Here is a 57671-nt window from a genome sequence, read left to right as displayed (position 1 = left end):
GGCGTCTACGTCGGTGCGATGAGCCAGGACTACGGCGCCCGCATGCACGAGGCGGGCGCCGGTGTCGAGGGCCACGTCCTGACCGGCACGACCGTGAGCGTCCTCTCCGGCCGGCTGTCCTACGTATTCGGGCTGGAGGGACCGGCGATCACCGTCGACACGGCGTGCTCGTCCTCGCTGGTCGCCCTGCACCTGGCCGTCCGGGCGCTGCGCGACGGCGAGTGCACGATGGCCGTCGCGGGCGGCGCGGCCGTGATGGCCTCGCCGGGCATGTTCGTCGAGTTCAGCCGTCAGCGCGGCCTGGCCCCGGACGGACGCTGCAAGGCCTTCGCGGCCGCCGCCGACGGCACCGCGTGGGGTGAGGGTGCCGGCGTCCTGGTGCTGGAGCGGCTCTCGGACGCGCGACGCCACGGGCATCGGGTGCTCGCCGTGGTCCGTGGCTCGGCCGTCAACCAGGACGGTGCCTCCAACGGGCTGTCCGCGCCGAGCGGACCGGCCCAGCAGCGGGTGATCCGGGCGGCGCTGGCCGACGCCCGGCTCTCACCGGACCTGATCGACGCGGTGGAGGCACACGGCACCGGCACCAAGCTGGGCGACCCGATCGAGGCCCAGGCCCTACTGGCCACCTACGGCCAGGCACACCCCGCCGAACGACCCCTCTGGCTCGGCTCCTTGAAATCCAACATCGGCCACACCCAGGCCGCCGCCGGAGTCGGCGGCGTGATCAAAATGGTGCTCGCCATGCGGCACGGCATCCTGCCCCGCACCCTCCACATCGACGAACCCACCACCCACGTCGACTGGACCACCGGCGCGGTCGAACTCCTCACCCAAGCACAGGAATGGCCCGCCACCGGCAGGCCCCGACGCGCCGCCGTCTCCTCCTTCGGCGTCAGCGGCACGAACGCCCACATCATCCTCGAACAGGCACCCGCCCACGAGACCGAACCGACAACCGACCCCGAGACAACGGGCGGCGCGCTCCCCTGGACACTCTCCGCCCGCACCCCCGACGCCCTGCGCGCCCAGGCCGCACAGCTACACGCGGCCATCCGCACCCACCCCGAATGGGAACCGGCCGACATCGCCAAGGCCTTGGCCCGTAAACGGTCGGTGTTCGAACAGCGCGCGGTCGTCATCGGCGACAGCCGCGAACAGCTCCTGAACGGGCTCACCGCACTCGCCGAGGACACCACCGCGCCAGGCGTCGTCCACGGCACCACCACCGGCGGCCGCACCGTCTTCGTCTTCCCCGGACAAGGCTCCCAATGGATCGGCATGGGCGCCGAACTCCTCGACACCTCACAGGTGTTCGCCGAATCGATCGCCCAGTGCGAAACCGCACTCGCCCCGCACACCGACTGGAACCTCACCGACGCCCTGCGCGGCCACCACGACCTCACCCGCGTGGACGTCGTCCAGCCCGCGCTGTTCGCCGTCATGGTGTCCCTGGCCCGCCTCTGGCAGTCCCTCGGCGTCCAGCCCGACGCCGTCCTCGGCCACTCCCAGGGCGAAATCGCCGCCGCCCACATCGCCGGCGCCCTCACCCTCGACGACGCCGCCCGCATCGTCGCCCTCCGCAGCCGGGCGATCCTCGCCCTCAGCGGACACGGCACCATGGCGAGCATCCCGCTGCCCGCCTCCGAGGTCGAAACCCTCCTCGCCCCGCACGCCGGTGAGGTGAGCATCGCCGCGATCAACGGCCCCGGCCACACCGTCATCGCCGGCACCGTCACCGCCGTCCACGCCGTCGTCGACCAGGCCAAGACCGACGGTCACCGCGCCCGCACCATCCCCGTCGACTACGCCTCCCACTCCCCCCAGGTCGAGGCCCTCCGCGACCAACTCCTCACCGACCTCGCCGACATCAAGCCCACGGCCGCCACCATCCCCTTCCTGTCGGCCGTCACCGCCGAGATCACCGACACCACCACCCTCGACGCCCACTACTGGTACACCAACCTCCGCCAACCCGTCCTCTTCCAACAAGCCGTCACCCAACTCGCCACCACCGGCCACACCACCTTCATCGAAACCAGTCCGCATCCTGTCCTCACCGCAGCGATTCAGGACACCACCGAGGCCGCCGGCCACCCGGCCCGCACCACCGGGACCCTGCGCCGCGACGAGGGCGGCACCCGCCGACTCCTCACCTCCCTCGCCGAGGCCCACACCACCGGCACCACCGTCGACTGGACCCCCCTCCTCCCCACCGGCCCGGGCTCCCACGTCGACCTCCCCACCTACCCCTTCCAACGCGAACGCTTCTGGCTCGACACCACCGCCCCCACCGGAGACCTCCGCTCCACCGGCCTCACCACCGCCGACCACCCCCTGCTCAGCGCCGCCCTCCCGCTCGCCGACAGCGACGAACTCGTCCTCACCGGCCGAATCGGCCTCGCCGACCACCCCTGGCTCACCGACCACGCCATCTGGGACACCCCCCTCCTCCCCGGCACCGCCCTCGTCGAACTCGCCCTCCACGCCGGCCGCCGACTCGGGTGCGAACACCTCGACGAACTCACCCTCCAGGCGCCGCTGCTGCTCCCGGCCGACGACGCCGTCCGCCTCCAGGTCCGCGTCGGCGGACCTGACGACGACACCGGCCGCCGCCCGGTCACCATCCACTCCGCCCCCGACACCCCGGACGACCCCGATGCCCCGTGGACCCGCCACGCGACCGGCGTCCTGGCAGTGACGGGCCCGGCGGTGCCGGCGAACACGTGGGACCTGCGGACGGCGGCACTCGACCCGGACGACGCGCTCTACGGCCGGCTGGCCGATGTCGGCTTCGACTACGGTCCGGCGTTCCAGGGCCTGCGGACCCTCGGGCAGCAGGGCGACGACCTGCTCGCCGAGGTCGTGCTCCCGCCGGAGCGGCACAACGACGGCTTCGGCCTGCACCCCGCCCTGCTCGACGCCGCCCTGCACGCCTGCCTGCTCCAGGGAGGGGACGGCGTCCGCCTGCCGTTCTCCTGGTCCGATGTCACCGTCCACGTCCACGCCGACCCGCCCACCGCGCTACGGGTCCGGCTCACGCGGACCGGGCCGGACACCGTCGCGCTCACCGCGACCGATGACACCGGGAACCCGGTCGTCTCGGTCGGCTCGCTCACCCTGCGGCCCGTCACGCCGGAGCAGTTCAGCGCCACCGCCGGGAGCCACCGCGACTCGCTGTACCAGGTGGACTGGGTGCCCGTGCCGACCTCGCCGGTTGCCGACGGCGGGGCGCCGCCGCTCCTCCTCGGCAGTGAGCACGCCGGACACCCCGGGACCGCAGTGGACCCCTGGTCCGCCGGGACCGCCGGGCCGGCCGAGCTGCTCGCCGTGGTCCGTGCCGGGGCCACGGTGCCGGGGACGGTCGTGGCGCCCTTCCTGCCCGGCCCCGAGGCGACGCCCGAGGCCGTCCACGCCGCGACGGCCCGCGCGCTGGACCTCGTCCAGGGCTGGCTGGCCGAGGAGCGGCTCGCCGGCTCCCGGCTGGTGCTGCTCACCCGGGGCGCGGTGGCCGTGGACCCCGCGGAGGACGTCACGGACCTGGTGCACGCGCCGCTCCGGGGTCTGGTCCGGTCCGCCCAGTCCGAGAACCCCGGCCGCCTCGTGCTGGCGGACCTCGACGACCACCCCGACTCCTACCCGGCGCTGGTCCGGGCGCTCGCCGCGCCGGAGCCGCAGCTGGCGGTCCGCGCCGGGCGGGTGTCCGCCGCCCGGCTGGTGTCGGCCGCACCCACCACACCCACCACACCCGCCGCGCCCGCCGCGCCGTTCGGGCCGTTCGGGCCGTTCGGCCCCGACGGTACGGTGCTGGTGACCGGCGGCACCGGCCTGCTCGGCAGCCTGCTCGCGCGCCATCTGGTCGCCCGGCACGGCGTGCGGCACCTGCTGCTGCTCAGCCGGCACGGGCTCGCCGCGGACGGCGCGGCCGAACTCCGTGCCGACCTCACCGCGGCGGGTGCCGACGTGACGATCGCCTCCTGCGATGCCGCCGACCGGGAGGCGCTCGCCGCCGTCCTGGCGCAGGTACCCGCCGAACAGCCTCTGGTCGGCGTGGTGCACACCGCCGGCGTGCTGGACGACGGCGTGCTCACCGCGCTGACCCCCGACCGTGTGGCGGCCGTCATGCGGCCGAAGACCGACGCGGCGTGGCACCTGCACGAGCTGACCCGCGGGAGCGACCTGCGGGCCTTCGTGATGTTCTCCTCGGCAGCCGGGGTGCTGGGCCAGGCGGGGCAGGCGAGCTACTCGGCGGCCAACGCCTTCCTCGACGCCCTCGCCGAGCGGCGCCGGGCGGCGGGACTGCCCGCGCACTCGCTGGCCTGGGGCCTCTGGGCGGAGGCCGGCGGGATGACCCGGCACCTGGCCGAAGCCGACCTCCGGCGGTTGAGCCGCACCGGCCTCGCGGCCATGCCGTCCACCCAGGGGCTGGCGCTCTTCGACGCCGCCCTCGCGACGGACCGCGCGGTACTCGTGCCCGCCCGCCTGGACACCACCGCGCTCCGGGCCCAGTCCGACCTCGCGCCGCTGCTGCGGAGCCTGATCCGCCCCGCCGCGCGCCGCCGGACCGCCGCACCCGGCGCGGTGACGTTCCGGCAGCGGTTCGCCGAGCTGGCCCCGGACGAGCGCGGCCGCGCCGTGCTCGACCTGGTCCGCGCCCACGTGGCCGCCGTCCTGGGCCATGCCTCGCCGGACCGGGTCGAACCCGACCGCGGCTTCCTCGATCTCGGCCTCGACTCGCTCACGGCGGTCGAACTGCGCAACCGGCTCGGCACGGAGACCGGCGGCCGGCTGCCCGCCACGCTGATCTTCGACCACCCGACCCCGGCCGCCGTCGCCCGCCATCTGGAGGCCGGGGCCTTCCCGGCCGAGGAAGCGGCCGGGAAGGCCCCGGATCCCGCCGAGGTCGACGAGGGCGAGTTCCGCCGGGCCCTGGCGGCGATCCCGATGGTCCGCCTCCAGGAGGCCGGGCTGGTCCGGACGCTGCTCCGACTCGCCGAGGCCGCGGACCGGTCCGCGCCCGTGGTCGAGGAGGAGGAACAGAGCAGCTCGCTCGACACGATGGACCTGGACGACCTCGTCCGGGTTGCCCTCCGTGACAGCTGATCACCACTCACCACGTCCCAATGGCACGGAGTTTCGGAGTTCGCGATGACCGCATCCAGTGAAGAAGTCGTCAAGGCGCTGCGGGCCTCCCTCAAGGAGGCCGAGCTCCTGCGGCAGCAGAACCGCACGCTGACCGCCGCCTCCTCCGAGCCGATCGCCATCGTCGGCATGGCCTGCCGCTACCCCGGGGGCGTCAAGTCACCCGACGACCTCTGGCAGTTGGTCGCGACGGGCGGCGACGCGATCTCCGGCTTCCCGGAGGACCGCGGCTGGGACGTGGAGTCGCTGTACGACCCGGATCCGGAAGCGGTCGGCAAGACCTACACCCGGACCGGCGGCTTCCTGCACGACGCCGCGCTGTTCGACCCCGACTTCTTCGGGATCGGCCGGCGCGAGGCGCTGGCCATGCACCCGCAGCAGCGGCTGCTGCTGGAGACCTCCTGGGAGGCCTTCGAACGGGCCGGCATCGCCCCCTCGTCGGTCCGCGGCAGCAGGACCGGCGTGTTCGCCGGCGTCATGCACCAGGACTACGCCGCCCGGCTGCGCGAGACGCCCGAGGACCTTGAGGGCTACCTGATGACGGGCAGCCTGGGCAGTGTGGTGTCGGGCCGGGTGGCCTACGCCCTCGGCCTGGAGGGCCCGGCCGTCACCGTGGACACGGCGTGCTCGTCCTCGCTGGTGGCCCTGCACCTGGCGGCGCAGGCGCTGCGCAACGGCGAGTGCGCGATGGCGCTCGTCGGCGGGGTCACCGTGATGACCGGTCCGGGTGGGTTCGTCGAGTTCAGCCGCCAGCGCGCGCTGTCCCCCGACGGGCGCTGCCGGGCGTTCGCCGCCTCGGCGGACGGCACCGGCTGGGCGGAGGGCGTCGGCGTCCTGCTGGTGGAGCGGCTGTCGGAGGCACGTCGGAACGGCCACCGGGTGCTGGCCGTGGTCCGCGGCTCGGCGATCAATCAGGACGGCAGCAGCAGCGGCTTCTCCGCGCCGAACGGCCCCGCTCAGCAGCGGGCGATCCGCGAGGCGTTGAAGAACGCCCGGCTCTCGGCGGCGGACGTCGACGCGGTGGAGGCGCACGGCACCGGCACCCGGCTGGGCGACCCGATCGAGGCCCAGGCCCTGCTGGCCACCTACGGACAGCAGCGGGACACCGAACAGCCGCTCTGGCTGGGCTCGTTGAAGTCCAACATCGGCCACACCCAGGCGGCCGCCGGGGTCGCCGGCGTGATCAAGATGGTGATGGCGATGCGGCACGGCGTGCTGCCCCGCACGCTGCACATCGACGAACCGACCACCCACGTCGACTGGACCGCCGGCGCGGTCGAACTCCTCACCGAGGCACGGGAATGGCCGGCCGGCGAGCGCACCCGACGCGCCGCCGTCTCCTCGTTCGGCATCAGCGGGACCAACGCGCACGTCATCCTGGAGGAGGCCCCGCCGGCCGGGGACGAGGCCGTCACCGCCGACTCGCCCTCCCCCGTGATCCCCTGGGTACTCTCCGCCCGCGAACCCGAGGCCCTGCGTGCCCAGGCCGCCCAGCTCGCCGAGCACCTCCGGACCCACCCCGACACCGACCTGCGCGCCACCGCACACACCCTCCTCACCGGACGCGCCGCACTCGACCACCGCGCCGTCGCCCTCGGCCGCACCCCCGCCGAACTCCTCACCCACCTCACCGCCCTCGCCGACGAGCACACACCCACCGGCGCCACCCAACACCCCGGCCGCACCGTCTTCGTCTTCCCCGGACAAGGCTCCCAATGGATCGGCATGGGCGCCGAACTCCTCGACACCTCCGACGTGTTCCGCACCCACATCGAAGCCTGCGCCCAAGCCCTCGCCCCCCACACCGACTGGAACCTCACCGACGCCCTGCGCGGCCACCACGACCTCACCCGCGTGGACGTCGTCCAGCCCGCGCTGTTCGCCGTCATGGTGTCCCTGGCCCGCCTCTGGGAATCCCTCGGTGTCCGCCCCGACGCCGTCCTCGGCCACTCCCAGGGCGAGATCGCCGCCGCCCACATCGCCGGCGCCCTCACCCTGGAGGACGCCGCCCGCATCGTCGCCCTCCGCAGCCGCGCCATCCTCGCCCTCAGCGGACACGGCACCATGGCCAGCATCGCCCTCCCCGCCTCCGAGGTCGAAACCCTCCTGACGCCGCACCGGGGTGAGGTCAGCATCGCCGCGATCAACGGACCGATGCACACCGTCATCGCCGGCACCGTCGCCGCCGTCCACGCCGTTGTCGACCAGGCCACCGCAGGCGGCGCACGCGCCCGCACCATCCCCGTCGACTACGCCTCCCACTCCCCCCAGGTCGAGGCCCTCCGCGACCAACTCCTCACCGACCTCGCCGACATCAAGCCCGGGCCGAGCACCATCCCCTTCCTGTCGGCCGTCACCGCCGAGATCACCGACACCACCACCCTCGACGCCCACTACTGGTACACCAACCTGCGCCGGCCCGTCCTCTTCCAACAAGCCGTCACCCAACTCGCCACCACCGGGTACGGCGTCTTCGTCGAGACCAGCCCCCACCCCGTCCTCACCCCCGCCATCGAAGCGACGCTCGACGAGACAACCGCGATCATCACCGGCACCCTCCGCCGCGACGAAGGCCACTGGACCCGACTGCTCACCTCCGCCGCCCACCTCCACACCCACGGCACCACCGTCGACTGGACCCCGCTCGTCCACCCCGGCCACCACCCCGACCTCCCCACCTACCCCTTCCGGCACCAGCACCTGTGGATCCAGGACGCCGCCCCCGCCGATTCGAGCCCGGCGGCGAACTCCGCGGCGGACTCGGGGTTCTGGGAGGCCGTCGAGGAGCAGGACATCGCCGCCGTGGCCGCGACGCTCCGGGTCGAGGGCGAGGAGCAGCGACGGTCGCTGAGCGCCCTGCTGCCGGCGCTCTCCTCCTGGCACCGGCAGAGCCGCGACCGCTCGGCCGTGGACGACTGGCGGTACCGGATCGCCTGGAGGCCGGTGGCGGACCTCGCGTCGGCCGCGCTCTCCGGCACCTGGCTGCTGGTCGTCCCCGCGGGCCACGCCGACGACGCCTGGGCGGCCGAGGCCACCCGTGGACTGGCCGCGCGGGGCGCGCGGACCGTGCTGCTGGAGGCGGACGCCGACGGCGACGCTCTGGCCGCCCGACTGCGCGAAGCGATCGACAGCGGCGAGCCGGGCGACCTCGCGGGCGTGCTGTCGTTCCTCGCGCTGGACGCGCGCCGCCACCCCGGGCGGCGCGCCGCGACCACCGGCGTGGCGCTGACGCTCGCGCTGGTCCAGGAGTTGGCCGGCCTCGGCGTCCGGGCGCCGCTGTGGTGCGCCACCCGCGGCGCCGTGCACACCGGTCCGTCCGACGCGCCGGCCGATCAGGTCCAGGCCCAGCTGTGGGGCCTCGGCCGGGTCGTCGCACTGGAGCTGCCGCACGTCTGGGGCGGTCTGGTCGACCTGCCCGGACAGCCGGACGAGCGGTCGCTCGGGCGGCTGCTGCGGGTGGTGGCCGGGTCCTCCGGGGAGGACCAGGTGGCGGTGCGGGCGGCCGGGCTGTTCGCCCGGCGGATGGTGCACGCCACCGCCGGTGAGGCCCGGCCGAGCCGTGGCTGGCGCCCGCGCGGCACCGTCCTGGTCACCGGCGGCACCGGGAGCCTCGGTCCCCGGCTGGCCCGCTGGCTGGCCGACAACGGCGCCGAACACCTCGTACTGGCCAGCCGTTCGGGCCCGGACGCGCCGGGAGCGACGGACCTGGCCGCCGAACTGACCGCACGGGGTGTCGCCGTCACCCTGGCCGCGTGCGACGTGGCCGACCGTGACGCGGTGGCCGGCCTGCTCGACCGGCTGCGGGCGGACGGCCACACCGTGCGGGCGGTCCTGCACACGGCCGCGTTCATCGAGCTGACGTCCGTGGTCGACACCACGCTGGAGAGCCTCGACCAGGTGCTGGCCGCCAAGGTGGACGGCGCCCGGCACCTGGTCGACCTGCTCGACCCGCAGGCGCTGGACGCCTTCGTTCTGTTCTCGTCCATCGCCGGGTTCTGGGGCAGTGGGGACCACGCCGCCTACGCCGCCGCCAACGCCGCCCTGGACGCGCTGGCGGAGCAGGGCCGCGCCGTGGGCCTGCCGATGCTCTCGGTCGCCTGGGGCGTCTGGGAGGACGCCGTCAACACCTGGAAGAACCTCGGCGACCAGGACGTCGAACGGACCCGCCGGCGGGTCCGCGAACAGGGACTTCCGCTGATGCGCGCCGAGTTGGCGATCGCCGCCCTCCAGCAGGCGCTGGACCACGACGACACCTTCGTCGCGATCGCCGACATCGACTGGGACCGGTTCGTCCCGCTCTTCACCGCGATGCGGCCGAGCCCGCTGCTCGGCGAACTCCCCGAGGTGCGGGCGGTGTTGGCGGAATCGGTCGAATCGGCGGCGGCCCCCACGGCCGCGGAGTCCGAACTGCGGCTCTCGCTGGGCCGGTTGTCGGAGGCGGAGCAGCACCGCACCCTCGCCGACCTGGTCGTCAAACACGCCGTCGCGGTGCTGGGGCGCAGCACGCCGGACGCCATCCGCCCCGAACGGGCCTTCAAGGAGCTGGGGTTCGAGTCGCTGACGGCGGTCGAGCTGCGCAACCGGCTGAACGCGGCCACCGGGCTCCGGCTCCCGGCCACCCTGATCTTCGACCACCCGACCCCGGCCGCGCTGGTCGCCGAGCTGCGCCGAGAGATCCTGGAGCTGGGCGCACCCGAGGTGGTCGTCCCGGCCGGGACGACCCGGCCGGCCGACGACCCGGGCGCCGAGGCGGACACCGAGGCGGACACCGAGGCGATCGCGATCGTCGGCATGGCCTGCCGGTTCCCGGGCGGAGTCTCGACCCCCGAGGAGCTCTGGCAGCTGCTCGCCGCCGACGGCGACGTGATCTCCGGCCTGCCCACCGATCGCGGCTGGGACCTGGCCCCGGTCGCCGACGAGCAGGGCGGCTTCGTCCGGGACGTGGACGCGTTCGACGCCGCGTTCTTCGGCATCAGCCCGCGCGAGGCGCTCGCCATGGACCCGCAGCAGCGGCTGCTGCTGGAGACCTCCTGGGAGGCCTTCGAGCGGGCCGGCATCGATCTGGCCTCCCTGCGCGGCAGCCGGACCGGCGCCTTCGTGGGTGCCATGCAACACGGGTACGGCGTGCGGTCCGCCGACGCCCCGGCCGCCATCGGGGACTACGTCATCACCGGCAGCGTCACCAGCGTCATCTCGGGCCGGCTGTCCTACGCGTTCGGGCTGGAGGGCCCGGCGATCACCGTGGACACGGCGTGCTCGTCCTCGCTGGTCGCCCTGCACCTGGCGGCGCAGTCGCTGCGCAACGGCGAGTGCACGATGGCCGTCGCGGGCGGTGCGGTGGTGATGCCGACTCCGGACTCCTTCATCGGATTCAGCCGGATGGGCGCCCTGTCCGCGAGCGGCCGCTGCAAGGCGTTCTCCGAGGACGCGGACGGCTTCGGTCTCGCCGAGGGCGTCGGCGTGGTGCTGCTGGAGCGGCTGTCGGAGGCGCGTCGCCACGGGCACCGGGTGCTCGCCGTGGTCCGCGGCAGCGCGGTCAACCAGGACGGCGCCTCCAACGGGCTGGCCGCACCGAACGGCCCCTCCCAGCAACGGGTGATCCGTGCGGCGCTGGCCGACGCCCGGCTCTCGCCGGCGGACGTCGACGCGGTGGAGGCGCACGGCACCGGCACCCGACTGGGCGACCCGATCGAGGCCCAGGCCCTGCTGGCCACCTACGGACAGCAGCGGGACACCGAACAGCCGCTCTGGCTCGGCTCGGTGAAGTCCAACATCGGCCACACCCAGGCCGCGGCCGGGGTCGCCGGCGTGATCAAGATGGTGCTGGCGATGCGGCACGGCGTGCTGCCCGCCACCCTGCACGTCGACGAGCCCACCACCCACGTCGACTGGACCGCCGGCGCGGTCGAACTGCTCACCGAGGCACGGGAATGGCCGCACGCGGACGGGCGCCCGCGCCGTGCGGGTGTGTCGGCGTTCGGCATCAGCGGGACGAACGCGCACGTCATCCTGGAGGAGGCCCCGCCGGCCGAGCCGGCCCAGGAGACGGACACCACCGACTCCCCGTCCCCCGTGATCCCCTGGGTACTCTCCGCCCGCGAACCCGAGGCCCTGCGTGCCCAGGCCGCCCAGCTCGCCGAGCACCTCCGGACCCATCCCGACACCGACCTGCGCGCCACCGGACACACCCTCCTCGCCGGACGCGCCGCACTCGACCACCGCGCCGTCGCCCTCGGCCGCACCCCCGCCGAACTCCTCACCCACCTCACCACCCTCGCCGACGAGCACACACCCACCGCCGGCACCCAACACCCCGACCGCACCGTCTTCGTCTTCCCCGGCCAGGGCTCCCAATGGATCGGCATGGGCGCCGAACTCCTCGACACCTCGCAGGTGTTCGCCGAATCGATCGCCCAGTGCGAAGCCGCACTCGCCCCGCACACCGACTGGAACCTCACCGACGCCCTGCGCGGCCACCACGACCTCACCCGCGTGGACGTCGTCCAGCCCGCGCTGTTCGCCGTCATGGTGTCGCTGGCCCGCCTCTGGCAGTCCCTCGGCGTCCAGCCCGACGCCGTCCTCGGCCACTCCCAGGGCGAAATCGCCGCCGCCCACATCGCCGGCGCCCTCACCCTCGACGACGCCGCCCGCATCGTCGCCCTCCGCGCCAAGGCCATCCTGGCCATCAGCGGCCACGGCGGCATGGCCTCCCTCCCCCTGGCGCACGCCGAGGCCGCCGAGTTGCTCACCCACTGGGACGGGCGCCTCACCGTCGCGGCCCAGAACGGCCCCGCCACCACCGTCGTCGCCGGCGACCGCGACGCCCTCGACGAACTCCTCACCCACTGCGAGGGGCAGGGCATCCGGGCACGTCGCATCGACGTCGACTACGCCTCCCACTCCCCGCACGTCGAGGCCCTGCGCGGCCAACTCCGCACCGAGCTGGCCGGCATCGCGCCGGGACCGGGCAGTGTCCCGTTCCTGTCGGCCGTCACCGGCGAGATCACCGACACCACCACCCTCGACGCCCACTACTGGTACACCAACCTGCGCCAACCCGTCCTCTTCGAACAGGCCGTCCGCGCCCTCGCCGCCACCGGCCACACCACGTTCGTCGAGACCAGCCCCCACCCCGTCCTCACCCCCGCCATCGAGGACACCCTCGACACCACCGACCACCGGGCGGTCGTCACCGGCACCCTCCGCCGCAACGAAGGCGGCTGGACCCGGCTGCTCACCTCCGCCGCCCACCTCCACACCCACGGCACCACCGTCGACTGGACCCCGCTCGTCCACCCCGGCCACCACCCCGACCTCCCCACCTACCCCTTCCAGCGCGAGCGCTTCTGGCTCACCGCGCCCGCGAGCGCCGACCCGGGCGGCTCCGGGCTCGACTCCGCCGGGCACCCGCTGCTCGCCGCGGCCGTCGCGCTGCCCGACGACGAGGGCCTGATCCTGACGGGCCGGCTCTCCGTCAGCACCCATCCCTGGCTGGCCGACCACGCCGTCTGGGGCACCGTCCTCGCCCCCGGCACCGCGCTCGTCGAGCTCGCCCTCCAGGCCGGACACCGGGTCGGCTGCCACCACCTGGAGGAGTTGACCCTCCAGGCGCCGCTGCTCCTGCCCGAGCAGCGGGCCGTCCGGGTCCAGGTCCGGATCGGCGCGCCGGACGACGTCGGGCGCCGCCCGCTCACCGTCCACTCCACCCCCGACGACGCCGACACCACCGGGGACGCCGCCATCTGGACGTGCCACGCGGTCGGGACGGCCGTCCCGGCCGCGCCGGCCGGCGGGTGGGCGACCGGCTCCGCCTGGCCGCCGGCCGGGGCCGTGCCGGTCGGGCTCGACGGCCTCTACCAGCGGCTCGCCGAGGACGGCCTCGGGTACGGGCCGGCGTTCCAGGGCCTGCGCGCCGCCTGGCGGCTCGGCACGGAGGTGTACGCCGAAGTCGCCCTGCCGGAGGACCAGTTCGCCGACGCCGACCGGTTCGGGATCCACCCCGCACTGCTGGACGCGGCCCTGCACACCACCCTGCTCGACGGTGCCGAGCAGGTACGGCTGCCGTTCTCCTGGGCGGGTGTCGCCCTGCACGCCACCGGCGCCACCGCGCTGCGGGTCCGGCTGACGCCCACCGGGCCGGACGGCATGGCGCTGTCGGTGGCCGACCCGACCGGTCTGCCGGTGGCCACCGTCGAGTCGCTCGCCGTGCGCCGGGTCTCCCCGGCGCAGCTCGGCGCCGCCGCCGACCGCACCGCCGCCGACAGCCTCTTCCGACTGGCCTGGACCGAGTCGGCCGACCGGCCCGTCGCGCGCACCGTCCGCCACGCCGTACTCGGCGCGGACCCGCACGAGTCGCCCGGCTACCCCGATCTCGCGGCCCTCACCGACGCCTTCACCGCCGGTGCGCCGGTACCCGAGGCCGTCGTGGTCCCCTGGACGCCGCGGCCTGGCGGTGACCGCCGGTCCGCGGACGCCGCCGGGCACGCGGTGGAGCGGGTGATCGCCCTGCTGCAGGCCTGGGCCGCCGACGACCGGTTCGCCGCCTCCCGGCTGGTCCTGGTGACCCACGGCGCCGTCGACACCACGGATCCGGCCCGCCCGGCCGATCCGGCCGGTGCGCCCGATCCGGCCGCGACGGCCGTCTGGGGCGCCGTGCGCTCCGCGCAGGCCGAGCACCCCGACCGGTTCGTCCTGGTGGACCTCGACGCGGCCCCGAACGGTCCGGGCGCGGACGTCACCGAGGTGCTGCCGGCGCTGCTGGACGGCGCCGAGCCGCAGTACGCCGTCCGGGCCGGCCGGGTGCTGGTGCCCCGCCTGGCGCGGCTGCGCCCGGACGACGGCGCCGCCGCCCCCGCGACGGACCCCGAGGGCACGGTGCTGATCACCGGCGGCACCGGGACACTGGGCGCGCTGGTCGCCCGGCACCTGGTCGAGAAGCACGGCATCCGGCACCTGTTGCTGGTCAGCCGGCAGGGCCGGCGGGCCGAGGGGGCGGAGGAGCTCGTCGAGCGGCTGTCCGCGCTCGGCGCCGAGGTGACCGTCGCGCGGTGCGACGCCGCCGACCGGAGCGCGCTGGCCGAGGTGCTCGCCGCCGTCCCGGCGCAGCACCCGCTGACCGGTGTGGTGCACGCGGCCGGGGTGCTGGACGACGGCACGCTCGCCTCGCTCACGCCGGAGCGGGTCAGGGCGGTACTGCGCCCGAAGGCGGACGCGGCCTGGCACCTGCACGAGCTGACCCTGGACGCCAAGCCCGCGCTGTTCGTGCTGTTCTCGGCGGCGGGCGGGGTGCTGGGCAGTGCCGGGCAGGCCAACTACGCCGCCGCCAACGCCTATCTGGACGGCCTGGCCACGCACCGCCGCGCGCTGGGGCTGCCCGGGGTGTCGATGGCGTGGGGGCTGTGGTCCGCCGAGAGCGCGATGACCGGCGCGCTGAGCGAGGCGGACCGGCGCCGGATGCGGCGCTCGGGCGTCCTGCCGATGTCCACGGCCGAGGGCCTGGCGCTGTTCGACGCCGCGCTCGCCCAGGACCGCCCGGTGACGCTGCCGGTCCGGCTGGACCTCGCCGCGCTGCGCGCGGGCGACCCGGCGCAGCGGCCACCGCTGCTGCGGGCGCTGCTCGGGGCGGCGCCCCGGCGCGCCGCCCGGGCCGAGGAGCCGGCCGGGACGGGCGCCGGGCTGTCGCTGGCCGGCCTGACCGCCGCCGAACGCTCGCACGCGCTGGTCGAGCTGGTCCGGTCCCAGGCGGCCACGGTGCTCGGCCACGCCTCACCGGAGGCGGTCACCGCGGGGCGGGGCTTCCTGGAGTCGGGTTTCGACTCGCTGCGCGGGGTCGAACTGCGCAACCGGCTGAACGCGGCCACCGGGCTGCGGCTGCCGGCCACGCTGGTCTTCGACCACCCGACCCCGGCCGCCGTCGCCGGCCACCTCGGGGAACTGCTGGAGCGCCAGGAGCGGCCCGCCGCCCCGCCGGCCGGCACCACCGGGGCCCCCGTCGACCTGGACGCCCTGGAGGCCGGCCTGCGCGACCTGGCCGCCGGGGACCCGACGCGCGAGCGGCTCGCCGCCCGGCTGCGCGCGCTGGCGGCGCGGCTGGACGCGACCGGGCCGAACGGCCCCGGCGCACCCGGCGGGACCGAGGACGAGTTCGGCGACGAGTTCGGGGACGAGTTCGGGGACGCGACCCTCGACGAGCTGCTCGACATCGCCGACGGCGAACTGCAGAACCCGTGAGTCCGCCTGCCCCGGGCCGTTGCCGGACCCATCGCGGCCCGGACCCTTCCTCGGCCCGGACCCTTCGTGACCCAGACCCTTCGAAGAAGTGAGAGGCGCACAGCGCGATGACGAGCGACGAGAAGGTCCTCGACACCATCAAGCGGCTGACCGTCGACCTGCGCAGGACGCGCCGGCGGCTTCAGGAGGCCGAGGAGGGGGCCCGCGAGCCGATCGCCGTCATCGGCATGGCGTGCCGCTACCCCGGTGGGGTCAGCTCCCCCGAGGACCTCTGGCGTCTGGTCGCCGAGGAGCGCGACGCGATCTCGCCGTTCCCGGCCGACCGGGGCTGGGACGAGGGCCTGCACGACCCCGACCCGGCGCGCCACGGCTCGGTGTACGTCCGTGAGGGCGGGTTCCTGCACGAGGCGGCCGACTTCGACCCGGCGTTCTTCGGCATGAGCACCCGGGAGGCGCTGGCCACCGACCCGCAGCAGCGGCTGCTGCTGGAGACCGCCTGGGAGGCCTTCGAGCGGGCCGGCATCGACCCGTCGTCGGTGCGCGGGTCGCGGACCGGTGTGTTCGCCGGGGTGATCTACCAGGACTACGCCTCGCGGCTGCGCCGGGTGCCGGGCGAGTTCGAGGGGTACGTCGGCAACGGCAGCACCGGCAGTGTCGCGTCCGGCCGGGTCGCCTACACCCTGGGCCTGGAGGGACCGGCCGTCACCCTGGACACGGCGTGCTCGTCCTCGCTGGTCGCGCTGCACCAGGCAGCGCAGTCGCTCCGGACCGGCGAGTGCTCGTTGGCGCTGGCCGGCGGGGTGACGGTGATGGCCTCGCCGATGGCGCTGGTCGAGTTCAGCCGCCAGCGCGGACTGGCCGGCGACGCGCGGTGCAAGGCGTTCGCGGCCGGGGCCGACGGAACGGGGCTGGGCGAAGGGGTCGGCCTGCTGCTGCTGGAGCGGCTCTCCGACGCGCGGCGCAACGGGCGCCGGGTGCTCGCGGTGATCCGCGGCAGCGCGGTCAACCAGGACGGCGCCAGCAGCGGACTGACCGCGCCGAGCGGTCCGGCCCAGCAGCGGGTGATCCGGCAGGCGCTGGAGCACGCCGGGCTGTCGGCCCGCGAGGTCGACGCGGTGGAGGCGCACGGCACCGGGACGACGCTAGGCGATCCGATCGAGGCACAGGCGCTGCTGGCCACCTACGGGCAGGACCGGGCCGACGGGCGGCCGCTGTACCTCGGCTCGGTGAAGTCCAACATCGGCCACGCCCAGGCGGCGGCGGGCGTGGCCGGCGTGATCAAGATGGTGATGGCGATGCGGCACGGCGTGCTGCCCCGCACCCTGCACCTGGACGAGCCCAACCCGCACGTGGACTGGACGGCCGGTGCGGTCGAACTGCTCACCGAGCGGCGCGCGTGGCCGACGACCGGGCGGCCGCGCCGGGCCGGGGTGTCGTCCTTCGGGGTGAGCGGCACCAACGCGCACCTCGTCCTGGAGGAGGCCGCTGCCGAGGTTCCCGCGCAGGCGCCCGAGGAGGCCCCGGCCGGCGCGGCGACCGTGCCGTGGGTGCTCTCCGGCCGGACGGCGGCCGCGCTGCGCGCGCAGGCCGGACGGCTGCTGGCCCACCTCGACGAGCACCCCGGGCGGTCCGCGGTCTCGGTCGGCGCGGCACTGGCCCGCACCCGGACAGTGTTCGAGCACCGGGCCGTGCTGCTCGGCACGGACCTGGCGCGGCTTCGGGCGGGCCTGGCGGCCCTGGCGGCCGGCGAGGCGCGGCCCGGACTCGTCGAGGGCGTCGCCGGCGGGGACGACCGGGTGGTCCTCGTCCTGCCCGACCGGCCGGCGGACCGGCTCGACCATGCCGTCCGGCTGCTGGACGCGTCGCCGTTGTTCGCCGCCCGGCTCGCCGCGTGCGACGCGGCGCTGGCCGAGACGGCCGGCTGGACCGCGACGGACGTGCTGCGCGGCGCCCCCGGCGCCCCCGACCCGGCGCGGGCCGAGGTCGGCCGGGCGGTGCGCTGGGCGGTGCTGGTCGCCCTCGCCGGGCTCTGGGAGGGGTACGGGGTCCGCCCGGCCGCCCTGGTCGCGGCGGGCGACGGCCTGGTCGCGGGAGCCTGTGTCACGGGTGCGCTGTCACTCCTGGACGGGGCACGCGCGGCGCTCTCCGGCGGGCACCCCGATCCGACGGGTACCCGGATCCCCGTGCTCACCACCGCACCGGACGAGTCCGTACCGGAGCTGCTGGGCCGCGGCCACACCCGGTTCCTGGTGCTCGACACCGAGCTGGCCGGGCTGACCGCGCGGATCGCCGGCCCGGCCGTCCAGGTGGTCGACGGCGCGGACGCGTCGCTCACCGGCCTGGCCGCCCTGCATGTCCGGGGCGGGCCCGCCGACTGGTCGGCGGTGTTCCCCGACGCCGGGCTCGACCCGGTCGACCTGCCGACGTACGCCTTCCAGCGCCGGCGCCACTGGCTGGAGGACGGGCCGGCCGACCCCGACGTACAGGCCGCCGGACTGGCCCCGGCGGACCACCCGCTGCTCCGGGGCGTCGTCGAACTGCCGGACGGCGACGGGCTGCTGTTCACCGGCCGGCTCTCGCCGCGCGAGCTGCCGTGGCTGGCCGACCACACCGTCCGGGGACGGGTGCTGCTGGCCGGCACCGCCGTCGTCGAGCTGGTCCGCCGGGCGGGCGCCCGGACGGGCTGCGCGCACATCGCCGAGCTGACCCTGCTCACCCCGCTGGAGCTGCCCGCGCCCGGGGCCGCCGCGGAGGCCGGGGTCCGGATCCGGCTGGCCGTCGGCGCCCCGGACGGGTCCGGACGCCGCGCGGTGGAGCTGTCCTCGCGCGCCGCCTCCCCCGAGGACGCCCCCTGGGCCCGGCACGCCACCGCCGTGCTGGCTCCGGAGGTCCGCGTGGCGGCGTCCGACCTGGTGGCCTGGCCGCCGCCCGGCGCCGAGCCGGTCGCCCTCGACGGGTGCTACCGCCGGCTGGCCGCCCTCGGCGTCGACTACGGCCCCGCCTTCCGCGGGCTGCGCGCGCTCTGGCGGCGCGGTGACGAGGTGTTCGCCGAGGTCGCCCTGCCGGAGGCGGACCGGAGCGAGGCCGCCCGGTACGGCCTCCACCCGGCGCTGCTGGACGCCGCCCTCCAGGCGTACGCGGTCGGCTCGCCGCAGACGTCGGGGCGGGTGCCGGTCCCGTTCGCGTGGCACGGCGTCTCGGTGCGGCCGGCCGGCGCCGCGGCCCTGCGGGTGCGGCTCGCCCCGGCCGGCCCCGACGCGGTGGCCTTCGAGGCCGCCGACGCGGCCGGCGTCCCGGTGGCCTCGGTCGCGAGCCTGCGGTCCCGGCCGCTGCGGGACGACGCGGCCGGCCCGGCGCCGCTGTGGCGGGTCCGCTGGGTGCCCGTCCCGGTGGCGCCGGCCACCGCCACCGTGCGGACGGCGGTGGTCGGCCCCGGCCTCCTGGCCGGCCCCCACCCGCACCATCCCGACCTCGCCGCCCTGGCCGCCCTGGCCGCCGCCGACGGGCCGGTGCCGGACGTGGTGTTCGCGCCCCTGCCGCCGGCCGCCGGCGACGGGCCGGCCGCCGTCCACGCCGCCACCGCCGAGGCCCTGCGGCTCGTCCGGTCCTGGCTGGCCGAACCCCGCTTCGGCGCCGCCCGCCTGGTCGTGCTGACGCGCGGCGCCCAGGTCACCGGCCCGGACGACCCCGCACCCGACCTCGCCGCGGCCGCCGTCCGGGGGCTGCTCCGGTCGGCGCAGACCGAACACCCGAAGCGCTTCGGACTGCTCGACCTGGACGGCGCGGCACCGTCCGAAACCGCTCCGGCCCTGGCGCTCGGCCCGGACGAACCCGAGCTCGCACTGCGTCAGAACACCTTGCTGGCACCCAGACTGACCCGGGTCGACCGCGCCGACGACGGCGACCCGTCGTTCGACCCGGACGGCACCGTCCTGATCACCGGCGGAACGGGCACCCTCGGCCGCCTGCTCGCACGGCACCTGGTCGAACGCGGCGCCCGGCACCTGCTGCTGACCGGCCGCCGGGGGGACCGCGCACCGGGCGCGACCGAGCTCGTGGCGGAACTCACCGCGCTGGGCGCGGAGGTCACCCTCGCCGCCTGCGACGTCGCCGACCGGGAGGCCCTGGCCGGCCTGCTGCGCTCGGTACCCGCGGCCCATCCGCTGAAGGCGGTCGTCCACGCGGCCGGCGTGGTCGACGACGGCCTGCTGACCGCCCTCACGCCCGAACGGCTCGCCGCCGTGCTGCGGCCGAAGGTGGACGCGGCCTGGCACCTGCACGACCTCACCCGACACGCCGGTCTCGACGCCTTCGTCCTGTTCTCCTCCGCCTCGGGCACCTTCGGCACCGCCGGACAGGCCAACTACGCCGCCGCCAACGCCTTTCTCGACGCCCTCGCACAGCGGCGGCGCGGCGAGGGCCTGCCCGCCCTGTCCCTGGCCTGGGGGCTGTGGGCCGAGCGCAGTGATCTGACGGACCGTCTGGACACCGTTTCCACAGCCCGGTTGGGCCGGGACGGAGTCCGCGCGCTTTCCACGGCGGAAGCCCTTGATCTCTTCGATGCCGCCCGTATGATGATCACTGAGTCGGTGCTCGTCCCGGTTCGCCTCGACCCCGAGGTCCTGCGGGATCGGGCCGATCAGGGTCAGACACCGGCGCTGCTCAGGGAGTTGGTCACCGCTCCGACTCCGGTGGCGGTGCCGGCCGGCCCGCCGACCACCCCGGACGCGGACCCGGTGAGCGGCTTCGCGCAGCACCTCCGGGCGCTGCCGGAGCCCGCCCGCCGGCGGGCCCTGCTCGACCTGGTCCGCACCCACGCGGCGGTCGTGCTGGTCGAGTCCGCGGCCGAGGACATCGACCCGGAGCAGGGCTTCGTCGACCTGGGCTTCGACTCGCTCGCCAACCTCGAACTCCAGGAACGGCTGCAGGACGCCACCGGCCTCCAACTGCCCAGCACCCTGATCTTCGACCACCCCACCGCCGCCGCCCTGGCCGACCACCTCTGTGCCGAGTTCGGCACCGGGGAGACCACGGCGATGGGCCCGGCGCTCGCGGAACTCGACCGGCTGGAGGCATTCCTGACGCCCTTCTCCGACGACGACCGGGCCCGGACCGCGATCACGCACCGGCTGAAGGACCTCCTCTCCCGCTGGGACGACGACGGCCGGGGCGGCGACGGCCCGACCGACTCCACCGACCTCACCGACCTCACCTCGGCGAGCGACGACGAACTCTTCGACGTACTCAACCAGCTCCGCGCCCGCTGAGGGCCCGGCAGAACCAGGTCGACACCCGCACCGGCTTTAGGAGCAGGCTCAAGTGGCACAAGAAGACAAGCTTCGCGAGCACCTCCGGTGGGCTGCCTCCGAGCTCGGCGAGGCGCGCCGCCGGGTGGCCGAGCTGGAGGCCGCCGACCGCGACCCGATCGCGATCGTCGGGATGAGCTGCCGCTACCCGGGCGGGGTGCGGACGCCGGACGAGCTCTGGGACCTGGTGGCCGCCGGACGCGACGCCGTCGGCGCGCCGCCCGCCGAACGCGGCTGGCGGGTCGAGGACTTCTACGACCCCGACGGCCTGCGCCCCGGCACCTCCTACGTGTGCGAGGGCGGCTTCCTCGACGACGCGGCCGACTTCGACCCGGGGTTCTTCGACATCAGCCCGCGCGAGGCACCGGCGATGGACCCGCAGCAGCGGCTGCTGCTGGAGACGGCGTGGGAGGCCTTCGAGCGGGCCGGCATCCCCCCGGCGACGGTGCGCGGCACCCGGGTCGGCGTCTTCACCGGCCTGATGTACCACGACTACGGCACCCGGCTGAACTCGGTGGACGAGTCGGTGGCCGGTTTCCTGGGCAGCGGGACGGCCGGCAGCGTGGCGTCCGGCCGGATCGCCTACGTCCTCGGCCTGGAGGGACCGGCCGTCACGGTGGACACGGCCTGCTCCTCCTCGCTGGTCGCCCTGCACCTCGCCGCCCAGGCCGTCCGGCGCGGCGACTGCGCGATGGCACTGGCCGGCGGCGTCACCGTGATGGCCACCCCCGACACCTTCGTCGAGTTCAGCCGCCAGGGCGGGCTGGCCCCGGACGGGCGCTGCAAGTCCTTCGCCACCGCGGCCGACGGCACCGCCTGGGGCGAGGGCGCGGGCATGCTCCTGGTCGAGCGGCTCTCCGAGGCCGAGCGCCTGGGGCACCGCGTGCTCGCCGTCCTGCGCGGGTCCTCGATCAACCAGGACGGCGCGAGCAGCAGCCTGTCCGCGCCGAACGGTCCCTCCCAGCAGCGGGTGATCCGGGCGGCACTGGCCGACGCCCGGCTCTCACCGGACCTGATCGACGCGGTGGAGGCACACGGCACCGGCACCAAGCTGGGCGACCCGATCGAGGCCCAGGCCCTACTGGCCACCTACGGCCAGGCACACCCCGCCGAACGACCCCTCTGGCTCGGCTCCTTGAAATCCAACATCGGCCACACCCAGGCCGCCGCCGGAGTCGGCGGCGTGATCAAGATGGTGCTGGCCATGCGGCACGGCATCCTGCCCCGCACCCTCCACATCGACGAACCCACCACCCACGTCGACTGGACCACCGGCGCGGTCGAACTCCTCACCCAAGCCCGCGAATGGCCCGCCACCGGCAGGCCCCGACGCGCCGCCGTCTCCTCCTTCGGCGTCAGCGGCACGAACGCCCACATCATCCTCGAACAGGCACCCGCCCACGAGACCGAACCGACAACCGACCCCGAGACAACGGGCGGCGCGCTCCCCTGGACACTCTCCGCCCGCACCCCCGACGCCCTGCGCGCCCAGGCCGCACAGCTACACGCGGCCATCCGCACCCACCCCGAATGGGAACCGGCCGACATCGCCAAGGCCTTGGCCCGTGAACGGTCGGTGTTCGAACAGCGCGCGGTCGTGATCGGCGACAGCCGCGAGCAGTTCCTGAACGGGCTCACCGCACTCGCCGAGGACACCACCGCGCCAGGCGTCGTCCACAGCACCACCACCGGCGGCCGCACCGTCTTCGTCTTCCCCGGACAAGGCTCCCAATGGATCGGCATGGGCGCCGAACTCCTCGACACCTCCGACGTGTTCCGCACCCGCATCGAAGCCTGCGCCCAAGCCCTCGCCCCCCACACCGACTGGAACCTGCTCGACGTCCTGCGCGGCCACGACGACCTCACCCGCGTCGACATCGTCCAACCCGCCCTGTTCGCCGTCATGGTGTCGCTGGCCCGCCTCTGGCAGTCCCTCGGCGTCCAGCCCGACGCCGTCCTCGGCCACTCCCAGGGCGAAATCGCCGCCGCCCACATCGCCGGCGCCCTCACCCTCGACGACGCCGCCCGCATCGTCGCCCTCCGCGCCAAGGCCATCCTCGCCCTCAGCGGACACGGCACCATGGCCAGCATCCCGCTGCCCGCCTCCGAGGTCGAAACCCTCCTCGCCCCGCACGCCGGTGAGGTGAGCATCGCCGCGATCAACGGCCCCGGCCACACCGTCATCGCCGGCACCGTCGCCGCCGTCCACGCCGTCGTCGAACAGGCCACCACAGACGGCGCACGCGCCCGCACCATCCCCGTCGACTACGCCTCCCACTCCCCCCAGGTCGAGACCCTCCGCGACCAACTCCTCACCGACCTCGCCGACATCAAGCCCACGGCCGCCACCATCCCCTTCCTGTCGGCCGTCACCGCCGAGATCACCGACACCACCACCCTCGACGCCCACTACTGGTACACCAACCTCCGCCAACCCGTCCTCTTCCAACAAGCCGTCACCCAACTCGCCACCACCGGCCACACCACCTTCATCGAAACCAGCCCCCACCCCGTCCTCACCCCCGCGGTACAGGACACCCTCGACGGCACACCGGTCGTCGTCACCGGCACGCTGCGCCGCAACGAAGGTGACCGGACGAGGCTGCTCACCTCCCTCGCCGAGGCCCACACCACCGGCACCACCGTCGACTGGACCCCCCTCCTCCCCACCGCCGAGGGCTCCCACGTCGACCTCCCCACCTACCCCTTCCAACGCGAACGCTTCTGGCTCGACACCACCGCCCCCACCGGAGACCTCCGCTCCACCGGCCTCACCACCGCCGACCACCCCCTGCTCAGCGCCGCCCTCCCGCTCGCCGACAGCGACGAACTCGTCCTCACCGGCCGAATCGGCCTCGCCGACCACCCCTGGCTCACCGACCACGCCGTCTGGGACACCCCCCTCCTCCCCGGCACCGCCCTCGTCGAACTCGCCCTCCACGCCGGCGACCACACCGGGTGCGACGTCCTCGACGAACTCACCCTTGAGGCGCCGCTGCTGCTCCCGGCCGACGACGCCGTCCGCCTCCAGGTCCGCGTCGGTGCGCCGGAGGACGACGGCCGGCGGACCTTCTCGATCCACTCCCGGCCCGAGCGGCAGGACGCCCCCTGGACCCGCCACGCGACCGGCGTCCTCGCGACCGGCGCCGAACGGCCCGCCCAGGACCTCGCCCCCTGGCCGCCGGCCGGCGCCGTCCCCGTGGACGTGGCGGGCCTCTACCCGCGCCTGGCCGAGGACGGGCTCGGCTACGGTCCGGCGTTCCAGGGCCTGCGGGCCCTCTGGCGGCAGGGCGACGACCTGCTCGCCGAGGTCGTGCTCCCGCCGGAGCGGCACAACGACGGCTTCGGCCTGCATCCCGCCCTGCTCGACGCCGCCCTGCACGCGGCCGCCGCCGCCTCGCCCGGCGAGGTACGGCTCCCGTTCTCGTGGAACGGCGTCACGCTCCACGCCACCGGCGCGACCGAGCTGCGCGTCCGGCTGACACCCACCGGCCCCGACGGGCTGGCGCTCGCGGTGGCCGACGCGTCCGGTGCCCCCGTGGCCCGGGTGGCCTCGCTGGCGAGCCGTCCGGTGGACCGGGAGCAGCTGCGAGCGGCCCGCGACGGCGGCGCGAACCCGCTGTTGCGGGTGGAGTGGGCGGAGCTGCCGGCCTCCCCCGGGGCACCGGCCGGACGCCGGGTGCTGCTCGGGGCCGACCGCCTCGGACTCACCGACGCCCTCCGGCTCGGCGGGTACGCGGATCCGGCCGCCCTCGCCGAGGACGTCGCGGCCGGCGCGACCGTGCCCGAGGCGGTCGTGGTCACCTGTGCCGGCCCCGCGTCGCCCGACACGCCGGCCGCCGTTCGGGCCGCCGCCGAGTACGTGCTCGCGATCGTCCGCGCGTGGCTCGCCGACGACCGCTTCGCGGCCTCGCAACTGGTCCTGCTCACCCGCGGCGCGGTGGCCGCCGCCCCCGGCGAGCACGTGCACGACCTGGTCCACGCCCCGCTCTGGGGCCTGCTGCGCTCCGCCCAGACCGAGCACCCGGGCCGCTTCGTCCTGCTCGACCTGGACGGCCGCACCCCCGCCCCGCAGGCCGTGCTCGCCGGGGCGCTGGACCGGGCCGTCGGCGGTGACGAGCCCCAACTCGCCGTACGGGACGGCGCGCTGCTGGCGCCCCGGCTGGTCCGGGCGGCCACCGGCCGGCTGCTGGAGCCCCCGGCGGACACGCCGCACTGGCGCCTGGACACCACCGCCAAGGGCACCCTGGAGAACCTCGCCCTGCTCCCGCACCCGGCGGCCGCGGCTCCGCTCGGCCCCGGCCAGGTCCGGATGGCCGTGCGTGCCGCCGGCATGAACTTCCGCGACGTCCTGCTCGGCCTGGGCATGGTCGACCAGGACGTGATGGGCGGCGAGGCGGCCGGCGTCGTGCTGGAAGCCGCGCCGGACGTCACCGGGTTCGCCCCGGGCGACCGGGTGATGGGCATGGTGCCCGGCTCGTTCGGACCGTTCGCCGTGGTCGACCACCGGTTGCTCGTCCCGCTGCCCGCCGGGTGGACGTACACCGAGGGCGCCTCGGTGCCGATCGCCTTCCTCACCGCGTACTACGGCCTGGTGGACCTCGCCGGGCTCGCCCCCGGCGAGTCGGTGCTGATCCACGCGGCGACCGGCGGCGTGGGCATGGCCGCGATCCAGCTGGCCCGGCACCTGGGCGCCGAGGTGTTCACCACGGCGAGCCCGGCCAAGTGGGAGACCCTGCGCGCGCTGGGCCTCCCGGAGGACCGGATCGCCTCCTCCCGGAGCCTGGACTTCGAGCGGCAGGTCCGGGACGCCACCGGCGGCCGGGGCGTGGACGTCGTCCTGAACTCCCTCGCCAACGAGTTCGTCGACGCCTCGCTGCGCCTGGTCACGGACGGCGGCCGGTTCGTGGAGATGGGGAAGACCGACATCCGCGACGCGGCCGAGGTCACCGCCGCCCACCCCGGCACCTCCTACCTCTGGTTCGACCTGATCGAGGCCGGCTACGACCGGATCGGCCGGATGACGGCCGAGCTGATGCCGCTGTTCGCGAGCGGCGCGCTCCGGCCCGTCCCGGCGCGGACCTGGGACGTGCGGCGGGCCACGGACGCCTTCCGCTTCATGAGCCAGGCCCGGCACGTCGGCAAGGTGGTGCTCACCATGCCCGCCGGGCCGGACCCCGACGGCACGGTGCTGATCACCGGCGGCACCGGCGCGCTCGGCGCCCTGGTGGCCCGGCACCTGGTCACCGAGCACGGCGCGCGACACCTGCTACTGCTCGGCCGACGCGGCCCCGAGGCCCCCGGCGCCGCCGAACTCACCGCCGAACTCACCGCCCTCGGAGCCCGGGTGACGGTCACCGCCTGCGACACCGCCGACCGCGACGACCTCGCGAAGGCCCTCGCCGGCATCCCCGCCGCACACCCGCTCACCACCGTCGTCCACGCCGCCGGCGTGCTCGACGACGCGGTGATCGACTCGCTGACCCCGGCGCAGCTGGCCGCCGTCCTGCGCCCGAAGGTGGACGCCGCCTGGCACCTGCACGAACTGACCCGGGACGCGGACCTCGGTGCCTTCGTCCTGTTCTCCTCCTCGGCCGCCGTCCTGGGCGGCCCGGGCCAGGCCAACTACGCCGCGGCCAACACCTTCCTCGACGCGCTCGCCCAGCACCGCCGCGCGGCCGGGCTGCCCGGCCAGTCGATCGCCTGGGGCCTGTGGGAGCGGGCCAGCGGCATGACCGGCCACCTGGAGGCCGCCGACCTGACCAGGCTGCGCCGCTCCGGGGTGAGCCCCCTCGCGGACGCCGAGGGCCTGGCGATGTTCAGCGCGGCCCTGCACGCCGACCACGCGCTGCTGGTGGCGATGAAGCTCGATGTCGCGGCCGCCCGCGCGGCCTTCCGGAACGGCTCGGTGCCGCCGCTGCTGCGCCGGCTGGTCGGCGGGCCGGGGCGCCCTGCGGTGTCGGCCGCACCGGCCGGCGGGGACTCCGCGCCGGCCCGGCGGCTGGCCGCGCTGCCCTCGGCCGAACGCGCGCGGGCCCTGCTGGAGCTGGTGCGCGCCAACGCGGCCGTCGTGCTCGGCCACGCCACGGACGAGGCGATCCGGCCGGACCGGGCGTTCAAGCAGCTCGGCTTCGACTCGCTGACCGCCGTCGAACTGCGCAACCGGCTCAACGCCGCCACCGGGCTCAAGCTGCCGGCGACGCTGGTCTTCGACCACCCGACGCCGGACGAGCTGGCCGACTGGCTGCACACCGAACTGGCCCCGGCGGAACCGGCCGGCCCGCCGGTGTCCGACGACGAGGTGGGCCGGCTCCTGGCCACCGTCACACCGGCCCGGCTGCGCGCCGCCGGGTTGCTCGACGCGGTGCTGGCCCTGGCCGGCACCACCCCCGAGGCGCCGCCGGCCGGGACGGACGAGGCGCTGGACGACGAGCTGGACGAGATCGACGCCATGGACGCCGACGACCTGGTCGGCCTGGCTTTCGGCACCACTGACCTCTGATCGCGATCGGACTGCGGAGAACAACGATGGCTGCATCACAGGCTGCATCCCCGGACAAGGTGCTGGAAGCGCTCCGGATCTCCCTCAAGGAGACCAAGCGGCTCCAGCAGCAGAACCACCGGCTGACCGAGGCCCGGCACGAGCCGGTCGCGATCGTCGGCATGGCCTGCCGGTTCCCCGGCGATGTCCGCAGCCCCGAGGACCTGTGGCGCCTGGTCGCGGACGGCCGTGACGCCCGCTCCGACTTCCCTGCCGAACGCGGCTGGGACACCGAGGAGTTGTACGACCCGGACCCGGACCGGACCGGCCGGAGCTACGTCCGGCAGGGCTGCTTCGTCCGGGACGCGGACCGGTTCGACGCCGCGTTCTTCGGGATCAGCCCGCGCGAGGCGCTGGCGATGGACCCGCAACAGCGGCTGCTGCTGGAGACCACCTGGGAGGCCTTCGAACGGGCCGGCATCGACCCCTCCTCGGTCCGCGGCAGCAGCACCGGCGTGTTCGTCGGCGCGTCCCCGCTCGGCTACGCCGCCGACCCGCGCGACGCCGAGGGCTCCGAGGGCTACCTGCTGACCGGCACCACCGTCAGCGTGGCCTCCGGCCGGCTGTCCTACACCTTCGGGCTGGAGGGCCCGGCCGTCACGGTCGACACCGCCTGCTCCTCCTCCCTGGTCGCCCTGCACCTGGCGAGCCGGGCCCTGCGCGACGGCGAGTGCTCGATGGCGCTGGTCGGCGGGGCGGCGGTGATGGCGGCGCCGCACATGTTCATCGAGTTCAGCCGCCAGCGCGGCCTGGCCCCGGACGGCCGCTGCAAGGCGTTCGCCGGCGCCGCCGACGGCACCGCCTGGGGCGAGGGCGTCGGCGTGCTGCTGGTCGAGCGGCTCTCCGACGCCCGGCGCCTCGGCCACCCGGTGCTGGCCGTGGTCCGCGGCTCGGCCGTCAACCAGGACGGCGCCTCCAACGGCCTGACCGCGCCGAGCGGCCCGGCCCAGCAGCGGGTGATCCGGGCGGCGCTGGCCGACGCCCGGCTCTCGCCGGCGGACGTCGACGCGGTGGAGGCGCACGGCACCGGCACCCGGCTGGGCGACCCGATCGAGGCCCAGGCCCTGCTGGCCACCTACGGACAGCAGCGGAACGCCGAACAGCCGCTCTGGCTCGGCTCGGTGAAGTCCAACATCGGCCACACCCAGCTCGCCGCGGGGGTCGCCGGCATCATCAAGACGGTCCTGGCGATGCGGCACGGCGTCCTGCCGGCCACCCTGCACGTCGACGAACCGACGCCGCAGGTCGACTGGTCCCGGGGCGCGGTCGAACTGCTCACCGAGCGGCGCGACTGGCCCGTGACCGGCCGGCCCCGGCGGGCCGCCGTCTCCTCGTTCGGGATCAGCGGCACCAACGCGCACGTGATCCTGGAGCAGCCCGTCGAGGAGGCGCCCGCCGAGCCCGCCGCCGAGGCACCGCGCGAGACGCCCGGCGGCACCCCGTGGCTGCTCTCCGCCCGGGGGCCGGAGGCACTGCGCGCCCAGGCCGGGCGGCTCGCCGACGCCGTCGCCGCCGACCCCGGGTGGGAGCCGGCGGACGTCGCCTGGTCGCTGGCCACCGCACGGGCCGGCCTCGACCACCGCGCGGTGGTGCTCGGCACCGACCGCACCGCCCTGCTCGCCGGGCTCGACGCGCTGCGCCACGGCGAGGCCGCGCCCCGGGTCGTGCGGGGCCCGGCCACCGGCCGGACCGGCAAGCTGGCCTTCCTGTTCACCGGCCAGGGAGCGCAGCGGGCCGGCGCCGGACGCGAACTGCACCGCCGCTTCCCGGTGTTCGCCGACGAGCTGGACCGCGTCTGCGCGCTGCTGACGGAGCGGAGCGGTCTGCCGGTCCGCGCGGCCCTGCTCGCCGAGGAGGGGTCGCCCGAGGCGGCCCGGCTGGACGGCACGGCCTTCGCCCAGGCCGCCCTCTTCGCCCTGGAGGTGGCGCTGTTCCGGCTGGCCGAATCCTGGGGCCTGCGGCCGGACTTCCTGCTGGGACACTCGATCGGCGAGCTGGCGGCCGCCCACCTGGCCGGGGTCTTCTCGCTGGAGGACGCGGTGACGGTGGTCGCCGCCCGCGGCCGTCTGATGCAGCGGCTCCCGGCCGGCGGCGCGATGGTGGCGGTCGAGGCGACGGAGGAGGAGGTCGCCGCGCTGCTCGCGGACCGCGCCGACCAGGTGGGCGTCGCCGCCGTGAACGGGCCCCGGTCCGTGGTGCTCTCCGGCGACGAGGAGGCGGTGGCGGAGATCGCCGGGCGGCTGAGCGCCGAGGGCCGCCGCACGAAGCGGCTCACCGTCAGCCACGCCTTCCACTCCCCACGGATGGAGGGGATGCTCGACCGGTTCCGCGAGGTGCTCGACGGGGTCACGCTGCACGAGCCCACCATCCCCGTGATCTCCAACCTGACCGGCCGGCCGGTCACCGCCGGGCAGCTCGGCACCGCCGAGTACTGGGTGCGGCACGTGCGCGAGGCCGTACGCTTCCACGACGGCGTCCAGCACCTGCTCGGGCAGGGGGTGACGGCCTTCCTGGAACTGGGCCCGGACGGCGTGCTGGCCGCCATGACCCAGCAGAGCGCGGGCGACCGGGCGGCGGACATCGCGGCGGTGCCGCTGCTGCGCCGGGGCCGCCCGGAGCCGGACACCGTGCTGGCCGCCGTCGCCCACGCGCACGTGCGGGGCGTCCCGGTCGACTGGCCGGCCTGCCTCACCGCCCTCGCCGGGCCGGCCGCGCACCGGGTGGACCTTCCGACGTACGCGTTCCAGGGCGAGCGGTACTGGCTGGACTCCGTCGCCGTGCCCGGCGGCACGCCCGCCGAGGTGACCGGCCTGGGCCTGAGCACGGCCGGGCACCCGCTGCTCGGCGCCGTCGTCACCCCGGCCGAGGGCGGCGGGCTGATCCTCACCGGGCGCCTGTCGACCCGCTCGCACCGCTGGCTCGCCGACCACGTCGTGCTGGGCTCCGTCGTCGTGCCCGGCACCGCCTACCTGGAGCTGGCGCTGCACGCGGCGCGCCTGACGGGCTGCACGACGGTCGAGGAGCTGGACCAGGAGGCCCCGCTGATCCTCCCCGAGGACGGCGCGGTGCAGGTGCAGCTGGTGGTCGGCGAGGCCGACGCGACGGGCCGGCGGCCGATCGGCGTCCACTCGCGGCCGGACGGCGACGAGGCCTGGACCAGGCACGCCGGCGGCACGCTCGCCACCGGTGGCACCCCGGACGACGGCGCCGACGGCTGGGAGCCGGCCGGGGTCTGGCCGCCCGAGGGCGCCGAGCCGGTGGAGCTCGACGACTTCTACCCGTCCGTCGCCCGTGACGGCTTCGCGTACGGCCCGTCGTTCCGGGGCCTGCGGGCGATGTGGCGGGCGGGCACGGAGGTATTCGGCGAGGTCGCCCTGCCGGATCCGGAGCGGGCCCGGGCCGGCGACTACGGCGTGCACCCGGCGCTGCTCGACGCCGCGCTGCACGCGGGCCTGGTCGGGAACACCGGGGGCGAGGTGCTGCTGCCCTTCGCCTGGAACGGCGTGCGCCTGCACCGCCCCGGCGCGGCCGTCCTGCGGCTGCGGCTGGCCCCCGCCGGCCCGGACGCGATGTCCCTGGAGGTCGCCGACGGGAACGGCGCGCCGGTCGCCTCGGTCGCCTCGCTGCGGGCCCGGCCGGTCTCGGTCGAGCAGCTGCGCGCGGCGGCCGGGAGCGGCCGCTCCGACGCGCTGTTCCGCGTCGAGTGGTCGCCCGCCCCGGCGGCCGACCCGGCCGAAGCCGTCGGGCCGGACGCCGGACGGTGGGCCGTCCTCGGCGACGGCTCCGGGTACCCGGGCCTCGACGGCTCCGCCGGCTTCGACCGGTACCCGGACCTCGCGGCCCTCGGTGAGGCCGTCACCGCCGGCCTGCCCGTGCCGGACGCGGTCTTCCTGCCCCTCCCGGCCACCACGGGCGACCTCCCGGTCGCGGTCCGCGCGGCCGTGCACCGGGCGTGGTCGGCGCTGACGGCCTGGGCCGCGAACGACCGCTTCGCCGGCTCCCGCCTGGTCCTGGTGACCCGCGGCGCGGTGGCCGCAGGCCGCGACGAGGACGTGCCGAACCTCGCCCACGCGCCGCTCTGGGGCCTGGCCCGGGCCGCCCAGGCCGAACACCCGGACCGCTTCGTCCTGCTCGACCTCGACGGCGGCGCGGGCACCGCGGCGGCCCTCCGCCGGGCGGCCTCGGGCGGCGAGCCCCAACTCGCCCTGCGCGCGGGCGCCGTGCTCGCCCCCCGCCTGGTCCGGGCCCGCCCCGCGACACCCGCCCCGGCCGTCACCCCGGCCGTCACCCCGGACCCCGACGGCACGGTGCTGATCACCGGCGGCACCGGCGCGCTCGGCGCCCTGGTGGCCCGGCACCTGGTCACCGAGCACGGCGCGCGACACCTGCTACTGCTCGGCCGACGCGGCCCCGAGGCCCCCGGCGCCACCGAACTCACCGCCGAACTCACCGCCCTCGGAGCCCGGGTGACGGTCACCGCCTGCGACACCGCCGACCGCGACGACCTCGCGAAGGCCCTCGCCGGCATCCCCGCCGCACACCCGCTCACCACCGTCGTCCACGCCGCCGGCGTGGCGGTGGACGGTGCGCTGGCCTCGCTCGACGAGGAGCGGTTCGACGCCGCGCTCCGCCCCAAGGCGGACGCCGCCTGGCACCTGCACGAGCTCACCCGCGACGCCGGGCTCGCCGCGTTCGTGCTGTTCTCCTCCGCGACGGCCACCCTCGGGGGTGCCGGCCAGGGCGGCTACACCGCCGCCAACGCCTTCCTCGACGCGCTCGCCCAGCACCGCGCCGCACAGGGCCTGCCCGGCCGGTCGCTGGCCTGGGGCCTGTGGGAGCAGCAGGCCGGCATGGCGGGCGCGCTCGACGAGGCGACGCTCGGCCGGATGCGGCGCTCGGGCGTCCGGTCGCTCACCCCGGCGGACGGCCTGGCCCTGTTCGACACGGCGATCGCCGGAGCCGACCCGACGGTGCTGCCGGTCCGGCTGGACATCGCCGCGCTGCGCCGGGCCGGCGCCGACCTCCCGCCGTTGCTGCGCGGACTGGCCGGTCCGGCCGCCGGGCCCGCCCGCCGGCCGGACGCGGGGGCGGCCGAGAACCTGCAGCGGCGGTTGGCCGGGCTGTCCGGGGACGACCGCGAGCGCGCGCTGCTCGCCCTGGTGCGCGAGCAGATGGCCGTCGTCCTCGGCCACCCCAACGCGGCCTCGGTGGGCGCGGACCGGGCGTTCGGCGACCTCGGCTTCGACTCGCTCACCGCGGTCGAGCTGCGCAACCGCCTGACCGCCGCCACCGGGCTGCGGCTGTCCGCGACGCTGGTGTTCGACCATCCGACGGCGGCCGAGCTGGCCCGCCACCTCGACACGGCACTCCCGCACGCGGGGGCGCCGTCGGCCGCGCCCGTGCTGGCGGAGCTCGACCGCCTGGACGCCGTCCTCGGCGGGATCGGCGCCGACCACCCGGACCGGGCGAGGATCGCCGGCCGGCTGCGGGTGCTGGCCGCCCGGTGGAGCGACCAGCACGGCCCGACGACCGGCGAATCACCCTCGGCCGAAATGGAGTTGGACTCGGCCGGCGACGACGAGGTCTTCGACTTCATCACCAACGAGCTCGGCATCTCCTGACCCGCCCGCCGGCGGCCGCGCCGGCACGTCCGTCCTGTTCCTGTCCGATCCGAAGGGGTTGCGCCACTGTGGCCAGCGAGACCGAGGACAAGCTCCGCTACTTCCTCAAGAAGGTGACCGCCGATCTTCAGGAGACCCGCCGGCGGGTCCAGGAGATGGAGTCCGTCACGGGCGAGCCGATCGCGGTCGTCGGCATGGCCTGCCGCTTCCCCGGCGGCGCCGATTCGGCGGAGCGGCTGTGGCAGCTGGTCGCGGACGGGCGGGACGCCGTCACCCCGTTCCCCACCGACCGCGGCTGGGACGTCGAGGCGCTGTACGACCCCGATCCGGACCGCACCGGCCACACCTACGCCCGCGAGGGCGGCTTCGTGGCGGGCGCGGACCGGTTCGACGCCGGGTTCTTCGGGATCGGGCCGCGCGAGGCACTGGCGATGGACCCGCAGCAGCGGCTGCTGCTGGAGACCTCCTGGGAGGCCTTCGAACGGGCCGGCATCGACCCGGCCACCCTGCGCGGGAGCAGCACCGGCGTCTTCATGGGCGCCGGACAGGTCGACTACGCGGCGCTCGCCCAGCGGGCCACCGAGAGCCTGGAGGGGTACCTGCTCTCCGGTGGCGCGGCGAGCGTCATCTCGGGCCGGCTCTCCTACGTGTTCGGGCTAGAGGGCCCGGCGATCACCGTGGACACGGCGTGCTCGTCCTCGCTGGTGGCCCTGCACCTGGCCTGCCAGTCGCTGCGCCGCGGGGAGTGCGCCACGGCGCTCGCGGGCGGCGCGGCGGTGATGGCCTCACCGGGCATGTTCGTCGAGTTCAGCCGCCAGCGCGGGTTGGCCCCGGACGGGCGGTGCAAGGCCTTCGGCGCGGCCGCGGACGGCACCGGCTGGGGCGAGGGCGCCGGCGTGCTGCTGCTGGAGCGGCTCTCGGACGCGCGACGCCACGGGCACCGGGTGCTCGCGCTGGTCCGCGGCTCGGCCGTCAACCAGGACGGCGCCTCCAACGGGCTCACGGCTCCCAACGGGCCGTCGCAGCAGCGCGTCATCCGTACCGCGCTCGACAACGCCCTGCTCTCGGCGGCGGACATCGACGCGGTGGAGGCGCACGGCACCGGCACCACCCTGGGCGACCCGATCGAGGCCCAGGCCCTGCTGGCCACCTACGGCCAGGAGCGGACGACCGAACAGCCGTTGTGGCTCGGCTCGGTGAAGTCCAACATCGGCCACACCCAGGCGGCGGCCGGCGTGGCCGGCGTGATCAAGATGGTGATGGCGATGCGGCACGGCGTACTGCCCCGCACGCTGCACGTCGACGAACCGACGCCGCACGTGGACTGGACCGCCGGCGCGGTCGAACTGCTCACCGAGAACCGGGAGTGGCCGGCCGGCGAGCGCACCCGACGCGCCGGGGTGTCGGCGTTCGGCGCGAGCGGGACGAACGCGCACGTCATCCTGGAGGAGGCCCCGGCGGCCGGGGACGAGGCCGTCACCGCCGAATCGCCCTCCCCCGTGGTGCCGTGGCTGCTCTCCGCCCGCGACGAACCGGGCCTGCACGCACACGCCGCACAGCTCGCCGGCTTCCTGCGCGACCACCCCGACACCGACCTGCGCGCCGTCGGACACACCCTGTTCACCGGACGCGCCGCCCTCGACCACCGCGCCGTCGCCCTCGGCCGCACCCACGCCGAACTCCTCACCCACCTCACCACCCTGGCCGACGAGAACACGGCGACCGACAGCACCGAGCACGCCGGTCGCACCGTCTTCGTCTTCCCCGGACAAGGCTCCCAGTGGATCGGCATGGGCGCCGAACTCCTCGACACCTCCGACGTGTTCCGCACCCACATCGAAGCCTGCGCCCAAGCCCTCGCCCCCCACACCGACTGGAACCTGCTCGACGTCCTGCGCGGCCAGAACGACCTCAGTCGTGTGGACGTCGTCCAGCCCGCCCTGTTCGCCGTCATGGTCTCCCTCGCCCGCCTCTGGCAGTCCCTCGGTGTCCGCCCCGACGCCGTCCTCGGCCACTCCCAGGGCGAGATCGCCGCCGCCCACATCGCCGGCGCCCTCACCCTGGAGGACGCCGCCCGCATCGTCGCCCTCCGCGCCAAGGCCATCACCACCCTGGCCGGTACCGGCACCATGGCCAGCATCGCCCTCCCCGCCTCGCAGGTCGAAACCCTCCTGACGCCGCACCGGGGTGAGGTGAGCATCGCCGCGATCAACGGCCCCGGCCACACCGTCATCGCCGGCACCGTCGCCGCCGTCCACGCCGTTGTCGAACAGGCCACCGCAGGCGGCGCACGCGCCCGCACCATCCCCGTCGACTACGCCTCCCACTCCCCCCAGGTCGAGACCCTCCGCGACCAACTCCTCACCGACCTCGCCGACATCAAGCCCGGGCCGAGCACCATCCCCTTCCTGTCGGCCGTCACCGCCGAGATCACCGACACCACCACCCTCGACGCCCACTACTGGTACACCAACCTCCGCCAACCCGTCCTCTTCCAACAAGCCGTCACCCAACTCGCCACCACCGGCCACACCACCTTCATCGAAACCAGCCCCCACCCCGTCCTCACCCCCGCCATCGAAGCGACGCTCGACGAGACACCCGCGATCATCACCGGCACCCTCCGCCGCGACGAAGGCCACTGGACCCGACTGCTCACCTCCGCCGCCCACCTCCACACCCACGGCACCACCGTCGACTGGACCCCGCTCGTCCACCCCGGCCACCACCCCGACCTCCCCACCTACCCCTTCCGGCGGCGCCGCTACTGGGTGGACACCACGGGCACCGGCACCCCGGTCACCGAGCCAGACGACCGCGCCGCGGCGTCGGCGGGCGCCGAACTGCGGCGGCGGCTCGACGGACTGTCCGAACCCGACCGCGAGCAGCTGCTGTTCGACCTGGTGCGGTCCCACGCGACGGCCGTCCTGGGCCTCGACGATCCGATCGCGCCCGGGCGCTCCTTCCACGAGCTGGGCTTCGTCTCGCTCACCGCCGTGGAACTGCGCAACCGGCTGAACGCCGCCACCGGCCTGCGGCTCCCGGCCGCCGTCGCCTTCGACCACCCGACCCCCGAGGCTCTGAGCCACCACCTGCGCGGTCGGCTGCTCGACACCACCGCCGGCACCACCGCCGAACCCGCCGACGCGGCACCCGTGCCGGCATCGGCCGTCGGCGACGACGACCCGATCGCCATCGTCGCCATGGCCTGCCGGTTCCCCGGCGAGGTCCGCAGCCCCGAAGAGCTCTGGGGACTGGTCGCGGACGGCCGGGACGCGATCACGCCGTTCCCCGTGAACCGGGGCTGGGACCTCGACAACCTCTACGACCCCGACCCGGACCGCCCTGGCCGCTCCTACACCCGCGAGGGCGGCTTCCTGCACGACGCGGACGGCTTCGACGCGGCGTTCTTCGGCATCGGCCCGCGCGAGGCGCTCGCCATGGACCCGCAGCAGCGGCTGCTGCTGGAGACCTCCTGGGAGGCCTTCGAACGGGCCGGCATCACCGCGGACAGCCTGCGCGGCAGCCGCACCGGCGTGTTCGCCGGCAGCAGTGGCCAGGACTACCACCTGCTGGCGCAGGGCTCGGCGGAGGGCCTGGAGGGCTACCTGCTGACCGGCAACGCGGCCAGCGTCATCTCCGGCCGGCTCGCCTACACGTACGGCTTGGAGGGCCCGGCCGTCACGGTGGACACCGCCTGCTCGTCCTCGCTGGTCGCCCTCCACCTGGCCTGCCAGTCGCTGCGCTCGGGCGAGAGCACGCTCGCCCTCGCGGGCGCCGTCACCGTGCTGTCCACCCCGCAGGCGTTCATCGGCTTCAGCCGGCAGCGGGGCCTGGCCCCGGACGGGCGCTGCAAGCCCTTCGCCGCCGCCGCCGACGGCACCGCCTGGGGCGAGGGGGCGGGCGTGCTGCTGCTGGAGCGGCTGTCCGACGCCCGCCGCAACGGGCACCCGGTGCTCGCCGTGGTCCGCGGCTCGGCCACCAACCAGGACGGCGCCAGCAACGGGCTGTCCGCGCCGAACGGGCCGTCCCAACAGCGGGTCATCCGGCAGGCGCTGGCCAACGCCCGGCTGACCGCGAACGAGGTGGACGCGGTCGAGGCACACGGGACGGGAACGCCGCTCGGGGACCCGATCGAGGCCGAGGCGCTGCTCGCGACGTACGGGCGGGACCGGCCGGCCGAACGGCCGCTCAGGCTGGGCTCGGTGAAGTCGAACATCGGCCACACCGCGGCCGCCGCCGGAATGGCCGGCGTGATCAAGATGGTGATGGCGATGGAGCACGGCGTCCTGCCGCCCACGCTGCACACCGACGTCCCCACCCCGCACGTGGACTGGGGCTCGGGAGCGATCGCCCTGCTCACCGAGTCGGTGGCCTGGCCGGAGCACGGCCGCCCCCGCCGCGCCGGCGTCTCCGCCTTCGGCATCAGCGGCACCAACGCCCACGTCGTCCTCGAACAGGCCCCGGCGGAGCCCGCCGGCCCACGCCTGACGGCCGTCGGCGACGACACCGCCCCGGTCGCCCCGCCGGCGCCCGAGCCCCCGGCCCAGGCCCCGACGGCCGAGCACCGGCCGCTCGTCCTCTGGCCGGTCTCGGCCCGTGGCGAGGCCGCGTTGCGCGGCCAGGCGGAGCGCCTGCGCGCACACCTCGACGACGTGCCCGGCCTCGATCCCGCCGCCGTCGGCCGCGCACTGGCGCTCACCCGGTCGGCCCTGCCGCGCCGCGCCGTCCTGCTCGGCCGCGACCTCGGCGAGCTGGCCGCCGGCCTGCCCGCACTCGCGGCCGGAACGACGGCGCCGGGGCTGGTCCGGGGCACGGCGGCGGCCGGCCGGGTCGGCTTCCTCTTCCCCGGCCAGGGCAGTCAGGTGCCCGGCATGGGCCGCGGCCTGCACGCGGCGCACCCCGTCTTCGCCCGGGCCCTGGACGAGGTGTGCGAGTTGCTCGACCACCAGCTCGCCGAGCCCGGGCGCCCCGCGCTGCGCGACGTCCTGTTCGCCCCCGAGGGCAGCCCCGCGGCGGCCCTGCTGGACGAGACGGTGTTCACCCAGGCCGGGCTCTTCGCCGTCGGTCTGGCGGCGTTCCGCCTGCTCGAATCCTGGGGCGTGACGCCCGACTACGTCGGCGGCCACTCGATCGGCGAACTGGCGGCGGCCTGCGCGGCCGGCGTGCTGACTCCGCAGGACGCCTGCCGGCTGGTCGCGGCTCGCGGCCGGCTGATGCAGGCCACCCCGACCGGGGGCGCGATGGTGGCCGTGGAGGCGGCCGAGGACGAGGTGCTGCCGCTGCTGGCGGGCCGGGAGGACCGGCTCGGCCTCGCCGCCGTCAACGGGCCGCGCGCCGTCGTGCTGTCCGGGCTGGCCGAGGCCGTCGACGAGGTCGCGGCCGTGCTCGCCGAACGCGGCCGCCGGACCAAGCGGCTGCGGGTCACCCGGGCGTTCCACTCGCCGCTGATGGACGGTGTGCTGGCACGCTTCCACGAGGTGGCGGGCGAGCTGACGTACCGTCCGCCGCGGATCCGGCTGCTGTCCAACCTGACCGGCGAGCGCGCCACCGCCGAGCAGGTGGGCAGGCCGGAGTACTGGGTGCGGCACATCCGGGAGACGGTGCGGTTCCACGACGGCGTGCGCCGGATGGCGGCGGACGGGGTGACCACCTTCCTCGAACTCGGCCCCGGCGGCGTGCTGTCCGCCCTGGCCCGGGAGGCGCTGGCCGACCGGGAGCCCGCCCCGGCGGCGGTGCCGCTGCTGCGGCGCGGCCGACCGGAGTCGGAGAGCGCGCTGACGGCGCTCGCCCACGCCCACGTCCGCGGGGTCCCGGTCGACTGGGAGGCCGTGCTCGGCCACGCCGGCGCGGGCACCGTCGCCCTGCCCACCTACGCGTTCCAGCACCGGCGCTTCTGGCCCGACGCCGCCGCCCCGGCGGCCGGGCCGGAGCAGCCCGGCACCGCCCCGGCCGCCGTCCGACCGGCCGACGAGGACGCCCCCGCCCGGCTGCGGGAGCGGCTCGCGGCCCTCGGACCGGCCGAACGCGACTCCGCCCTGCGGGAGTTGGTCGCCGGCCAGGTCGCCGCCGCGCTCGGTCACAGCTCTGCCGACGAACTGGAGACCGACCTGAGCCTGCCGGAGCTGGGGTTCGACTCGCTGGCCGCCACCGAACTGAGTGCCGCACTGCTGGCCGCCACCGGTCTCACCCTGCCCCCCACCGCGGTCTTCGAGCACCCCACGGTCGACGCGCTCACCGCCCGGCTGCGGGCCGAGCTGGACGCCGCCCCCACCTCGCCGGGCACCCCGGCCGACGGCCTGCTGGCCTCGCTGGCGCCGCGCGCCGCCGAACTCGGCCGGTTCGCCGAGTTCGGCGAACTCCTCACGGCCGTCTCCCGGTTCAGGGAGACCTTCGACACCCCGCCGGGCCCCGCCGCCCGCCCGGCTCCGGTCCGTCTCGCCCACGGCCCGGCGGCCCCGCGGTTCTTCTGCTTCCCGTCCTTCGCCACCCGGTCCGGCGCCCACCAGTACGCCCGGCTGGCCGCTGCCGCCCGCGGCGGCCACGAGCTGTGGGCGCTGCCCGCCCCCGGCTTCGTCGCCGGCGAACCACTGCCCGCCGACCTCGACGCGCTGGTACGCCTGCACGCCGAGGACGTCGAACGGCTGGCCGCCGGGCAGCCGTTCGCGCTCCTGGGCCACTCCGCCGGCGGCTGGATCGCGCACGCGGTGGCGGCCCACCTGGAGAAGCTCGGCACCTCCCCCGCGGCGCTCGTCCTGCTGGACAGCTACCGGCCCGGCAGTGCGACGCTCCCCCGCATCCAGGCGGAGATCGCCCGTCAGCTGGCGGACGGCCGCCTCGCACCGGAACAGCTGCTGGACGACGCCTGCCTCACCGCGACGGGTGGCTACGCCCGGCTCTTCGACTCCTGGGAGCCGGAGCCGCTCGCCGCCCCGACGCTCCAGCTCCGCGCGGCCCGGCCGCTGCCCGGGTTCCCGGCCGACGGCTGGCAGGCCTCCTGGCCGGTGCCGCACACCGAGGCCGAGGTGCCGGGCGACCACTTCACCATGACCGGCGAGCACGGACCCGCCACCATGCGGGCCGTCCTCGACCACCTCGCCGGGTCGGCCGCCTGACCGCCCCGGCCGCCCCGCCCCGCACCGCTCCGCACCACACCGCTCGACACCGCACCGCACCGAGCCAGACCGCACCGCCTATCCGTTCCCGACCGAGGGTGAGCAGACCATGAGCACCGACCACGACCCGAAGCCCGACTCCCTGGACCAGGCCGTCCTGGACGGCCAGGCCGCCTACCACCGCCGTGCCCTGCACTTCTACGACCTGCTGGTGTTCCGCGGCAGCGCCCCGCTGTTCTGGCGCTGCTCGCCGAGGAACTTCCTCCAGATGTACAACACCTGCGTCGGCGCGAAGCACCTGGAGATCGGCGTCGGCACCGGCTACCTGGTGTCGCACACCAGGTTCCCGGTCTCGAACCCGCACATCACGCTGGCCGACCTCAACCCCGCCACGCTCGACTTCACCGCGGAGCGGCTCGCGCACTTCCGGACCACCAAGGTGGTCGCCAACGCCCTGGAGCCGCTGCCGGTGGCCGCGGAGAGCCAGGACTCGGCCGCCCTCAGCTTCCTGCTGCACTGCATCCCCGGCAGCCTGCGCGAGAAGGGCGTGGCCATCCGGCACGCGGCGGCGGCGGTCAAGCCCGGCGGCACGGTGTTCGGCAGCACGATCCTCTCCCTGGGCGTCCCGGTCACCGGCGCCGGCCGCTGGCTGATGAACGACCTCAACAAGAAGGGCGTCTTCCACAACGCCCAGGACGACCTGGAGGACCTGCGCGACCAGCTCAAGCAGAACTTCGACGACTTCGACCTGATCGTCCGCGGCTCCGTCGGCCTCTTCCGGGCCCGCAAGGCCTGACGCCCACCCGCTCTCCCGCCCCACCCCCGCACCACCCAGAACCGTTCCGGAAAGGACCCGACGCCATGGCCACACGCTGGTATCCGATCGAGGAGGCCGACGACTCGCTCTTCGCCACGGCCCCGCTGTACCACGCCCGTTCCGTCGAGGTGCCGTTCTCCGCGGAGGAGACCTGGGCGGCCCTCACCGGCGACGGCGTGTCCAGCTGGACGAAGGGGATGCGCCGGCTCACCTGGACGTCGCCCCGGCCGTTCGGCGTCGGCACCACCCGGGAGATCGAGATGGAGAGCGACCTCGTCCTGCGCGAGCGCTTCTACCGCTGGGAGGAGGGCACCCGCAAGACCTTCACCGCGACCGAGGGGACCCGCCCGATCTTCCGCCACCTGGTGGAGGACTACGTGGTCGAGCCGACCGGGACCGGCGCCCGGTTCAGCTGGCGCTGGGCGGCCGAGCTGAACCGCCCGTGGTCGTTCCTGCAGGGCCCGCTGGACCGCTTCTTCTTCGCCCCCACCGGCCGCTCGCACATCGACGGCCTGCCCGCCTACATGGCCGGGCTGCCCCGGTCCGCACGCGACTGATCCCTCCGCTCCTGCCTCCGGCACCACAGAACCCCGAGAAGCCCGGAACCCCCGGACCGCCGAACCCCCGAACGAAAGAAGACCCGTATGTGCGGGATCGCCGGCTGGATCTCCTTCCAGCTCGACCTCGAACGTGAACTCCCCGCCCTGAGCGCGATGACCGACACCATGATCTGCCGCGGTCCGGACGCCGGCGGCACCTGGCTGTCCCGCCACGCCGCGCTGGGCCACCGCCGGCTCTCCATCATCGACCTCACGGGCGGCGTGCAGCCGATGGTGGTCGAGACGCCGGACGGCCCGGTGGTGATGACGTACAGCGGCGAGGCGTACAACTTCACCGAACTGCGGGACGAACTCCGCCGCCGGGGGCACGAGTTCCGCACCTCCAGCGACACCGAGGTGGTGCTCCGCGGCTACCTGGAGTGGGGGCAGGGAGTCGCCGACCGGCTCAACGGCATGTACGCGCTGGGCATTTGGGACGGCCGCGTGGAGAAGCTGGTGCTGCTGCGCGACCGCCTGGGCATCAAGCCGCTCTACTACTTCCCCACCGCGGACGGCGTGCTGTTCGGGTCGGAGGCCAAGACCCTGCTCGCCCACCCGTCGGTGGACCCGGTGGTGGACGCCGACGGCCTGCGCGAGATGTTCGGCTTCGTCAAGGCCCCCGGCCGCGCGGTCTGGTCGGGCATGCACGAGGTGAAGCCGGGCACCATGGTCACCTTCGACCGCTCCGGGCTGCGCGAGCACGTGTACTGGCGGCTGGAGGCGGCCGAGCACCGCGACGACACCGAGACCACCGTCCGCCACGTCCGCGAGCTGCTGGAGGACAGTGTGGCCCGGCAACTGGTGGCCGACGTGCCGCAGTGCGTGCTGCTCTCCGGCGGCCTCGACTCCAGCGCCCTGACCGCCCTGGCCGGCCGCCGGCTGGCCGCCGAGGGCGAGCGGGTGCGCACCTTCACCGTCGACTTCGAGCAGCCGGACGCGTTCCGGCCGGACGACCTGCGCGGCTCGCAGGACGCCCCGTTCGCCCGCGAGGTGGTCGAGCACGTCGGCACGCTGCACCACGACATCCGGCTCGACCACCAGGCCCTGGCCGACCCGGCGGTGCGCCGGGCGACGGTGACCGCCCGGGACCTTCCGTTCGGCTTCGGCGAGGCGGACAACTCGCTGTACCTGCTGTTCAAGGCGATCCGCGAGCACTCGACGGTCGCGCTCTCCGGCGAGTCGTCCGACGAGATCTTCGGCGGCTACCCGTGGTTCCACCTGCCGCCCGTGCAGGAGGTCCCGATGTTCCCGTGGGTGACCGCCTCCGGTCTCGGCCCGCGCAAGCACCCCACCAAGCTGATCGACCCCGAGCTGCTGCTGAAGACGCTCGACGTCCCCGGCTACTGGGCGCAGCGCTGGACCGAGTCGGTGGCCGCGATACCGGTGGTGCCGGGCGAGGACGCGCACGAGCGGCGGATGCGCGAGTTCTGCCACGTGCACCTGACCAGCCTGCTGGGCCTGCTGCTGGACCGCAAGGACCGGATGAGCATGGCGGTCGGCCTGGAGGTGCGGGTGCCGTTCTGCGACCACCGCCTGGTCGAGTACGTGTACAACACGCCCTGGGCGATGAAGACCTTCGACGGCCGGGAGAAGAGCCTGCTGCGCGCCGCGGTGCGGGACATCCTGCCGAACTCGGTGGTGGAGCGGCGCAAGGCGCTCTACCCGCACACCCAGCAGCTCGCCTACGTCGGCGCGTTGCAGCGCCAGGTGGGCGAGCTGCTGTCCGGGGACCACCCGGCGGTGGAGCTCTTCGACCGCGCCGCGCTCGCCGGGGCCGTCGGCGCACCGCCGGAGGCCGTCGACCGGGACGAGCGGGAGGCGTTCGAACGCGTCCTCGACCTGGCCGTCTGGCTCGACCTCTACCGCCCGACCGTCAAGACCTCCTGAGGAGCCCGCCATGCCCGTCGACAACGACGTCTACAACACCCACTCCTGGTGGGACGACGACCAGCCGTTCGCCACGCTGGAGGCGTTCACCCCCGCCCGGTTCGACTACTTCCACGACGTGCTGACCAGCCGGCTGCGGCTGGATCTCAAGGGCCTCAAGGTGCTCGACGTGGGGTGCGGCGGCGGTCTGCTCGCCGAGCACTTCGCCAAGGCCGGCTGCCGGGTCACCGGCATGGACCCGTCCGGCCCGTCCCTGGCGGCGGCCGGCGAGCACGCCCGCGAGTCCGGCCTGGAGATCGAGTACCAGCAGGGCGTCGCCGAGCACCTGCCGTTCCCGGACGCCACGTTCGACTTCGTCTACTGCTGCGACACGCTGGAGCACGTCACCTCGGTGGACCAGTCGGTCTCCGAGGCCGTCCGGGTGCTCAAGCCCGGCGGCCACTACCTGTACGACACGATCAACCGGACCTTCCGGTCCAAGCTCGCGATGATCAAGATGGCGCAGGACTGGAAGTCCGTCAGCTTCGCGCCCAAGGACCTGCACGACTGGGCCAGCTTCATCAAGCCGGCCGAGCTGCACGCCGTCTTCCGCAAGCACGGCCTGGACAACCAGGACCTCGTCGGATTCGCCTCCACCCGGCCGCAGTTGGAGCTGTTCAAGGCGATGCGCCGGCGCGCCCGGGGCGAGATCAGCTACGGCGAGCTGGGGCGGCAGTTCCAGCTCGGCGTTCACAAGGACACGTCGGTGATCTACGCCGGCTACGCGCGGAAGGCGGCGAACTGACCATGGCGACCCCCACCCCCGACGTCCGGGTGCCGGTACTGATCGTCGGCGCCGGCCCGGCCGGCCTCACCGCCTCGCTGGCGCTCTCCCGCTACGGCGTGGCGCACCTGCTGGTCGGCAAGTACCCGGGCACCGCGCACACCCCGCGCGCCCACCTGCTGAACCAGCGCACCGGCGAGATCCTGCGCGACCTCGGCGTGGAGCGCGAGGTGCTGGCCGAGGCGACGCCGAGCCCGCTGCTGGCCAACCACGTCTTCATGTCGACCTTCGCCGGCCCCGAGGTGAGCCGGCTGGACGCGTACGGCAACGGCCCGGACCGGATCGGCGACTACCTCGCGGCCAGCCCGAGCACGATGTGCAACCTCGCGCAGCACCGGCTGGAGCCGCTGCTGGTCGAGCAGGTCCGACAGGCCGGGGTCGGCGAACTCCGCTTCGGCCAGGAGTTCCTGAGCCTGGAGCAGGACGAGGACGGGGTCACCGCGGTGATCGCCGACCGGCAGTCCGGCCTGGAGTACACCGTCCGGGCCGACTACGTGATCGGCGCCGACGGCGCCAAGAGCCGGGTGATGGAGCAGGCCGGACTCACCGTGGAGGGCGCCACCGGGCTGGCCAAGGTGGCCTCGGTCTGGTTCGAGGCGGACCTCACGGCCTACTGCGCCGACCGCCCCGCGATCCTCTACATGGGCGCCGTCCCCGGCAATCCGCCGGAGGACGGCCGGGTGTTCGTCAGCATCCGCCCCTGGACCGAGTGGGTCTACCTGCGCTTCCTCGACCACGGCGGGGAATTCGACCCGGACGACCACGAGGAGATCCTCGCGCACATCCGGGAGAGCATCGGCGACCCGTCCGTCGAGGTCCGGATCAAGAAGGTCTCACCGTGGGAGGTCAACGCGGTCGTCGCCCCCCGCTACGGGAACGGCCGGGTGTTCTGCGTCGGTGACGCGGTGCACCAGATGCCGCCGACCAACGGTCTCGGGCTGAACTCGGCGGTCGCGGACTCCTTCAACCTCGCCTGGAAGCTGAAGCTCGTCCTCGACGGGACGGCCTCCGGCGCCCTGCTGGACACCTACCAGGCCGAGCGGCTGCCGGTCGGCGGGCAGATCGTCGACCGCGCGGTGCGCAGCATGCTCGACTTCCTCGGCATCCCGGCGGCGCTGGGCTTCGCCGCCGGGCAGAGCCCGGCCGAGCAGTGGGAGCTGCTGCGCGGCCTCGCCGACGACACCGAGGAGGCGGCCGCCCGGCGCGCCGCGCTGGCCGCCGCCACCGACCGGATCAACTACCAGGTCAACGCGCACGGCGTCGAGATCGGCTACCGCTACCGCGACGGCGCCCGGGTGGACGACGGCACCGCCGAACCGGTCGACGACCGGGACCAGGAGCTGTACTACCGGGCCACCACCTGGCCGGGCGCGCGCCTGCCGCACGCCTGGCTGGAGGACGGCGGACGCCGCCGCTCCACCCTGGACGTGGTCGGCCGGGGCCGCTTCGTCCTGCTCACCGGTCGCGGCGGGGACCGCTGGCACGACGCGGCGCGGGAGGCCGCCCGGCTCACCGGGGTGCCCGTCACCGTCCGCACGATCGGCGCGGCCGAGGGCCTGCGCGACCCGTACGGGGCGTGGGAGCGGCAGCGCGAGGTCGACGCGGACGGTGGCGTCCTGGTCCGCCCGGACGGGCACGTGGCCTGGCGCGCCCGGACGGCCGCCTCGGCCGACGACCTGCCCAAGGTGCTGGCGGCCCTGCTCCAGTCACCCGCCGGACCGAGGGTCTGACCCCCCTCCGGGCGGCCCCGCGCCGAGCAGGGGCCGCCCGGCACCCGGTCGCCACCCGAGCGACCGTCACCCGACCACTCACCACCGAGGACGCCCCCATGGCCGTGACCGACCCCGGCACCGGCGACGCCCGCTGGATGCGCCGGTTCCACCCGGCGCCGGCCGACGCCCCCAGGCTGGTCCTGCTCCCGCACGCCGGCGGATCCGCGAGCTTCTTCCGCCCGTTCGCGACCGCGCTGGCCGCACGCTTCGACGTGCTGACCGTCCAGTACCCGGGGCGCCAGGACCGCCGCACCGAGCCGCGGATCGAGGACCTCACCGAGTACGCCGACCGGATCCACCGGGCCCTCCCCTCCGACGACCGCCCGCTCGCCCTCTACGGCCACAGCATGGGCGCGCTGCTCGCCTTCGAGGTGGCCCGCCGGCTGGAGGCGGCCGGCCGGGCCCCGCTCGCCGTGGTCGTCTCGGGCCGCCGGGCCCCGTCCGTGCACCGGGAGGACACCGTCCACCTGCGCGACGACGCCGGCCTGATCGCCGAACTGCGCGAGCTGAGCGCCACCCACAGCAGCCTGCTCGCCGACGAGGAACTCGTCCGGATGATCCTCCCGGCCCTGCGCGGCGACTACACCGCCGTGGAACGCTGGACCTGCCCCGCCGACGCCGTGCTGACCGCCCCGCTGCTGGCGCTGACCGGCGACGCCGACCGCTGGACCGGCGTCGAGGACGCGGCCGCCTGGGCCGCGCACACCACCGGCGCCTTCCGGCTGGAGGTGCTCGACGGCGGCCACTTCTTCATCGTCGACCACTGGCAGCGGCTGTCCGGCCTCGTCGCCGGCTTCGCCCTCGACGCCCTCGATGCCCTCGGCGCCCCTGCCGCCCTCGACGCCCTGGGCGCACCGGCCTGACGCCGTGCTCCGACTCCGGAGAGCCTGCGCGTCGAACATCGGTTCGTCCTGGTAGCGCGCCCCGAGGACCGTTGCCGGTGCTCGTGTCGGGGTTCGGGCCGAAGGCCGCCGAACTGGCCGGGCGGATCGGGGACGGGTTCGTCACCATGAGCCCCGACGCCGACCTGGTGGGTGCCTTCCGCGACGGCGGTGGCGCGGGCACGAAGGTGGTGGGCGGGGTGAAGGTGTGCTGGCGCGGCAACCGCGAGAAGGCCGTCGACGTCGTGCACCGCCTGTGGCCCACCGAGCCGCTGCCCGGTGAGCCGGCACAGATCCTGCCGACCCGGGCCCACGTCGAGCAGGCCGGCGAGCTGGTCACCCGCGACACGGTCGCCGACGCGGTGACCTGCGGCGACGAGGTGGAGAAGCATCTGAAGACGGTGCGCGCCTACGCGCGGGCCGGCTTCGACGAGGTGTACGTCGGGCAGATCGGCCCGGATCAGGAGATGTTCTTCGACGCGTACCGGGAGTTGGTCCTGCCTGCCCTCCAACGCTGAACCGCATCCGCCTCCGCGAAGGGCGCTCAACGCCTCGGAGAACGGGTGGCGAAGACCTTCAGTGTGCGGGGCGGCGCGCGGCCAGGAGGTCGGCGCTGGGAGCCTGCACGATCTGCAGGCCCTGGTCCCCGAGTTCCGCGGCGATCTGCGATGCTGAGGCCGGCCACATCGTGAACGTCTCCCGCTCCTCACGCACCGGGCGGCCATCCCGTTCGACGCGGTAGGTGAAGACGGTGCGCACGAACCCCCGGTCGGGCTCCCGGGTGACCTCGGCGGTGTAGATGTCGGGACCGACCCTGACCGGCCCGAGCCGCCCCACCGGCTCGCGCCCGGCCGGCAGCCCGGTGGGTGGCGGGTCGAACAGCAGCAGCCCACCGGGAAGGAGCGCGCGGCTGACGGCCTGCCACGTGGCACGTCGGGTGGCAGGCTCCAGGCAGGCGATGACGTTCGAGGCCACGGCCAGGTCCGCCACCTCCACCAGGCCTGCCGCTTCGACGGGTTCGGGATGGAGGGTGAGCCTGGCACGTTGGTCGGCGCCCAGGGCGGCGACGCGGGACGCGAGCGCGGCGCGCATCGCCGCCGCCGGCTCGACGGCGTGGACGGGGGCGGTGCAGGCGGCGAGCAGGACCTCGGTGACGACCCCGGTGCCCGCGCCGATGTCGAGGACCCCGTGCCGGGCACGAGCGGCCGCTTCGGCGAAGCGCCGCTTCGCGCGGCGACGGTCGGTCTCGGCCTGCAGGAGGTCGTAGAACTCGGCGGACACCGTGTAGTCGGCGTCGGGCGCATCGCTCACGCGGCCGCGGCCCCCCGGATCCGTGCGCTGAAGGTTCCCATGGGGACAACGCTGCCCGCGCCACCGCACCCGTGCGGCCCGGGCTGAGCCGGACGGCGTAGCGGCGGACCGGCCGGATCATCCGCAACGCGCCGACGGTCGGCGCGGCCGGGGGACGACCCGTCGTGTTCGCGCGCCGGCCACTGGGTAGGCGCCGGGCGCCGGCGGGAGCGCCTCAGCCCGCCCGCCGACGACTCCTGGGAGGTGGACCGCCTTGGCATGGCTGCTCTTCCTGGTTCTGATGGCCATGGTGTTCGGAATCATCGGCGCGACGGCAGGGGGCCTGTTCCATCTGCTCGTCATCGGCGTGCTCGTCCTCGTGTGCGCGGCACTGTTCGGCGCTGTGCGTCTCCGCCGCACGGGGCGACGTCCGACCCGCTGAGGGAACGGCACGGAGCACGTCGGCCCCGCGAGGAGCCGGAACCGCGGCACGCGGCACCGGGTCTGGGCGGCGAGGACCGGAGAACGGCACTCCGGACGGTCCGGTGGAAAAGGCGCCGCAGGATGAGTGCGTCGATTTCGGTGCCGTGGGCAGGCGCACCGGTGGACCGGTCACCGACACGTTTGGAGGTTCGGCGATGAGCATGGTGCAGGAATCCGTCGACGTGGACGTCCCGCTGCACACCGCCTACGACCAGTGGACGCAGTTCACGGACTTCCCCCGCTTCATGGAGGGCGTCGAGGAGGTCACGCAGCTCGACGAGCGCCACAACCACTGGAAGACCAGTATTGCCGGCGTGACCCGCGAGTTCGACACCGAGATCGTCGACCAGTTGCCGGACGAGAAGATCGCCTGGCGCACCGTGGGCGGCGACGTCCAGCAGATGGGAGTGGTGACCTTCACGCGCCTGGACGACCGGCACACCACCGTGCGTCTGGCCATGGACTTCCAGCCCGAGGGCGTGGCCGAGAAGGCCGCCGACGCCATGGGCATGGTCGATCGCAGGGTGAAGGGCGACCTGAAGCGCTTCAAGTCCTTCATCGAGGAACGCGGTGTGGAGAACGGCGGCTGGCGCGGCCGGATCACCCCCGGTTGAGAAGCCGTTCCGGCTGTTCCCGCGGGGGGCCGGTGCCCCGTACATGAACAAGCGCATGCCGGAGCCACCCCTCTCCCCCGAGACATCCCCCTGAGACGAGAGGAGTTCGCCATGGTCACCTTGCGGGGAAAGACCGTTGCGTTCCTGGTCGCACCCGAGGGTGCCGAGCAGGTCGAACTCACCAGTCCCTGGCAGGCCGTCGTGGAGGCGGGCGGTACGCCGCGCCCGGTGTCCACCCGCGGTGGCAGGGTCCAGGCGTTCAACCACCTCGACCGCGGCGACACCTTCGCCGTCGACGCGGTGGTGGGCGAGGCCTCGGCAGAAGACTACGACGCCCTCGTCCTCCCCGGCGGCGTCGCCGATCCGGACGCCCTCAGGACGGACGCGGACGCGGTGGGTTTCGTCAGGGCCTTCTTCGACACCGGGAAGCCGGTGGCCGCCATCTGCCACGCCCCGTGGACACTGATCGAGGCCGACGTGGTCCGCGGACGCAGCCTCACCTCCTGGCCGAGCCTGCGCACCGACCTCGTGAACGCCGGCGCCCGGTGGGCCGACGAGCAGGTCCAGGTCTGCACCGACGGCCCCAATGCCCTGGTGAGCAGCCGCAAGCCGGACGACCTGCCCACCTTCAACGACGTACTGGTGACGGTGTTCGCCAAAGCCTGACCGGTCGAGGCACGCCCGACGCGGCCAGGAGGAGACGACTGAGCACCTGCCGGGTTCCACTTCCGGTCCACACACCCGGCTCGCCAGGACCCCGGATCCCCCGGCCTGCTCCGCGGTGTCGATTCGTGATCACCTGGGTGCGGGTAGTCCTGACGACCGACGGTTCGTCCGCCCGTGGCCGGCTCGCGACTCCGCCCGGGGACGGCCGGGTCACCGGATTTTCCAGCGCCGCTGCGCGTGACCGCGGCCCGGGCGGGAAGGCGCGGGACATGAGCGCGAAGCACCTGGAAACGGAACGCAAGTTCGACGGCACAGCGGCATTGCCGTCGCTCGAACTGCCGGGCGTCGCGAAGGTCGTGCCCCGCGATCCGCAGGACCTGGACGCCGTCTACTACGACACCGCCGACCTGGATCTGCTGAGCAGGCAGATCACCCTGCGGCGCCGCACCGGCGGCCGGGATCCGGGCTGGCATCTCAAACTGCCGACCGACACGGACAGCCGCGAGGAGATCCACGCGCCACTGGAGGCCGGCACCCCGGACGGGGCACCCGCGGCACTGGCCGCGCGCGTCGCGGTCTTCCTGCGAGGCGACGCACTGGTGCCCGTGGTCCGCCTTCGGACGCACCGTCGGCGCGAGCTCCTGCTCGACCAGCGGGGAAAGCCGCTGGCAGAGCTGGCGGAGGACCAGGTGGAGGCCCGGATCCTCGGCCCCGCCCCGGCCCTCGGCCCGTCCGGAGACACCGCTCCCCACGGCACCCACGCGCGGGACACCAGCTGGACCGAGGTCGAGATCGAGCTCGAAGACGGCGACACCGCGCTGCTCGACAGTGTCGAGCAGGCGCTCACCGCAGCCGGTCTGGGGCGCGCCGGCTACCCGTCCAAGCTGGCCCGCGCACTCCAGGGCGCCCCGAAGCCGACCCGCGGGCGCGCACCGCTGCGAAGGGGTACGCCGGGCGGGTCGGTAACCGGGCGGATCAGGGAGCTGGTGGACGAGCTGCTCACCCTCGATCCGGGCGTCCGCCTCGACGAACCGGACTCGGTGCACCGGATGCGCGTCACAGCCCGGCGGTTGCGGAGCACCCTCAAGGCACACCGCCGGCTCTTCGACCACGGCCGCGCCGACGCGCTGGCCACCGAGATCCGCTGGCTCGGACGCTCGCTCGGCACCGCACGGGACCAGGAGGTACTGGGAGAGCACCTGGTCAGCGCCCTGGACGCGCTGCCCGACCGGCTTCGGCGCGGCTCCTCGCGCGGTGACGTCTCGGCGTACTACGCCCGCGCGTACCGGCAGGCCTGGGAACAGGTGATCCGCGACCTCGGCAGCGTGCGCTACCACAGCCTCCTGAACGAGCTGGAGGCATTCGCCGCCGATCCCCCACTGACCGCACGAGCCGACCGGAACAAGCCGCGCAGGCGGCTGTCCCGAACGCTGCGCCAAGAACAGCGGCGGACCCTGAAACGGCTCGACACGGCCCTCGGACTCGACACCGGGCCCGCGCGCGACGCCGCACTGCACGACGCCCGCAAGGCGGCCAAGCGGGCCCGCTACGCCGCCGAGGCGGCCCGCCCCGCCGCCCCGAAGCGCGCCCGGAAGTTCGAGAAGCGGATGAAACGGCTCCAGCGCGTGCTCGGCGGACACCAGGACACCGTCGTGGCCCGGCAGGCCCTGCTGGACCGCCCGGGGGTGGGCGAGGATCACGCGTTCACCAGCGGCGTCCTCTACGCGATGCAGCAGCGGGACGCCGAGCAGACCGAACACCTGCTGCCCGCGCTGCGCCGTCGTGTGAGCGGGCCGCACCTCGCCCGACTCACCTGACCCGCCTTCCGGGCGGACGGCCTCGGCCGCCCCCGCCGCGGGCGGGCCCGCCGGGCTCGGCGAGGCGCCGATGCGCGAGCGTCCCAGGTCCGAACGACCTGAGGGGGCGCACTTCCCCTGCGGAGCGAGTCCGAACCGGAGCAGCGGCACCCCTGCTCGCGGGCGCCGCGCGGCGCACCGTCGATCCCGTGCGGTTCCGCCGGTTCCGCCGGTTCCGCCGGTCCCATCGTGCCCGCCTCCCGCGCCGTCGCCGTAGCTGACACCGACGAGGGTGCCCCGCGCTTCGGGCACGGCCAACGCCCGAGCGCCTGGCCGGCGTCCCCGGTGTGTGTGGCCCTGGCGCCTGCGGGCAGACGCACCGACGTGAACCCGATCGAACGAACCCTGCGCGCAGTCGACCGTGTGCAGCAGCGCCGACGCGCCGCGGGCCTGGTCGTCGGGGTCATCAAGAAGTACGGCGACGACCGCGGCGGACTACTCGCCGCGCTGATCACCTACTACGGATTCGTGGCCCTGATCCCGCTGCTGCTCCTGCTCAGCACCGCGCTCGGCTTCGTACTGAACGGCCACCCCGGCGCCCAGCAGGCGGTCCTCGACTCCGCGCTCGCCGACTTCCCGATCATCGGCGACCAACTGCGCCAGAACATCCACTCCCTGCAGGGCAGCGGGCTGGCGCTGGTCATCGGCGTGCTCGGGCTGCTGTACGGCGCGCTCGGCATCGCCCAGGTACTCCAGCACGCGATGGCCGAGATCTGGAACGTCCCCGGGGTGCGGCGGCCGGGGTACTGGCCCCGGCTGGGCCGCAGCCTGCTGCTGTTCGCGGTCCTCACCGCCGGGCTGCTGCTGACCACCGCGGCGGGCGCGCTGCTCGGCTCCACGTTGGCCGGAACACCCGCCCGCGTCGGAGGCCTGGTCGTCTCCGCCGTACTGAACGCCACCCTGTGCCTGGCCTGCTTCCGGGTGCTCACCCCGAAGGCGATCCCCACCAGGGCACTATGGCCCGGCTGTGTACTGGCCGGGCCACTGTTCACCGTCCTCCAGGCCTTCGGATCACTGCTCGTCACGCACGAGCTGCGCCACGCCGGCCAGATCTACGGCTTCTTCGCCACCGTGATCGGCCTGCTCTCGTGGATCTACCTCGCCGCCCAGATCACCGTGTACGCGGCCGAGACGAACGCGGTGCTCTTCCACCGGCTCTGGCCTCGCAGCATCCTCCAGCCCCCGCTCACCGAGGCGGACGAGGAGGTCCTCGCGTCCGTCGCCCGGCAGGAGGAACGCCGCCCCGAGGAGCGGGTGGACGTCTCCTTCGGCGAGCCGGAGGAGACACCGGAGCAGGGTGGGCCGGAGCAGGGTGGGCCGGAGCAGGACCGCGACGGAACCGACCGGTCCTGAGGATGCGCGATGGTGCGACCACCGACGAACCGACCGGGCGCCCGGCGAAACGGGGAACACGGGAAGGCCGTCATGGGCGACTCCTTCATCCGCAACACCGCCCCGCATCGGATGGACGGGCCCCCACCACGCAGTGGTCATGGCTCTTCCTGGCGAGCCGGGTCCGAGGCGGCCCCGACGTGGATCTTCCACGTCGGCGTCGGGCCGGCCGTCCACTGGAAACCGCCGTCCAGTCGGCGGGTGATCAGGGTTTGCCGAGCCGGCTCCGGGTAGAAGCCTGGCGCGGCTCATGCCGTCGGTCAGGCCATTCATCGGGTCCCGGGCACGCAGCCCGGGACTCCCCTACCGCGTTGCGTCCAAGGCGCCTGCCGGGCAGCGGCCGCTGGTCAACCTACCCCGCCGGCCGGGGGACCCTCCGCTCACCTGCTGGGCACCCCCACGACCGGCCTCATTGGGAGGAGCCGTAGTGTCTCCCCAGCTCCTGGCCGAGCCCCTGCACATCTACCTGAACGATCACCTGACCGGCGCGTTCGGCGGCGCAGCGCTTGCCGCCCGCATGGCCCGCGCCCATCCTGACAGCCGCCGCGCGGGGGACCTGCGACGTCTGGCCCGCGACATCGAACAGGACCGCAACGCCCTCGTCCGGATCATGAACCGCCTGGGTGTGCCCGTACGGCATTACCGGACCTGGCTCGGCCTCGCCGGTGAACGCCTCGGCCGCCTCAAGCCCAACGGGACCGTCGTGCGCCGCGCCCCGCTCAGCGACCTGATCGAACTGGAGGCGCTGCGCGCCGGCGTGGAGGGAAAAGCCGCGCTGTGGGGGGCACTGCGCACGATCGCCGACACCGATCCGCGCCTTGACCAGGCGGACCTGGACCGCCTCTCCGACCGGGCCGCCGACCAGGCCCGCACGCTGAGCGGCTGGCACCGAGTCGTCAGCGCCGCCGTCCTCACGCCCCACCCCGGCGCGGGCACCACCCCGCGCCGTGACGCTCTGTGATTGCGGGCAGGGTCGATGCTTGAATCCCCGCCTGGGGAGGGTCGCGCGCCCGTGCTCCGCCGCCCGGTGGGCGACGGAGCACGGGTCGTCGGTGCGGCAGGGCCCGTCGGTGCGGGGCGGGATCAGAAGGTGAGGTTCCAGGCGTCGATCGTGCCGGTGTCGCCCGAGGCGCCGTCCTTGACCCGGAGCTTCCAGGTGCCGTTGGCCGCGCTCGCGGAGGCGTTCACGGTGTAGGTCTTGGCGACGTTGTCGGCGCTGTCGCTGTTCGCGAAGTCCTCCAGCAGGTAGACCGTGCCGTCGGGGGCGACCAGCGAGATCACCAGGTCACCGCGGTAGGTGTGCTTGATGTCCACGCCGACCTTCAGGGTGGCGGGGGCGTTGCCGGTGACGCCGGTGACGGCGATCGGGCTGTCCACGGTGGCGTTGTCGGTGATCGCCGCGTCCGTCAGGTTCTCGAAGTACTTTCCGGTGGGCGGTGTGGTGGTGCCGTTGACCGCCTTCAGCGCGTCGACCTGGCCCTCACCGAAGAAGGCGTTGGTGGCGGTGGTGCCGGTGCAGCGGCTGTCCGAGCCGGGGCAGGCCACGTCATTGGCCTGAGTGGCGAGGCGGGCCCGGAGGCCGGCCGGGGTGAGCGTCGGGTCGGCGCTCACGAGCAGCGCGGCCACACCGGTGACGTGCGGGGAGGCCATCGACGTCCCGCTCTTGGTGCCGTACTTGCCGCCGGGCAGGGTCGAGTAGACGCCGTTGGCGCCGTCGCCACCGGGCGCCGCGACGTCGATGACGCCCTTGCCGAAGTTGGAGTAGGAGGCCTTGACGCTGCCACTGCCCATCGCGGCGACGGTCACCACACCGGGGAGTTCGGTCGGGATGTCGAGGCAGGCGTTGGTGATCGTCCGGGTGACCGCGGTCGAGTCGTTGGGGCTCTCGCTGTCGGTCGTCTTGTTGGCCAGGTCGTAGTTCGAGTTGCCGGCCGCGGCGACCTGGAGCGAGCCCTTGCCCTCGGCGTACTCCTGGGCGCGCCGGACGCCCTCGATGATGGCCGCCTGGTCGACGTTGTCCGGGCAGTTGAACTGCCACGGGTCGGTGTAGTAGCTGTTGTTGGTCACCTTGAAGCCGTGGTCGCCGGCCCAGACGAAGCCGCACACGGTGTTCTCGGCGTAGAAGAGGGTACTGGTCGGCTCGGCTATCCGGACCGAGGCGATCTTCACACCGGGGGCGACACCGATGACACCCTTGCCGTTCTTGGCCGCCGCTATGGTGCCCGCCACGTGGGTGCCGTGGGTGTCCACGTCCCGCCAGGCGCCGGTGCGGGTGTCGGCCTTGCCGTAGGCGCAGGAGGCCGAGTCGGCGGCGTCGAAGTTCGGCGCGAGGTCCTGGTGCTGGTCGTCCACACCGGTGTCGAGGACGCCGACCTTGACGGTGGGCGAGCCGGTGGTGACGGCCCACGCCTGGTCGGCCTTGATCTGGGTCATGTCCCAGCGGTTCGACTCGGTGAGGGTGGTGGCCGACTGGGCGGGGTTGGCGGGCAGCGCGGGGTTGTACGCGTCGGCCGGCACGTCCGAGGTGCGGGTCGCGCCGACCTGCTGGATCCCGGCCACCCCGCGCAGCGCGGCCGCGAAGCCGGCCGAGGTGGAGTGGGCGACGGTCACGCCGATCGCGTCGTACGCGGCGAAGACCGTGCCGCCGTTGGCGGTGACGGCGCTCTTGGCGGCGGCGATGTCGGCGGGCGCGCTGATCACCAGGTAGGCGCGGGTCCCGGCCGCCCAACCGGCGGCCACCTGCGGGGCGGTGGCGGCAGCGGGCGCCGCGACGGCGGTCGGCACGCCGGCGGCGGCGGGCGCCTCGGCGGCGGCGGGGGTGGCGGCCGTGGTGGGGGCGGCGGCGGCCGTCACGGCGGGGGCGGCCAGCGCCAGCGCCGAGAGAACGGCGAACGCGGCGGCCGGGCGACCGAGCCGCCGGGATATCAGGGGTGACACGTGTGTCCTCCGATCGGCCCGTGCGTGAGGGGTTCGCACGGAGTTTGAACGCAACATGCCAGATCAGTGAGCACTTGGGGAAGGCTTTACGCATGACGACTTGTCACAACCGTGTCAACTTTTGATGTCGCGCCGGCCGCGCCCGTACTCCGGACCGGTGTCCGCCCGCCCCGAAGGGGCCGCCACCGGGCGCGCGGCCCGGCCGGGAGACGGCGGCACGCGCTGCCGCCTCCGGGCCGGTCGGCCGCTCACCCCCTGAGGTGCGCGGCCACCACCTCCAGCACCGCGTCCCGCTGTTCGGCCAGGTAGAAGTGGCCCCCCGGGAAGACCTTCAGCTCGAAGGCGGCGCTGGTGTGCCGGGCCCAGTCACCGGCCTGCTCCAGGGTGGTGCGCGCGTCCACGTCCCCGGTCAGCGCGGTGATCGGCTGCGGGACGACGGCGTCCGGCGCGGACCGGTACGTCTCGATCGCGGTGTAGTCACTGCGCAGCGCCGGCAGGATGACGGCCCGCAACTCCGGGTCGGCCAGGAGCCGTTCGTCGGTTCCACCGAGCTCGGACACCTCGGCGAGCAGCCCGTCGTCGGGGAGCCGGTACACGGCCGAATCCCGGGGCCAGGAGGGCGCGCGGCTGCCGGAGACGAACAGGTGGTCCGGCCCGGCCACGCCGTCGCGGTCGAAGCGGCGGGCGACCTCGAAGCAGACGGCCGCGCCCATGCTGTGCCCGAAGAAGGTCAGCGGCCGGTCCGCCCAGGGCAGCAGCACCTCGTACACCCGGTCCGCGAGCACCCCGACCGAGTCGATCCCGGGCTCGCCGAACCTGTCCTGCCGGCCGGGGTACTGCACGGCCAGCACGTCGGCGTACGGCGCCAGGGCGGCGGCGTAGTCGACGAAGTAGCTCGCCGACCCGCCCGCGTGCGGAAAGCAGACGACCCGGGCGGGCGCCGCGTCGGCGGGGCGGAAACGGCGGAACCACGGGCTCTCGACGGTGGTACTGCGGGCCATGCGGGACACTCCCTGAGAACGGATCAGCTGCTGCTCTTCCTCCCCAGTCTCCCCTGCCGCCCCACCGGGCACCACGACCCGCCTGGCGCGGTGCTCCGGCCGTCGGCCCGGCCGCGCCGCCGACCTCCGGAACCGCCCCCGCCCGGTCGCCTAGGGGCCGAAGTGGACGGCGGCGGCGCGCTCCCGGGACACCCGGTCGAGCAGCAGGACCGAGGCGGCCTCCGGGGTGGGCGTCGGGGCCTCGCCCCGGGCATGCCGGGTGAACGCCGCGAGCAGCCGGTCGAGGCCCGTGCGGTGGCGCGCGAAGGCGCGGCGCGGGGCCCAGCGGCCGCGCTCCCGCTGGCCGGCGAGGGCGGTGGCGGCGCCGACGTCCAGCAGGACGAGGTGCAGTTCGCGCCCCCGGCGGGCGGCCGCGCCGGACAGCCAGCGGCGCATCCAGGCCCGGCTGCCGCAGTCGTGCACCAGCAGCGGACCGCCCCGGCGGACGGAGGCGCGCAGCAGGCGGAAGTGCTCCACCCGGGCCCACGGCCGGTAGACCGCGTACGGCAGGGCGGCCGGCATCACCGCCGCACAGGCCTCGTGGACGGCCCGGGGGTCGACGGTGGCGGCCGCCCGGGTCCGGGACCAGCGGCGCAACAGGGTGCTCTTGCCGCTGCCGGGGAGTCCGGAGATCACCACGACGGCGTCCGGCGGGTAGTGGA

The 57671-nt window shown here is 75.0% G+C and carries 21 protein-coding genes and 3 pseudogenes (2 of these 24 running past the window's edge); 20 read left to right on the top strand and 4 right to left on the bottom strand.

The window, feature by feature from the left end; genetic code table 11:
- The 14 genes and pseudogenes from ACIQTO_RS20375 to ACIQTO_RS20310 all read left to right on the top strand — a co-directional run.
- A protein-coding gene (locus ACIQTO_RS20375; RefSeq protein WP_402389683.1) for an SDR family NAD(P)-dependent oxidoreductase crosses the window boundary here: on the top strand, nucleotides 1–5100 show its 3' portion. The gene continues 2691 nt to the left of window position 1, outside the view; the window shows 5100 of its 7791 coding nt (coding positions 2692–7791); its start codon lies off the left edge, out of view; the stop codon is at nucleotides 5098–5100.
- 45 nt (nucleotides 5101–5145) lie between these two features.
- A complete protein-coding gene (locus ACIQTO_RS20370; RefSeq protein WP_402389681.1) occupies nucleotides 5146–15369 on the top strand; it encodes a type I polyketide synthase in 10224 nt (3407 codons plus the stop codon).
- A 206-nt stretch (nucleotides 15370–15575) separates the two neighbouring features.
- Nucleotides 15576–20636: pseudogene (locus ACIQTO_RS20365) on the top strand (type I polyketide synthase); the annotation flags it as partial.
- 52 nt (nucleotides 20637–20688) lie between these two features.
- Nucleotides 20689–20739 (top strand): annotated as a pseudogene (locus ACIQTO_RS20360) (hypothetical protein); the annotation flags it as partial.
- 69 nt (nucleotides 20740–20808) lie between these two features.
- On the top strand, nucleotides 20809–27177 hold the full coding sequence (locus ACIQTO_RS20355) for a type I polyketide synthase (RefSeq protein WP_402389753.1): 6369 nt from the start codon (nucleotides 20809–20811) through the stop codon (nucleotides 27175–27177).
- 26 nt (nucleotides 27178–27203) lie between these two features.
- Nucleotides 27204–32837 carry a type I polyketide synthase gene (locus tag ACIQTO_RS20350; RefSeq protein ID WP_402389678.1) on the top strand — a complete coding sequence of 1878 codons (5634 nt, stop codon included), beginning with the start codon at nucleotides 27204–27206 and terminating at the stop codon, nucleotides 32835–32837.
- Between the two features lie 119 nt (nucleotides 32838–32956).
- A pseudogene (locus ACIQTO_RS20345) lies at nucleotides 32957–39910 on the top strand (type I polyketide synthase); the annotation flags it as partial.
- Nucleotides 39911–40061: 151 nt separating this feature from the next.
- Nucleotides 40062–40748, top strand: coding sequence for a class I SAM-dependent methyltransferase (locus tag ACIQTO_RS20340; protein WP_402389675.1), 687 nt, complete (start codon nucleotides 40062–40064; stop codon nucleotides 40746–40748).
- Nucleotides 40749–40813: 65 nt separating this feature from the next.
- The gene (locus tag ACIQTO_RS20335) at nucleotides 40814–41326 is read left to right on the top strand and encodes an SRPBCC family protein (protein ID WP_402389673.1); all 513 of its coding nucleotides are present in this window, start codon (nucleotides 40814–40816) and stop codon (nucleotides 41324–41326) included.
- Between the two features lie 87 nt (nucleotides 41327–41413).
- A complete protein-coding gene (gene asnB / locus ACIQTO_RS20330) occupies nucleotides 41414–43255 on the top strand; it encodes an asparagine synthase (glutamine-hydrolyzing) (protein ID WP_402389670.1) in 1842 nt (613 codons plus the stop codon).
- A 10-nt stretch (nucleotides 43256–43265) separates the two neighbouring features.
- A complete protein-coding gene (ubiG, locus tag ACIQTO_RS20325; protein ID WP_402389667.1) occupies nucleotides 43266–44039 on the top strand; it encodes a bifunctional 2-polyprenyl-6-hydroxyphenol methylase/3-demethylubiquinol 3-O-methyltransferase UbiG in 774 nt (257 codons plus the stop codon).
- Nucleotides 44040–44041: 2 nt separating this feature from the next.
- A complete protein-coding gene (locus tag ACIQTO_RS20320; protein ID WP_402389665.1) occupies nucleotides 44042–45808 on the top strand; it encodes an FAD-dependent monooxygenase in 1767 nt (588 codons plus the stop codon).
- A gap of 98 nt (nucleotides 45809–45906) precedes the next feature.
- On the top strand, nucleotides 45907–46713 hold the full coding sequence (locus tag ACIQTO_RS20315) for a thioesterase II family protein (protein ID WP_402389663.1): 807 nt from the start codon (nucleotides 45907–45909) through the stop codon (nucleotides 46711–46713).
- Nucleotides 46614–47249 carry an LLM class flavin-dependent oxidoreductase gene (locus ACIQTO_RS20310; RefSeq protein ID WP_402389751.1) on the top strand — a complete coding sequence of 212 codons (636 nt, stop codon included), beginning with the start codon at nucleotides 46614–46616 and terminating at the stop codon, nucleotides 47247–47249. The genes ACIQTO_RS20315 and ACIQTO_RS20310 overlap by 100 nt, the downstream gene beginning before the upstream one ends.
- Before the next feature lie 58 nt (nucleotides 47250–47307).
- Here ACIQTO_RS20310 and ACIQTO_RS20305 read toward each other — a convergent pair whose 3' ends face one another.
- Nucleotides 47308–48042 carry a class I SAM-dependent methyltransferase gene (locus tag ACIQTO_RS20305; protein WP_402389662.1) on the bottom strand — a complete coding sequence of 245 codons (735 nt, stop codon included), beginning with the start codon at nucleotides 48040–48042 and terminating at the stop codon, nucleotides 47308–47310.
- A gap of 253 nt (nucleotides 48043–48295) precedes the next feature.
- Between ACIQTO_RS20305 and ACIQTO_RS20300 the strand changes: the two genes are divergently transcribed.
- From ACIQTO_RS20300 to ACIQTO_RS20275, 6 genes are all read left to right on the top strand, one after another.
- Complete coding sequence (locus ACIQTO_RS20300) at nucleotides 48296–48463, top strand: hypothetical protein (RefSeq protein ID WP_402389659.1); 168 nt, start codon at nucleotides 48296–48298, stop codon at nucleotides 48461–48463.
- A 196-nt stretch (nucleotides 48464–48659) separates the two neighbouring features.
- Nucleotides 48660–49118, top strand: a complete 459-nt coding sequence (locus ACIQTO_RS20295) for an SRPBCC family protein (RefSeq protein WP_402389657.1) — start codon at nucleotides 48660–48662, stop codon at nucleotides 49116–49118.
- Nucleotides 49119–49229: 111 nt separating this feature from the next.
- A complete protein-coding gene (locus ACIQTO_RS20290) occupies nucleotides 49230–49784 on the top strand; it encodes a type 1 glutamine amidotransferase domain-containing protein (RefSeq protein ID WP_402389655.1) in 555 nt (184 codons plus the stop codon).
- Nucleotides 49785–50053: 269 nt separating this feature from the next.
- Nucleotides 50054–51601 carry a CHAD domain-containing protein gene (locus ACIQTO_RS20285; RefSeq protein ID WP_402389653.1) on the top strand — a complete coding sequence of 516 codons (1548 nt, stop codon included), beginning with the start codon at nucleotides 50054–50056 and terminating at the stop codon, nucleotides 51599–51601.
- Between the two features lie 402 nt (nucleotides 51602–52003).
- Nucleotides 52004–52993 carry a YihY/virulence factor BrkB family protein gene (locus ACIQTO_RS20280; protein ID WP_402389650.1) on the top strand — a complete coding sequence of 330 codons (990 nt, stop codon included), beginning with the start codon at nucleotides 52004–52006 and terminating at the stop codon, nucleotides 52991–52993.
- 466 nt (nucleotides 52994–53459) lie between these two features.
- Nucleotides 53460–53993, top strand: a complete 534-nt coding sequence (locus tag ACIQTO_RS20275) for a hypothetical protein (protein WP_402389647.1) — start codon at nucleotides 53460–53462, stop codon at nucleotides 53991–53993.
- Nucleotides 53994–54115: 122 nt separating this feature from the next.
- On the opposite strand, the gene ACIQTO_RS20270 is transcribed toward ACIQTO_RS20275, so the two are convergent.
- The 3 genes from ACIQTO_RS20270 to ACIQTO_RS20260 all read right to left on the bottom strand — a co-directional run.
- Nucleotides 54116–55969 carry a S8 family serine peptidase gene (locus tag ACIQTO_RS20270; RefSeq protein ID WP_402389645.1) on the bottom strand — a complete coding sequence of 618 codons (1854 nt, stop codon included), beginning with the start codon at nucleotides 55967–55969 and terminating at the stop codon, nucleotides 54116–54118.
- A 248-nt stretch (nucleotides 55970–56217) separates the two neighbouring features.
- Nucleotides 56218–56970, bottom strand: coding sequence for a thioesterase II family protein (locus ACIQTO_RS20265; protein WP_402389643.1), 753 nt, complete (start codon nucleotides 56968–56970; stop codon nucleotides 56218–56220).
- A gap of 150 nt (nucleotides 56971–57120) precedes the next feature.
- On the bottom strand, nucleotides 57121–57671 hold the 3' portion of the coding sequence (locus tag ACIQTO_RS20260; RefSeq protein WP_402389641.1) for an AAA family ATPase. It continues 115 nt past the right edge of the window; 551 of the gene's 666 nt are visible here — the last part of the coding sequence; its start codon lies off the right edge, out of view; the stop codon is at nucleotides 57121–57123.

It is taken from the genome of Kitasatospora sp. NPDC091207 (assembly GCF_044768625.1).
In the GTDB taxonomy this organism is placed as follows: domain Bacteria; phylum Actinomycetota; class Actinomycetes; order Streptomycetales; family Streptomycetaceae; genus Kitasatospora.
This window is presented reverse-complemented; position numbering and strand designations above follow the sequence as displayed.

What these genes read in the sequence shown, in the direction of transcription:
- ACIQTO_RS20370 (WP_402389681.1), top strand. Translation starts at nt 5,146, where the DNA reads ATGACCGCATCCAGTGAAGAAGTCGTCAAGGCGCTGCGGGCCTCCCTC.
- ACIQTO_RS20355 (WP_402389753.1), top strand. Translation starts at nt 20,809, where the DNA reads ATGAGCTGCCGCTACCCGGGCGGGGTGCGGACGCCGGACGAGCTCTGG.
- ACIQTO_RS20350 (WP_402389678.1), top strand. Translation starts at nt 27,204, where the DNA reads ATGGCTGCATCACAGGCTGCATCCCCGGACAAGGTGCTGGAAGCGCTC.
- ACIQTO_RS20340 (WP_402389675.1), top strand. Translation starts at nt 40,062, where the DNA reads ATGAGCACCGACCACGACCCGAAGCCCGACTCCCTGGACCAGGCCGTC.
- ACIQTO_RS20335 (WP_402389673.1), top strand. Translation starts at nt 40,814, where the DNA reads ATGGCCACACGCTGGTATCCGATCGAGGAGGCCGACGACTCGCTCTTC.
- asnB (WP_402389670.1), top strand. Translation starts at nt 41,414, where the DNA reads ATGTGCGGGATCGCCGGCTGGATCTCCTTCCAGCTCGACCTCGAACGT.
- ubiG (WP_402389667.1), top strand. Translation starts at nt 43,266, where the DNA reads ATGCCCGTCGACAACGACGTCTACAACACCCACTCCTGGTGGGACGAC.
- ACIQTO_RS20320 (WP_402389665.1), top strand. Translation starts at nt 44,042, where the DNA reads ATGGCGACCCCCACCCCCGACGTCCGGGTGCCGGTACTGATCGTCGGC.
- ACIQTO_RS20315 (WP_402389663.1), top strand. Translation starts at nt 45,907, where the DNA reads ATGGCCGTGACCGACCCCGGCACCGGCGACGCCCGCTGGATGCGCCGG.
- ACIQTO_RS20295 (WP_402389657.1), top strand. Translation starts at nt 48,660, where the DNA reads ATGAGCATGGTGCAGGAATCCGTCGACGTGGACGTCCCGCTGCACACC.
- ACIQTO_RS20290 (WP_402389655.1), top strand. Translation starts at nt 49,230, where the DNA reads ATGGTCACCTTGCGGGGAAAGACCGTTGCGTTCCTGGTCGCACCCGAG.
- ACIQTO_RS20285 (WP_402389653.1), top strand. Translation starts at nt 50,054, where the DNA reads ATGAGCGCGAAGCACCTGGAAACGGAACGCAAGTTCGACGGCACAGCG.
- ACIQTO_RS20265 (WP_402389643.1), bottom strand. Translation starts at nt 56,970, where the DNA reads ATGGCCCGCAGTACCACCGTCGAGAGCCCGTGGTTCCGCCGTTTCCGC.